At 52.5% G+C, this 57,671-nt stretch carries 40 protein-coding genes and 1 other annotated feature; of the genes, 12 read left to right on the top strand and 28 right to left on the bottom strand.

What is annotated here, in order from left to right:
* The first annotated feature begins 836 nt into the window (after positions 1–836).
* The gene (locus BLR64_RS31275; RefSeq protein WP_139172062.1) at positions 837–998 is read left to right on the top strand and encodes a helix-turn-helix domain-containing protein; all 162 of its coding nucleotides are present in this window, start codon (positions 837–839) and stop codon (positions 996–998) included.
* Between the two features lie 136 nt (positions 999–1,134).
* Here BLR64_RS31275 and BLR64_RS22955 read toward each other — a convergent pair whose 3' ends face one another.
* The 7 genes from BLR64_RS22955 to BLR64_RS22925 form a co-directional block, all read right to left on the bottom strand.
* Complete coding sequence (locus BLR64_RS22955) at positions 1,135–1,890, bottom strand: Cof-type HAD-IIB family hydrolase (RefSeq protein WP_415841058.1); 756 nt, start codon at positions 1,888–1,890, stop codon at positions 1,135–1,137.
* Positions 1,887–2,582 carry an MgtC/SapB family protein gene (locus BLR64_RS22950; protein ID WP_090717984.1) on the bottom strand — a complete coding sequence of 232 codons (696 nt, stop codon included), beginning with the start codon at positions 2,580–2,582 and terminating at the stop codon, positions 1,887–1,889. The genes BLR64_RS22955 and BLR64_RS22950 overlap by 4 nt, the downstream gene beginning before the upstream one ends.
* Positions 2,583–2,593: 11 nt before the next feature.
* Positions 2,594–3,544 carry a DUF1861 family protein gene (locus BLR64_RS22945; protein ID WP_090717982.1) on the bottom strand — a complete coding sequence of 317 codons (951 nt, stop codon included), beginning with the start codon at positions 3,542–3,544 and terminating at the stop codon, positions 2,594–2,596.
* 29 nt (positions 3,545–3,573) lie between these two features.
* The gene (locus BLR64_RS22940; protein WP_090717979.1) at positions 3,574–5,136 is read right to left on the bottom strand and encodes an extracellular solute-binding protein; all 1,563 of its coding nucleotides are present in this window, start codon (positions 5,134–5,136) and stop codon (positions 3,574–3,576) included.
* Between the two features lie 49 nt (positions 5,137–5,185).
* Positions 5,186–6,058: a carbohydrate ABC transporter permease gene (locus BLR64_RS22935; protein WP_244157824.1), complete on the bottom strand. Its 873-nt coding sequence runs from the start codon at positions 6,056–6,058 to the stop codon at positions 5,186–5,188.
* 56 nt (positions 6,059–6,114) lie between these two features.
* Positions 6,115–7,050, bottom strand: coding sequence for an ABC transporter permease (locus BLR64_RS22930; RefSeq protein WP_415841057.1), 936 nt, complete (start codon positions 7,048–7,050; stop codon positions 6,115–6,117).
* A gap of 137 nt (positions 7,051–7,187) precedes the next feature.
* Entirely contained in the window at positions 7,188–9,188 is a 2,001-nt protein-coding gene (locus BLR64_RS22925; RefSeq protein ID WP_090717973.1) for a discoidin domain-containing protein, read from the bottom strand.
* A gap of 230 nt (positions 9,189–9,418) precedes the next feature.
* On the opposite strand from BLR64_RS22925, the gene BLR64_RS22920 reads away from it, so the two are divergent.
* Positions 9,419–11,734, top strand: coding sequence for a helix-turn-helix domain-containing protein (locus tag BLR64_RS22920; protein WP_090717970.1), 2,316 nt, complete (start codon positions 9,419–9,421; stop codon positions 11,732–11,734).
* 187 nt (positions 11,735–11,921) lie between these two features.
* Positions 11,922–16,556: an S-layer homology domain-containing protein gene (locus tag BLR64_RS22915; RefSeq protein ID WP_090717967.1), complete on the top strand. Its 4,635-nt coding sequence runs from the start codon at positions 11,922–11,924 to the stop codon at positions 16,554–16,556.
* Positions 16,557–17,317: 761 nt separating this feature from the next.
* On the opposite strand, the gene sigK is transcribed toward BLR64_RS22915, so the two are convergent.
* The 5 genes from sigK to BLR64_RS22890 form a co-directional block, all read right to left on the bottom strand.
* On the bottom strand, positions 17,318–18,019 hold the full coding sequence (gene sigK, locus BLR64_RS22910) for an RNA polymerase sporulation sigma factor SigK (protein ID WP_039870896.1): 702 nt from the start codon (positions 18,017–18,019) through the stop codon (positions 17,318–17,320).
* Positions 18,020–18,248: 229 nt separating this feature from the next.
* Positions 18,249–19,880 (bottom strand): type 2 periplasmic-binding domain-containing protein, encoded by a 1,632-nt coding sequence (locus BLR64_RS22905; RefSeq protein ID WP_090717965.1) that lies wholly within the window; start codon positions 19,878–19,880, stop codon positions 18,249–18,251.
* A gap of 57 nt (positions 19,881–19,937) precedes the next feature.
* Positions 19,938–20,837, bottom strand: coding sequence for a carbohydrate ABC transporter permease (locus BLR64_RS22900; RefSeq protein WP_068722489.1), 900 nt, complete (start codon positions 20,835–20,837; stop codon positions 19,938–19,940).
* Positions 20,838–20,852: 15 nt separating this feature from the next.
* Entirely contained in the window at positions 20,853–21,806 is a 954-nt protein-coding gene (locus BLR64_RS22895) for an ABC transporter permease (protein ID WP_090717963.1), read from the bottom strand.
* Positions 21,807–22,035: 229 nt separating this feature from the next.
* On the bottom strand, positions 22,036–24,303 hold the full coding sequence (locus tag BLR64_RS22890) for an AraC family transcriptional regulator (RefSeq protein WP_090717960.1): 2,268 nt from the start codon (positions 24,301–24,303) through the stop codon (positions 22,036–22,038).
* Positions 24,304–24,656: 353 nt separating this feature from the next.
* On the opposite strand from BLR64_RS22890, the gene BLR64_RS22885 reads away from it, so the two are divergent.
* A complete protein-coding gene (locus tag BLR64_RS22885) occupies positions 24,657–25,730 on the top strand; it encodes a Gfo/Idh/MocA family protein (protein WP_090717957.1) in 1,074 nt (357 codons plus the stop codon).
* Positions 25,731–25,856: 126 nt separating this feature from the next.
* Here the strand turns inward: BLR64_RS22885 and BLR64_RS22880 are convergent, their stop codons facing one another.
* From BLR64_RS22880 to BLR64_RS22860, 5 genes are all read right to left on the bottom strand, one after another.
* Entirely contained in the window at positions 25,857–26,597 is a 741-nt protein-coding gene (locus tag BLR64_RS22880) for a tyrosine-protein phosphatase (RefSeq protein WP_090717954.1), read from the bottom strand.
* 69 nt (positions 26,598–26,666) lie between these two features.
* A complete protein-coding gene (gene phnC, locus BLR64_RS22875) occupies positions 26,667–27,446 on the bottom strand; it encodes a phosphonate ABC transporter ATP-binding protein (protein ID WP_090717952.1) in 780 nt (259 codons plus the stop codon).
* 15 nt (positions 27,447–27,461) lie between these two features.
* Positions 27,462–28,316: a PhnE/PtxC family ABC transporter permease gene (locus BLR64_RS22870; protein ID WP_090717949.1), complete on the bottom strand. Its 855-nt coding sequence runs from the start codon at positions 28,314–28,316 to the stop codon at positions 27,462–27,464.
* Positions 28,316–29,110, bottom strand: a complete 795-nt coding sequence (gene phnE, locus BLR64_RS22865) for a phosphonate ABC transporter, permease protein PhnE (protein ID WP_090717946.1) — start codon at positions 29,108–29,110, stop codon at positions 28,316–28,318. Before phnE ends, BLR64_RS22870 begins: the two co-directional genes overlap by 1 nt.
* Before the next feature lie 23 nt (positions 29,111–29,133).
* A complete protein-coding gene (locus tag BLR64_RS22860) occupies positions 29,134–30,024 on the bottom strand; it encodes a phosphate/phosphite/phosphonate ABC transporter substrate-binding protein (protein WP_090717995.1) in 891 nt (296 codons plus the stop codon).
* A gap of 222 nt (positions 30,025–30,246) precedes the next feature.
* Between BLR64_RS22860 and BLR64_RS22855 the strand changes: the two genes are divergently transcribed.
* The gene (locus BLR64_RS22855) at positions 30,247–30,885 is read left to right on the top strand and encodes a GntR family transcriptional regulator (protein ID WP_090717944.1); all 639 of its coding nucleotides are present in this window, start codon (positions 30,247–30,249) and stop codon (positions 30,883–30,885) included.
* A gap of 83 nt (positions 30,886–30,968) precedes the next feature.
* Here the strand turns inward: BLR64_RS22855 and BLR64_RS22850 are convergent, their stop codons facing one another.
* Together BLR64_RS22850 and BLR64_RS22845 are read right to left on the bottom strand one after the other, a co-directional pair.
* Complete coding sequence (locus tag BLR64_RS22850) at positions 30,969–32,948, bottom strand: glycoside hydrolase family 2 protein (RefSeq protein ID WP_090717941.1); 1,980 nt, start codon at positions 32,946–32,948, stop codon at positions 30,969–30,971.
* 48 nt (positions 32,949–32,996) lie between these two features.
* Entirely contained in the window at positions 32,997–36,386 is a 3,390-nt protein-coding gene (locus BLR64_RS22845) for a DUF5107 domain-containing protein (protein WP_090717939.1), read from the bottom strand.
* Positions 36,387–36,612: 226 nt separating this feature from the next.
* Here BLR64_RS22845 and BLR64_RS22840 point away from each other — a divergent pair, with 226 nt between their 5' ends.
* The gene (locus tag BLR64_RS22840) at positions 36,613–37,509 is read left to right on the top strand and encodes an AraC family transcriptional regulator (protein ID WP_090717936.1); all 897 of its coding nucleotides are present in this window, start codon (positions 36,613–36,615) and stop codon (positions 37,507–37,509) included.
* Between the two features lie 74 nt (positions 37,510–37,583).
* Here the strand turns inward: BLR64_RS22840 and BLR64_RS22835 are convergent, their stop codons facing one another.
* Positions 37,584–39,287, bottom strand: a complete 1,704-nt coding sequence (locus BLR64_RS22835) for an ABC transporter substrate-binding protein (protein WP_090717934.1) — start codon at positions 39,285–39,287, stop codon at positions 37,584–37,586.
* Positions 39,288–39,480: 193 nt separating this feature from the next.
* Between BLR64_RS22835 and BLR64_RS22830 the strand changes: the two genes are divergently transcribed.
* Positions 39,481–40,341, top strand: a complete 861-nt coding sequence (locus BLR64_RS22830; protein WP_090717931.1) for a helix-turn-helix domain-containing protein — start codon at positions 39,481–39,483, stop codon at positions 40,339–40,341.
* 155 nt (positions 40,342–40,496) lie between these two features.
* Positions 40,497–40,729, top strand: a binding site (T-box leader).
* Positions 40,730–40,769: 40 nt separating this feature from the next.
* The gene (locus tag BLR64_RS22825) at positions 40,770–41,636 is read left to right on the top strand and encodes a GNAT family N-acetyltransferase (RefSeq protein WP_090717928.1); all 867 of its coding nucleotides are present in this window, start codon (positions 40,770–40,772) and stop codon (positions 41,634–41,636) included.
* A 12-nt stretch (positions 41,637–41,648) separates the two neighbouring features.
* Here BLR64_RS22825 and BLR64_RS22820 read toward each other — a convergent pair whose 3' ends face one another.
* The 4 genes from BLR64_RS22820 to BLR64_RS22805 all read right to left on the bottom strand — a co-directional run bounded on the left by BLR64_RS22820 (position 41,649) and on the right by BLR64_RS22805 (position 47,010).
* Positions 41,649–43,178, bottom strand: coding sequence for a glycoside hydrolase family 43 protein (locus BLR64_RS22820; protein ID WP_090717926.1), 1,530 nt, complete (start codon positions 43,176–43,178; stop codon positions 41,649–41,651).
* Between the two features lie 260 nt (positions 43,179–43,438).
* Positions 43,439–44,428, bottom strand: coding sequence for a glycoside hydrolase family 43 protein (locus tag BLR64_RS22815; RefSeq protein ID WP_090717923.1), 990 nt, complete (start codon positions 44,426–44,428; stop codon positions 43,439–43,441).
* 771 nt (positions 44,429–45,199) lie between these two features.
* Complete coding sequence (locus BLR64_RS22810; RefSeq protein ID WP_090717920.1) at positions 45,200–46,303, bottom strand: Gfo/Idh/MocA family protein; 1,104 nt, start codon at positions 46,301–46,303, stop codon at positions 45,200–45,202.
* Between the two features lie 47 nt (positions 46,304–46,350).
* Entirely contained in the window at positions 46,351–47,010 is a 660-nt protein-coding gene (locus BLR64_RS22805; RefSeq protein WP_090717917.1) for a ThuA domain-containing protein, read from the bottom strand.
* A 198-nt stretch (positions 47,011–47,208) separates the two neighbouring features.
* On the opposite strand from BLR64_RS22805, the gene BLR64_RS22800 reads away from it, so the two are divergent.
* On the top strand, positions 47,209–48,048 hold the full coding sequence (locus BLR64_RS22800; protein ID WP_090717914.1) for a helix-turn-helix transcriptional regulator: 840 nt from the start codon (positions 47,209–47,211) through the stop codon (positions 48,046–48,048).
* Between the two features lie 1,182 nt (positions 48,049–49,230).
* Here BLR64_RS22800 and BLR64_RS22795 read toward each other — a convergent pair.
* Complete coding sequence (locus tag BLR64_RS22795) at positions 49,231–50,208, bottom strand: LacI family DNA-binding transcriptional regulator (protein ID WP_090717912.1); 978 nt, start codon at positions 50,206–50,208, stop codon at positions 49,231–49,233.
* A 126-nt stretch (positions 50,209–50,334) separates the two neighbouring features.
* On the opposite strand from BLR64_RS22795, the gene BLR64_RS22790 reads away from it, so the two are divergent.
* The 3 genes from BLR64_RS22790 to BLR64_RS22780 all read left to right on the top strand — a co-directional run bounded on the left by BLR64_RS22790 (position 50,335) and on the right by BLR64_RS22780 (position 55,891).
* On the top strand, positions 50,335–51,750 hold the full coding sequence (locus BLR64_RS22790; protein WP_090717910.1) for a glycoside hydrolase family 1 protein: 1,416 nt from the start codon (positions 50,335–50,337) through the stop codon (positions 51,748–51,750).
* A gap of 294 nt (positions 51,751–52,044) precedes the next feature.
* Positions 52,045–54,618: a DUF2339 domain-containing protein gene (locus BLR64_RS22785; protein WP_090717907.1), complete on the top strand. Its 2,574-nt coding sequence runs from the start codon at positions 52,045–52,047 to the stop codon at positions 54,616–54,618.
* Positions 54,581–55,891 (top strand): DUF3999 family protein, encoded by a 1,311-nt coding sequence (locus BLR64_RS22780; RefSeq protein ID WP_090717904.1) that lies wholly within the window; start codon positions 54,581–54,583, stop codon positions 55,889–55,891. The genes BLR64_RS22785 and BLR64_RS22780 overlap by 38 nt, the downstream gene beginning before the upstream one ends.
* 83 nt (positions 55,892–55,974) lie before the next feature.
* On the opposite strand, the gene BLR64_RS22775 is transcribed toward BLR64_RS22780, so the two are convergent.
* The 3 genes from BLR64_RS22775 to BLR64_RS22765 form a co-directional block, all read right to left on the bottom strand.
* Positions 55,975–56,853 carry a MerR family transcriptional regulator gene (locus BLR64_RS22775; protein ID WP_090717901.1) on the bottom strand — a complete coding sequence of 293 codons (879 nt, stop codon included), beginning with the start codon at positions 56,851–56,853 and terminating at the stop codon, positions 55,975–55,977.
* A 46-nt stretch (positions 56,854–56,899) separates the two neighbouring features.
* Positions 56,900–57,130: a phosphotransferase-like protein gene (locus BLR64_RS22770; protein ID WP_090717898.1), complete on the bottom strand. Its 231-nt coding sequence runs from the start codon at positions 57,128–57,130 to the stop codon at positions 56,900–56,902.
* A 264-nt stretch (positions 57,131–57,394) separates the two neighbouring features.
* Positions 57,395–57,671: IS3 family transposase (locus BLR64_RS22765; RefSeq protein WP_139172058.1), on the bottom strand; the 277-nt coding region annotated here is incomplete at its 5' end.

Here is a 57,671-nt window from a genome sequence, read left to right as displayed (position 1 = left end):
CTTCGAAACCTAAGGTTTTTCAGAAAACCCCCTTATAAATCAAGGATGCCGAGGACGGGGGTCGAACCCGTACGATGGTCACCTATCGCAGGATTTGAAGTCTTGTGCGTTTATCTAAAAATTATATTCCAGATATATTGTAGGGCCACTATACTTCATTTGTGGGAACTACTACGTCAAATAAAAATGCCTTCGTTGCTATTGACCACTTGCGCTTCACCAATAACTACCTCATGAAATTTATTTATGTGAATCCTCATAGTAAACAGACAAACTTGCCATTCAATCGGCAAGCTCGCTGAAGCTCATACTCTTATAAGCACAACCCATCTGATGTTTTCATTAAGCCGGGCAGGCTGCTTCTACTGCTTAATCCCCTGCTCCAACTGTGTGGTCTCCTGCTTCAGGTATAGCTTAACCTCTGTTAGGTCTCCGTCAAACCGGGTAGGTTGCTGCCAAAGGGATATTCCATCCCAACCTTCTCTCGTTTTTCCGACGCTCATTATTCAACCGTAGCTGGTCCTCCTTATGAGTTCTACAATCCGCCACTTTGTATCGTCGTCCATGAATTTAAGAATGTCAACCTTGATGAAAATCATTTCTGATATTGTCCACCATTACTTTTTAGCATTCATGGATTATCAATCATCAGCGAAGTGCTGGGAGCATCCGTAGAAGACCCCAATTTATCCTGTAAAATCGAATTTACCCTGGGCCAAATATTGGAGCTGTTAAGCTATAACGGACCCAAGACGAATTTGAGAGAGAAATCCAGACGCAGAATGTTGCATAGTTAGATATATCATTATTAGATAAAGTCGTGAGATTAGTTCGTCATCCGGATACACCAGCTGAAATTCTTATTACTGAATCAGCAGGTCGCAGATGCCTCCTTCAGGATCGGCTATGAAAGTCCGACAAAGTTCAGCCGCGAATACTCCCGTATGTTCGGTTGTCCGCCTAGAGAAGATATGAAAGGGGTGAACGAATTGAATTAGCAAACGAGGGTGCTCGTACTGAGTAAACGGATATTTACGCATCAGCTGCAAAATAACCATAAAAAAACGACCGTCATATGATAACTGACGATCGTTATAATTATGGCGCCCTACAGGCGGTCGTTTATTAAAATTATTAGAGCAGATAATTCCGAATCGCCTGGGCCACGCCATCCTCCTCATTGGTTCCCGTCACGGCTTTGGCCGCCTGCTTGACGATTTCCTGGGCATTGCCCATCGCGATGCCCAGGCCGACGGAGCGGATCATCTGGAGATCGTTCAAGCTGTCGCCGCAGGCGGCTACCTCCTGCAGCCCAATCCCCAGAAGGCTGCAAATTTCGATGATGCCGCTGGCCTTATTGATGCCAAGCGGATTGACTTCAATGTTGACCGGGCTGGAATTGGTCAACTCGTAGCGGCCCGTGTCCTTCAAGGATTGACGGATGCCGGCCAATACGGCAGGGTCCTCGCAGCGGAAGCCGAATTTGAGCCACTGTCTTTGCTCCAGGTCCGCCTGCCCCGCCGGCCAATTCTCCCTCGTGTACACCTCATCGACGGTATAAGCCCAGAACCAGCAGCCTTTGCGCATAGCCAACTCCCGCATCTCCGCCACCCAGCCGGGAAGCAGGATATGCCGCTTCATCAGCACGCCGGGAGCCTGCCAAATCTCGCTGCCATTCACCGAGACCATCGGCGAAGTCAGCCCAAGCTCTTTGACGTAGGGCTCGACGCTCTGCACCTCGCGGCCTGTCGCGAACATCACGGAAATGCCGCTTTCAATTGCCCGGCTTATCCATCTGCGGTTCTCCGCGGAAATCGCGTGCTGCCTGTTCAATACCGTACCGTCCATATCCAGCGCCAGCAGCTTGTATTTCATTGCCCGTTCCCTCACATCCCAATCTCCATGTGCTGGATTCCCGCCTCGCGGTTCAGCGACATCTTCGATATCTTCTGCTTCATGTCCGAATGTTTACTGGAGAGAATGAAGTGCATCCGCACCGCGCCGTCCTCCAGCATATCCATCTTGAACGATTTCACCTTGATATGTTCATCCCGGAAAAAATTCAAAAAGAATCCCGGATCGCCTTCCTTTGCCACTGTTACCGTATATACCGCCGACTTGCCGGATGGTCGGATATGCCGCTCCACCCACTGCAGCACAAACAGACAGACCAGCACGGACACAAAGGTAAGGATGGCTCCAAAATAAAATCCGGCGCCGATGGCAATACCCATCGCGGCGACCACCCACAAGGACGCCGCCGTGGTCAGCCCGGAAATCGAATTGCCGGTGCGCAGAATCGTCCCCGCTCCCAGAAAGCCGATGCCGCTGATGATCTGCGCGGTCAGACGGGCCGGATCCATCCGGACATTCGGTTCGCTGGCAAACTGGCCAAATCCATAGGTGGAGATCAGCGTGATGAGCGTCGAGCCGAGACAGACGAGAATATGCGTGCGGAGTCCGGCATGATGCTGTCCGCGTTCCCGTTCCAGCCCGACAAGCCCGCCGACCAGCAGGGCGACCGCGATGCGGATGGCAATCTCCAAATGGTCAATATGCCATATGGCCGGATTCGCTGTCATTCGCTCTCCTCCTAAACGATCTTTCCGTAGCCGGCAAACGGATCGTCGATCGTAATTCTGCCCGCCTGGCAATCGCCGATGCCGCTGTACAAATCCGCCTTGCCGTCTTGCCGCATCACGATACCTGAGGTAAAAGCGCAATCCACCAAATGCGGCGTCTTGGCCGGTCCCGGCGGGTAGCAGGTGCGGCTGCCGATCAGCTTAAGATCCTCGCTCTCCCGCGTCTGCGGATCGAAGACGAAAGACATATTCAGGTACACCTTCACTTCGCCGCCGGATTCGTCTTTGTCCCGGTAACAAATATGGCCGATAATGCCGATTTTTCCGCTGTCCAGCAGATACGCCTGATTGACGCCGCCCCATTCGCCTTCGCCGAAGATGCCCCGAATATAAGGCGCCTGCTCAATGACCTCCGCTGTCAACTGATCGAGGTGATCGATGACCGTGAAGCCGATCATCGATTCGCTGCCATACTTTCCGCGCGTTTCTGCCCCCCGGGGTCTGGAGAATACGCCGATCCGGCCGTCCGGCAGGCCGACCAGACGGATATCCTTCATTTTATTCGGGCCGGTGGTGAAGTAATGCAAATCATGCAGATCGGTTCCCCGGTAGAAATAACCGAAGTACGTTTTAACGCGGCCGCTTTCATATTGGACATGCGTGCCGCCCAGGACGACCTCGCCGGCAATCAGGCTGACGTAAGGGTCCTCAAGCGTATAAATCATCCCACCCCGAACCAGGGTCCAGTCGTCTTGTCCGGTCTCCTCGAACAGGCGCACCCAAGAGCGGGCCCATTCTTCACGCCGCTCCACCCGACCGAAGAGATAACGCTTGCCGTCTTTCTCAAAAGGAATAGAAATATTGTAAACGTCGAAGCCCTCCACCCCATGAAAGGTCAGGATCGCGCGGTCATAGATGTTCTTCGTCTCCTCAAAACGGATTCTTGTCTCCAGCAAAGTCATTAATTTCACTCCTATTCTTCTCTCTTCTGCTATTTGCCTTGAGCTGCCTGATATTCCTTGAACTGGCGCTGATATTCTTCCACCACTTTATCCAATCCCGCTTTTTTCATTTTGTCGAGCGCAGCGGGGTAGGTCTTGTCGAATTCCTGCACGCCCATATAGATCGGAGTAATGCTGGCGCTGGCTTCCGAAACAATATTGGTGTATTCGGTACGGACATTGGTAGGATCAAAGACAAAGTTGGCAGCGATGCTGTTGACCGCGTCGGGATTCGGTTCGTACAGCACCTTGTTGTTTTCAGGGATGCTGTTCTCCAGATCGAAGCGCATGAAATTCACATTGCCGTTCTGGGATTCGGAGCCTTTGTAGCCCGGCTTGTTGTTGTTGTCGGGATCATTGATCGCCTTCATCCCTTTGTCGCCATCTTTCGTGTAGTGCTTGCCTTCGATGCCGTACTGGACAAGGTCATAGTTATCCTGGCTGGCCAGCATCCAGTCCATAAATTTAACCGCTTCGTCGGGATGTTTGCTGTTCACCGGCACCGCATTTCCGTTCTTGAAGGTCAATGGCCGCAGGTAGACCTTCTCCGGATTGAACCAGACCACGCCGATATCGTCCACGGTGGCCTCCGGATTGTTCTTCTTGAGCGCGCCTAGATTGCCGCCGGTGCCGAAGTTGACGAACCAGTCTCCGCTGTCAAGCTGGGCTTTGGCCTGCTCCTGCTTGATTACGAGGATGTCCGGATTGGTCAAGCCTTTGGTGTACAGCTTGCGCATGAATTCGGCGTCTTTCTTGAACTCCTCGGTTTCGATCCAGGATTTCACATCCCCGTTCTGATTGACGTAGAAAAATTTATCCTTGACGGTAAAAGGGAAGGTATCATACGTGCGGTGCAGGATGGTTGTATGCAGGCTGACCGGATCAAAATCGGCTTTGACCGCGTAATACGGCTTGTTGCTGCCCTTCCAGTTCTTCATTACCGTCTCCCAGGCGCTGATCAGCTCATCCGGGTTGGTCGGTTCCTGCAGATTGTTCTGGCGGAGAATGTCGCGGCGGATGTTGAATTCGCCTTCACTCGACATTTCCACCCAATACGATGGAACGGCATAATAGTTGCCGTCAATTTTGGCTCCGTCAAAAATGTCATCGGGAATGTATTTTTTCAAATTCTGCCCATACTTTTCAATCGATTCGCTGATATCGGCGAGGGCGCCGCGGTTGTAATAGCTGGAGAACGGCGTGCGGTCCTGCATGATATGGAACAGGTCGAAATTCTCTCCCGTGGACAGCATCAGATTGAGCTTCTGATCCCACGCGTCGCTCGGAATATAGACCTTCTCCAGCGCAACGCCCACGCCGTCCGCAGCCAGCTTCTCGTTGATGAGCTGAATGACTTCCTTGTAATCTCTCGGTTCCGTGCCGGGAACCACGTATTTGATGGTGACGGTCTCTGTTTTCTTTCCGTCCGCTGTCTGCACAGGCGCGGCGCTGTTGTTGCCTCCCCCGTTTGACGTATTGCCGGAGTTTCCGCACCCGGCGAGCGACACCGCGGCGAGCATGACCGCCAGTGCTAAAGTTAGACCCTTTTTCATAATCCAATCGACTCCTTATGATTTGTATATAGACCCCGAAGGGAATATATCAGCCTTTGACCGATCCAATGACCAGGCCTTTGACGAAATACTTCTGCAAATACGGATACAGGAAAATAATCGGACCGATCGTGACAATCGCCGTCGCCATCTTGACGGATTCGGAAGGCAGGGTGATGTCGTCGGCCCCGGCCAGCATCGTCATTTGATTCAGCATGCTAATCTCGGATTTCAACTGCAGCAGCATGAATTGCAGCGGGTACAAGCTTTTGTCGTCGATCAGCATGATCGCGTTCCACCAGTTGTTCCAGTAATCCAGCCCGTAGAAGAGCGCAATGGTAGCCAGCACGGGCGTGCACAGCGGAAGATAGATCCGGAAGGCGATCGTCAGGTCATTCGCTCCGTCGATGGTCGCCGATTCCCGCAGGGAATCCGGAACCCCGTTCATAAAGTTGCGCACCAGGAACAGGTTGAAGGGACTGAACAGCAGCGACGGGATAATGAGCGCCAGAATGTTGTCGGTCAGCCCCAGCCAGCGGTTCATCAAATACCAGGGAACGATGCCGGCGGAGAAAATCATGGTGATGAAAAAATAGAGCGAAAGGACGTTGCGGTACTTCACGCTTTTGTTCGCCAGGGTATACCCGGCCATGGCGGTGATCAGAATGGCCAGGCTGGTGCCGACGACCGTGACGATGATGGAGATCATGTAGCTATGCAGCACCTGGGACCCGCCGGTAAAGATCACCTTGTACGCATACAACGAAAATTTTTCCGGAAACAGGCTGTACCCGTTCTTCAGAATGGCATCTTCATCCGTAATCGAGATCATCAGGACCAGCAGCATCGGAATCAGACACAAAGCGGAATACAGCGTAATGCAGAGATACATGATCGTTTGGCTGATGGAACTTTTTTTCACATTGCTTCCTCCTATAAAGACGCCTCTCGGCTAGTTAACGCCAGCAGCGGGTAATGCTAATAAAGCGCCCCGTCCTTGAAAAACTTTCGAGTAATCAGGTTGGTGCCGAAGACAAGGATAAACCCGACCACGGATTGAAACAATCCGACCGCCATCGCTTCCGACGGATCCCCGATTTGCCGCAGGGAACGGAAAACGTAGGTATCGATAATGTCGGTTGTCTGGTACAGCGTTCCGTTGTCGCCGATCAGCGCGTAGATCATCCCGAAATCGCCGTACATGATCTTGCCGATCGACAGCAGCGTAAGAATGACAACCGTCGGCATCATCAAGGGAACAGTGATCTTCATGCACATCTGCCAGCGGTTTGCCCCGTCGATCTGGGCCGCCTCGTACAGCGTGTCGTCAATGCCGGTAATGGTGGCCAAATAGATGACCGCGCTCATGCCGGCCCCTTTCCATACATGCATGAGCGTCAGAATAGCCGGCCAGACCTTCGGTTCCGTATACCAGTTGACGGAGGCAATTCCGAGCTTGTTCAGCATCTGGTTGACAATCCCCATATCCATGGAAAAGAAGGCGTAGATCACGTAGCTGATGACAATCCAGGAAATGAAGTTCGGAAACAGCATGACCGATTGGCTGATCTTGACGAACAGCTTCTTCCGCAGCTCGTTCAGCAGCAGCGCGATGGCCAGCGCGGTCAGCGTGCCGAAGAGAATAAACAGAAGGTTGAGAAAAATCGTATTGAACGTGACCAGAAAGGCTTTGTTGGACCGGAAGAAAAACTCAAAGTTGCGGAACCCGACCCATTCGCTGCGGAATATCCCCTTCGTGTAATTAAACCGCTGAAAGGCGATCACCATATACGGATAGGTCATATAGCCGAAAATAAATGTGTATACCATGGCCGGCAAAACCAGCAGATAGGATGTGCCGTTATTCCGGATATCCGCCCATACGCCTCTGCGGCGGCGAAGCTTTGTTTCCAATTTCATGTCCTCCCGTTAATCGAATTGCAAGCCTGCTGCAAGCTTTGCATGGCTTACTTTAGAGCAATTCCGCCGGAATTCCTATTTCAAATACCGGACTTCGCTTTAACTTTCCGGCAAAATGCGGCCAAATCCGCTCACTCAATGACGATAGAAGAAGTTTTGTCGTTCCAGCCGTAGGCGCTGAGCGTCGGTTGATCGGAAGTGAGCGTAAGCGAATCGCCCAGGAAATGGTCATCCCAGTAGAGCTTCACGATTGCACCTCCCACTACCTTCAGCGAGGTGATATCGTCGTTGCTGATCCCGGCTTCGCGGAGCTGGTCCAGCGAATACCGTCCTTTGGGCAGGCTGACCGCATATCCGCCATAGTTGGCATGCTGGTAGAAGACCGCGCCTTCAGCCAGGCCGTAAGCCTCGAATTCATAGATGCGGGCCGAGGTGTCTCCGCTTCTTGCCGCCGCATCCGTAATATAGAGCCGCGCATACCGGCCGAAGACGTTGACGTTATGGGTCGTCACATTCGCCTTGTTGTCGGCTACGGTTACCGCATCGGTCCAGTTGCTTCCGTCGTCGCTCACTTGGATGCGGAAAGCCACAGTGTTCCGGTCGGCCGCCTCGCCTCCCGCGGCGGAATGCTTGACGACGAACCGGGTAATGTTATGGCGCACGCCCAGGTCGACCCGCAGGTCATGCGGCTCTGCCCCGGTGGCGGCCCACTTGCTGTTGCCGGCCACCGTGCCGTCAATCGCCTTCTCCGGGCCTTCCCCGCTGACGAACCCGTCCGCGGTAGCGCTTCCATTGCGTGCCGCGTTGACATAGTCGAACAGCTCAATCTCGGAGACCTGCAGTCCGCTGCCGCCGCTATTCAGCTCGAAGCGGATATATTCGTACCGCGCCGTATTGGCGAAGGTAAATTCCTTCGTCTGGTAGCGCAGCTCAAAGGTCTCGTTGCTCCGGCTGTCGAGCACTGTCCAGTTCACCCCGTCGTTCGAGCCTTTGACCGTCCAGTTCTTCGGGTCCCGTAGCTGCGGGTTGTCGTTGGCCGAAGATAAGCGGTAGCGGTTGATGGCGAACCTTCCGCCGTTCGCAAAGCGGAACTGGACCCACGCCGATCCGTGCGGCGTGTAGAACTTCGTCCGCTTGTCGTTGTCGAATGCTTTGCTCACATCCTCGCCGGAAGGGCTGTCGCTGTACTGCGCGCTGGCCTGCCCGAACCCGCTCCGGTCGGGGGAAGGGTCGCCGGTCAGCGGGATATAAGCGACCAGTTGCACGGGGTAGTGATCGGACGGATACAATCCGTTCTCATGGTAACGGTTGATTTCAATGGATTGCAGGCGGGAAGCGTTGCGCTGAAAGATCCAGTCGATGTGGGTCGTATCGACGGAACCGTCGAAGAGGCTCATCGTCCCGTCATTCGTGTAGCTGTGTCCCAGATCGGCCCAGGTATCATTCAAGTCCGAATTCTGGATTTGCTGAAATGAAGCGCTGGTCTCTTCCATATTGAAGTCTCCGCCGAGAAACACAGGGATGCTCGGAGAAGTCACATATTTGCCGATACGCTCAAGCAGCAGATTTGTCCCCTGCGCCCGGGCCTCATCGGTCAATCCCAGATGGGTATTGAAGTAATAAAACTGCGCCCGGCTGTCGGACAACGAGCTGAACTTGGCCCAAGTGCAGATACGCGGATATTTGGTTTCATAGGCGCTTTTGCTGCCCGCCACATCCGGCGTATCGCTCAGCCAGAACTGTCCCCACTCCTCCACCCGGTATTTGTCCGAACGGTACAGAATATTGTTGTATTCGTCCGTCGTATTGCCGTAGCGCGAAACGCCGACCGAGGCATACGGAGCGGCGAGACCGCTCAGCACATCCTGAATCTGGTTCTCATATCCCTCCTGCATCCCGACGAGATCCGGACCAAACGATTCAATCGCGTTGACAACCCGCTGCTTGCGGTTATCCCAAGCGGTATCGCCCGTACCCGAACGGTTCTTGATATTAAAGGTCATCAGCTTGACCTGCTGCGAGTCTCCGTCCGCGCCAGCCGCTTTGGCCTGCGGAAGTTCACCTGCGGTTAATCCCGTAAACGACAGCATTCCGGCAAGCAGCAGGATGGACCATTTCTTTGCCCTCTTCATTATGTCAACCTCCTATAAATTCAGCGCGCCTTTTTCGCGGCGGCCGTCTGCTTCCATCGTAGGCGGAGCGCCGCAGCGGCGTCCATTTCGAAATCCGCCTATCGCCTTCAACATTCGGGCACGGCTTTTCAAAAAGGAGCAACGGCTTTCATTTTTAGGCAAGACAGTACCATTTTTCTCGTTTTTACCCTATATTTAAGAAGCAATTCAGCAGCAATGGAGGAATCAACATGCGCATCATTCTCAGCCGTCTACTCCGGTACAAAACCTTTCAAAAGCTTACGGTTTCCTATTTCCTGCTCGTTCTGATCACGGTCAGCCTGCTGTCGAGCGTTCTCTTCTCGCTGTTCTCCAGAAGCGCCGTAGCGGAAATCGACCGCAATTCGAAAACGATTTTGTCTCAAATCAGCTATGCTTCCGACGTGATCTACAATCAGGTCATGACCATCGGCAATTCCCTGATCAACGACCCGCAGGTGGTTTCTTTCCTGAACGACAAGGAGGAGGACAAGACCAAGAACTATCATGTCTTCCAGCAGATGTCGCAGATCAAAAATGCTTATCCGTTCATTTACAGCATCGGCGTCTACCGTCCTTCCACCGAGACCAATGTCGATACATCCGGGATTCCCTTTGACAAGTCCCTGTATGCGATCAGCGCGCAGAAATATATGGAGTTTTACCCGCGCAAGCTGTCCGTGAAGGGCATCAACAACAGCAGTCCGCTGCAATTGCTGACCTTTATGCTTTATCCCGATTATTCGCTGCATTTCACCGCCAATCCGCTGATTTACATCAATGTGGAAGAGCAGTCGATTCTTACAACCATCCGCAGCATCAGCAAATCGGATGCTTTGAACAACGTATTCGTCATGGACAGTGAAGGAAGCGTCCTGTCGCATACGGATTCCGGCCTGTTCATGGAGGATGTATCCGGGGAAGACTATGTACGGCGGATTCTCAGCGAAGGCCTGCCGGAGCATAGTTTTACGGCAAACATCTTCAAAGAGAAACACCTGGTTACTTATGTGAAGTCGGCGGAAATGAACTGGTATTTTGTAAGCGTTTCTCCCTATGACAAGCTGATCTCCAATATCCGCGAGCTGCGCAACGTCACCTTGCTGGTGACCTCTGCGCTGGGACTGGCCGGCCTGCTGATCTCCGTGTTCCTGACCAAAAACATCTACAAGCCGATGTCCTCCCTGTTCGACACCATTAATCCGGCGCTGTCCACGGCGGGTTCGCCGCTCATCGACGAGTACAAGGTGCTTACCGAGGTATTCACCACGCTGGAGGAAAAGGAAAAGTCAATGCAGTTCGTGATCCGCCGTTCCTCGCAGACCATCAGGGAGCACTATCTGCTGGCGCTGCTCAAAGGAAACATCCGTGACATTGCCGCCCCCGAAGAAAGCATCCGCCAGATCGACGAGGATATGCCCGGACCGTACTTTTGCGCGATTGTGCTGAAGATCGATGAGATCGAGGCGGTGAAGGAACGGGTTCAGGCCGATCAGCAATCGCTGCTGCGCTTCGCCCTGGGCAATATCGCCAAAGAAACGCTGGAGCCGTTCGGCGCATGCGATGTCCTGGTTACCGAGGAGAACGAGGTCGTGGCGGTCAGCCAATATGAAACCAATGAACTGCCGCTTGAGTTGAAAAAAGCGCTGGAAGGCGCGCAGAACTTCCTGAAACGCTATTTCAGGCTGACCGTCTCCGCCGGCATCGGAGATATCGTGTTCGGCCGAAAAAATATCCAGTATTCCTACACGTCGGCGCAGCAATATGTGAAATACCGGCTGATCTACGGCAAAGAGTCCATTCTGGACGCCCATCTGACGCGTTCCCATTTTTTGGCAGTCCTCAGCTATCCAACCGCCTCCGAGAAAAAATTGATCGATGCGGTGCAGTCCGGCAAACCCGGCGCCATCCGGGAACGGATCGAGGAATTTGTCGGGCTTGTCGCTCCCGGCTCCAGCAATCAGGTAATCACTTACAGCATCCAACTGCTCCTGTCCGTGCTGAAGCATTTCGAATATCTGCAATCCCTGCCGGACACCAACTTCAATGCCTATCTGGACGCCATCGCGGATATTGAAGCGGCGGAGAGCCTGGAGGACATCGTCGGCATTATCGCCGGCTATTGCGCGAAAATAGGCGTCTTGCTGGAGGAGAAAAATCAGTGGCTGAACGCGCAAAAGCACAACAGCATCATTGAGAATGTCCAAAACTACATCCGTGAACATTATACGGAACCGGGCCTGTCCCTGGAATCGGTCTCCAATATCGCGGGGCTGTCGCCAAGCTATCTGGGCAAGCTGTTCAAGGCCTCCACCCAGCAATCCTTCAGCGAAGCTCTGAATCATACCCGGCTGGAGAAGGCGCGTGAGCTTCTGATCACCTCGAACGAAACGGCAGCCAAAATCAGCGAGTCCGTCGGGATGTACAACATCACTTATTTCTCCACCTTGTTCAAAAAAAAATACGGGGTCTCTCCTTCCGTCTACCGGGAGCAAGCGTCGATGAAACGGCTGGATTCGCGTGAATAGGTCCAGCCTACCCGGCCGGGTTGAAATCCCGTTAAAATGAAAGCGGTTACTTTTTTTTTGAAGGCCAATTGGCGAAATAGTGAAAGGAAATCCGGTTTTTAAAATAGACCTCCCGCGGACTTCTGACTATGATGGAGCAGTGCTGCTTCGGCAGAGCGAAAATCGATCACAATCAGGAGGGATTCATGTGAGAAGGAAAGCGATAGCCTATATGCTGTCGGCAGTCATGCTGGTTTCTATGTTCGCCGGTATGGGCGTATCGGGCGCAAGCGCGCAGGCGGGCGAGGCCAAATTGAAGATTATGAGCTTCAATGTGCTGACGAGTCTGAACCAGCCCATTGAACGGGAATACAACGGACAAAGCCGGGGACAAATGCTTACGGCTCTGATCGACGGGAAACAGCCGGATTCCATGGGTTTAAATGAGGTTACCCAGGATTGGCTTAATTATTTAAATGACTACGTAAGTGCCTATAACTATCAGAATGGAGCAACCTATGCCGTAACCGGCACGAAAGCCGAGGACGGGACAACCGCTTTGACAAGCGGTTACAGCGAGTATTCGCCCATTCTTTACCGAAGCGATTTATATGATATCGAAAAATTCGGCGGGTACTGGTTCTCGGAGACGCCGGACATCAAAACGTCCAAATACACGGATATCCTCGACGCCCAGGGCAAACTGCTGTATAAGGGTATGTCCAATTCCCGCGTCATGTCCTATGCCGTTTTCAAAACCAAAGGCACAAATGAAATCGCATACATCCAGGTCAATTCCCATTATGACCATCAAAGCTCGGACTACGTCCAGCGGCTGTGTTCCATTCAGGTCAAGAGTACGGCCGATGAACTGGCGGCCATCTATAACGCGCCCGTCGTTCTGACGGGAGATATCAACTCGACGGAGCAATCGGGGGCCTATCAATATCTGGCCGACGGGAGCAACGGGTATCTGAACGCCAAATACGTGTCGAATACCTATTCGACGCTCCCCAGCTCTGCCGGATTCGGTGAAAACTATCACGGGGAAACCAAAGACGTCATCGACCATATTTTTATCTCGGCGGGAAATATCGGCGTATATAAGCATGACATCATCTCCAATCCGTATCTTTCCGATCATTCGGCAGTATACGCCGAGCTGTCGCTGCATCATATGCCGAAGCTGGACGGCATTGAGGTCAACCAGAACGCGGTTTCGGATTTTTCCGGCGACCGCTTTGCCTACAACCTGTATTTATCGGAAGGCCAATTGTCCCTGACGCTGAAGCACAACGCGGAGTATACCGTCAGCGCAAGCCACAATAACGCCCCGTATCCGGTTTCTGCGGAGTCCGGCGGACAAAGCAGCCTGAGCTTCGATATGGCGGAAGCCACGGCCTCCATACTCCTCTACGTAACGGATGCCGCCGGACGTACGACCATCTATACCTTGAACCTGGTCCGGGAATCCGGCGAAGCCCATCCGATCATCTCGGAAATTTATCCCAATGCAAGTCCGGGCTTCAAATATTTTGAAGTCACCAATGCCGGCACGAAGTCGCTGTCCACGGATGACTATGCCTTCCTTTGGGGAAATATCGGCGGAGATGCCTCCGTCAACTGGGAGGGCCGGCTGGAATTGCCGGAGAACCGGATTATCCGGCCCGGCGCTTCCGTCGTGTTCTGGTTTACCTATAACACGGATGGGGTATTCGCCCATGAACCGACCGTTGCCGACTTTAACACCCACTATTACACCAGCCTGACGGAGGATAACCTCCTGATTGTCGGAACCTCGCAAGCCTTTAAGGGGTACTCCGTCTCCGCCTCCGATCCTAACCAGACCGCCTCCTTCACCATGGGCGCGAACAAGGACAGAGGCATGCGCATTGCCTATGCCAAAGATTCGGACGGTCAAGCTTACGGCTGGACGAAAAAATCCACAAATTCAGCGTTTAACGGCCCGTCCGTTTCGGTCTCCTCCTATAAGTCGATCTCCGCGAAAGATCTGACGACAAGCCAGTTGTTCAAATTCAAATATGTCGAGGGGCAGACGACCGCCGGCGCATCGGACGTACTTGAGCTGTCCTATGCATCGCCCGGCGTCTATGACAAGAGAGTCGGCAACGAGCCCAAGGATGCCTATACCCGGATCGAAGCGGGCGAATATGACACCTATTCACTGGTGCATGCCGAAGGCGACAATCTGGGCGGTTCCCTGGCCGGATCATGGGCCTTCTACTCCAATGTCCAGTTCGGTGATGACGGAGCGGACTCCGCGGTGTTCTCCGCTGCCGTAAAAGAAAGCAACGCCTCTGGCTCTGTCGATATTTACATTGACGGAAGCTCCGACGGCAGTCTGACGGGCGCCCGAAAAATCGGTTCCCTTACCACAACGCCGACGGCGGCCGACTGGAGCGTGTTTAAGACGTTTACCTGCAGCTTCAGCGAGCGGATTACGGGCACGCATCATGTAACGCTGGTCTTCCGGCCGAACGCCGGAAAGACCTATGTGGGGAATCTGGATTATTTCGTCTTCCATCCGTATGTAGCCAAAGCGGACCTGGCGGAACTGACCGCGATCTCCTTCAAGCTGGACGGTGAACCGCTCACGGCAGACACTGCGCTGAATGCCACCCGGAAAAAAAACACCTACACCCTCAGCGCAGAAGCGGACTACCTGCCGTCGGATGCCGATTTTTCAATCAAATGGTCATCGTCCCGTCCCGATATCGCGGCTGTACATGAAACCACCGGCCAGATTAACGTATTGAAATACGGCGACTTTACCGTTCAAGCCTCCGTGTATTCAAACTACAAATTATTTGACAGCTATGCGACGCCGGTCTTATCGACCCAGTACAAAGTTTCGGCTTTCAGTTCTATTGAAGGGGAATGGGCCTCCCTGTTTACCCCCGGAGCAGGCAAAACGCCCAATGCCAAGAAAGCCGCAGCAGCAGCTACGGGCTTATCGAGCAATCTGACCAACGGCTTTAATTATATCGGCGATGTGGTTGACGGCAGCAGCCTGACCCTGAGCTCCGTAGATTTCGGAATGAGCGGCATCCAGAGCTTTGTCATGAACATGGCGCTGAAAAGCTCGAACTGCGGAGGAACGGTCACCCTCTATGCGGACACCGTTGACGAGGCCCACAGAATCGGCACGCTGACCGCTGCGGTCGCTCCCGATGCGCCCGACAACTACAACACGTATCTGCCGTATACGGGAACCGTCGAACAATCCGTGACCGGCGTACATGATCTCATTCTTAGCTTTTCCACCGAACGCACGTATGTCGGAAATATCGATTACCTGGTGTTTGAACAACTCGGAACGGCTCCCTCCGAAGGCGGGGATACGGTGAAACCGGTCATTGCTTTGCTGGGGCAAAATCCCGTAACCGTGGATGTGGGCGCGGATTATTCCGATGCCGGCGCACAGGCCTCGGATGACCGGGATGGAGATATAACGGACCGGATCATCACCGCCTTCAGTTGGAACGGACTTCCGGCGGACGAAATCCGTACCGTTACCGAAGCCACCTACAAGGTTCATTACAATGTGCAGGATACGGCGGGCAACACGGCGGCGGAAGTCACCCGCACTGTCATTATTGCCGCATCCGCGAATCCTCCCGGCAATCCGAATCCCGAAACTCCTGCGCCTATCGCGCCGGTTGCTGTTCCCGGGCTGCCCGCGGGAGTTCAGCAGTTGGTCCAAGCGGATCTGAAGCCGGAGGGCGCGGGAAGCTTCACGGTTCAGTGGAGCCCAGAAAAGGAGACGCTGCTGCTGCCGGCGGATGCAGCCGGGACCGTAGCAGCAAGCGGTACGCTAAAGCTGGTGAAGGAAGCGCTGGTTCTTGAGCTTAGCGGGCAAACCCTGCGCAAGCTGCTCGCTGCGGCCGGAGAAGGCGCGCAGGCGGCGCAGATCCGGATTACGGCGGCCGCCGCCGATTCCGGGTTAATAACGCAGGCGACGCAGCGGGCCAACGTGCCGGGGGCTGTAGAATGGACCGCGGCCGGCGGCGTCTACAGCCTCGAAGCCGGGGCGGCGGACTCAAGCGGCAATCTCCTTGTCTCAACCTCAGCCTCCGCCTTGGAGAATGAGACGGTTACACTGACCCTCAAGGCAGGCGCAGACAGCATTGCCGATCCGGAGCTGCTGGGCGTATACGCCATCGGAACCGGCGGCGCGCCCGTTTACGCCGGAGGCCGGTGGAGCGGCGGCGAGATTGCTGCTGAAGTCCCGCTGAACGGACAATACGCGGTTCTGGCGTACAGCCGCAGCTTCTTGGATGTGGGCGATCATCACTGGGCCCGCACAGTTATCGCGCGGATTGCGGCCAAGCATGTCATCGAAGGCGTTGGCGACACCCGGTTTGAGCCGCAGAAGGCGCTAACCCGGGCCGAGTTCGCCGCCATGCTGGTGCGGCTGCTGGGGCTGGACCCGGCTTCCGGCAGCGGCAACACCGCCGGCTTTGCCGATGTGCCGCACGAAGCCTGGTATGCTTCAGCGGTAGAGACCGCGGCACAGGCCGGCCTGGTCAAGGGCCGGAGCGGCAGCGGATACGAGCCGGAAGGCACCGTCACCCGGCAGGAAATGGCGGTCATGCTGGTCCGCGCCTATGAACTGAAGGCGGGCCAGCCGCTTGCAAGCCCGGCGCAAAACGGGTTTGCCGACGCCGATCAGATCGGCGCATGGGCCGGCGGCGCCGTAGCGGCTGCCAGCGCAGCAGGATTGCTCCAAGGCCGGGGCGACGGCCAATTTGCGCCGCAAGAACAGCTAACCCGCGCCGAAAGCGTTCAGGTGCTGTACAATCTGCTCCACAGCTTGAAATAGAAACCAAATAAACCTGACAAACGACAAGCTCCCTCCAGAGCATCCGGCAAATGAAACGCCAGACCAGCGAGGGAGCTTGTTTGTGCGTTAATGCTCGTAGTTACATCACATCGCTTTTTTGTCTTCAGGCAAACGGGTCAACTATTAAACAGCTTACTTCATTTAACCATGTCACCTGAGGGATACCAGTGCCCTTTTCTTAGAGAATATAACATACTTAAGTTAAACCTGGGTTCACCTGATCGCGATTAGAATTATTACCTTGGAGAACAAGGGAATGCGTAAATGTAAGCATGGAAATAGCATTGTAGAATTATCTGCCGTTGGGTTGGGCTCCATGGGGATGTCATCGGATTACAGGAATGCGGATCGACAGGAAAGCGTTGCTACGATCCAGGCCGCTATTATGACAGGTGTTACGCTCTTTGATAGACATTTATGGATCTGGTCATAATGAACTGCTGATTAAGGAGGCGCTGCAGGGGGCAAACCGTGAGTAAGTTTTTATCGCAGTAAAATTTGGTAACATCCAGTAGGGCCACTATACTTCATTTGTGTTGTTATTCAATTAAGATTCTTTTCTGAACACCAATTCACTATCTGCTTTCTTTCATTTGTAATCTTTACGCGCTTTTTTGGTGTTTATTATACGTATGTAACAATTAAACATGGAGATGATATAATTGAGTTTTGCTCAATTATGTACACTACGTATTTTATAAATAAAAGCAACCCATCCGAAGACAAGTCGCTTTTAGGAGTTATCGTTTCGCCTTATAAAACTCATGATAAAGCTTCATCAGCGCTCTTTTTTCAATTCTCGAAACATAACTCCGGCTAATGCCGAGGTCTTTGGCAATCTCACGCTGTGTCCGCTCTTCACCGCCGGTGTCCAGGCCGAAGCGGCCGACGACGACCTCTTTCTCCCTCTCGTCCAGAATATCAAGATTCCTATATATTTTACTCTTCTCAATCTTTAGATCAACTTCTTTAATTACATCATCCGTCTCCGAGCCGAGAATATCGATCAGGGTAATCTCATTCCCCTCTTTATCTGTCCCGATTGGATCGTGGAGAGATACGTCTTTCCGTGTTTTTTTCAGCGAACGCAGGTGCATTAATATCTCATTCTCGATACATCGTGCCGCAAAAGTGGCAAGCTTTGTCCCCTTGTTAGGGCGGTAGCTCTCGATCGCTTTAATCAACCCGATAGTGCCAATGGAGATGAGATCCTCCATGTCTTCCCCTGTATTGTCGAATTTTTTTACTATGTGGGCTACCAAGCGCAGATTATGTTCAATTAATAGGTTGCGAGCTTTAGCATCACCCTCAGCCATCATGCCTAAGTATTTGCTTTCATCCTGCTCGGAGAGTGGTTGTGGAAAAGCATTGTTCCTTACATACGACACCAGCAGCGTTAACTCTTTAATCAGCAGCGCGATTGTACTTATGATCCCTGGCAACTTGGCGACACCTCCCGCACATGTACAATGAAACCGGTCTATGATGAGAACTACGGGTTCATGGTCCTTTTATTGTATGTGGGTCAGTGCCCAGAAGTGCCTGTACGGGAGAAATAGGTACGGGCTGTGGACTTATATCTAAAACCCCCGCCAAACCTCCACTACTGTGGAGATCCGCGGGGGTTATTTTTCATAAATATCTCTATTCAGTTAGTCCTATACTGTAATCTTAACGGAACTTGCCAGCGTCGATCGCAGCCTGCTTCTCGTCAAGAATCTCCTGATAGCCTGCATTCAGGTACGCTTCCTTGGCTTCAGCATAGACAGCATCGAATTCAGCTTCCGGTGCCAGAACGGTCTTCACGTAGAGATCCTGGAACAGGGAGTTCAGATCCGCTTTATACTCGTTAACCTTTTCAAGAACAGTGGTGAACATAGCGTCCGGTGTACGGAATTCAGCAGCTTCATTATAGTATTTCACCATATCTTCAGCCAGATACTCATAACCGGCTGGTGACCAGTTACGCATGTTGGATTTCAGTGTTTTCTCGGCATCCTGATATTGAGCGATTTCAGTTACCAGTGCCCAGTAGTCTTTGTTGTTGTTCTGTGCCAAGACGGATTCGCCCTTGTAATCAGGGTTCTTCACTGCAATACCTTCTGCATCAAGCGTATAGTTCTCGCCTTCCACCCCGTTCTGGAATTTGAACAGGTTCTCCGGCTGGCTCAGCCATTCCAGGTACATCCACACTGCAGCGCGTTCTTCGGCAGAGGTTTCATAGTTAATCCCCATAATGAAGCCGAACGGCCAGTAGGCACGCTGCTGTGGCTTATTGCCTTCAGGAACCAATGCATAAGTAGGGATCACAGCAAATTCTGCTTCCGGATTGTTAGCCAAAGTAGCTGCGAAAACGTCTGCGTTGTTGGTCAGATAGGTTGCATAAGTACCTGTCTTGCCGGCAACAAATTCAGCTTTAACCTTGTTGTCGTCGCTGCGGAGATAGAATTCTTTGTCGATCAGGCCGTTGTTGTACTGATAGTTCAGGTTGCGCAAGAAACGCTCGGTATCTGCAGTAGTGAAGTCAGCCACACTCAGATCGGAGTACAGCGCACGGTATTCTTGATCAACCGGCCATTCACGGAAGGCATAGTTGTAGTTAAAGTTGTTCTGGAGCAGGTTGCCGGCAGTCACGCCAAGTCCGGCTTCTTTCCATTTTACCAGCATTTCATTATATTTCTCGAGGGAGGTCAGGTCTTCTACCTTCATGCCAACCTTCTCAACCCAGTCCTTACGGATCATGTTGACGAAGTTGTCTGCTTCCGGACGTGCTGCGAAGAAGAAGATATTCTGATCGTCCACTGTGCCGTACTGCTTAATGGTTTCACCCATGTTGGCCCAGTAAGTAGGAGCATAATTTTCTATTTCTTCATAATTAAGCGGCTGCAAAACATCCTCGCCGTAATAAGTCAGCGCCTGCGGCATATCATAGTGGAAAATAATGTCCGGAGCTTTGTGTGACGCCAGCAGCTGCTCGTAATCGGTTACTTCACTGCTGCGGGTAATCGGAACATAGTTGACCTCGATGTTGTATTTGTCACCGAACTCGGATTGTACCCAGCGGGTATAGTAGTTATCGGTTACATTCCAGCCTTCGAACGCACGTTCATAGACCGGGATATCAAGGGTCACCTTTTCCTTAAAGCCCTGAGAATAATCGGCGAATTCGCCTTCAGCCAGGTTATTCGCAGGCGCATTGCTGCTTCCCGCACTGTTATTGTTGTTGTTTCCGGAGCAACCGGCCAGCATGCCGGCTGTCATGACAGATGCCATCATTAAGGATACAAAACCCTTTTTGTTCATTGTAATACCCCCATTTAAGTTTTCGGACTGTATAACTGCTGCTTGCGGATTTTACAACTACTCTTTGACTGCGCCAAGCATCGTACCTTGAACGAAGTATTTCTGGACAAACGGATAGACGCAGAGAATAGGTAAAGTGGCAAAGACTACGACCGACGCTTTAAGAACTTCCGGATTACTGAGTGTTACTGTTGTTGCTTCCAGCTGGAAGCTTTCGCTGGCCTGGATAACCAGATAGTACAGCTTGAGCTGCAGCGGCCGCAGATCAGTGGCATGCTTGATATAGAACAGAGCGTCCTGATAGGCGTTCCAGCGGCCAACCGCGTAGAAGAGCGACAGTGTAGCGATAATGGGCTTGGAGAGCGGAATCACAATGCTCCAGAGAATCCGGAAATGTCCGGCGCCGTCGATCCGCGCAGATTCTTCCAGACTCACCGGAATACTGCTTGTCAGTGACGTCTTCATAATCAGCAGGTTAAAAGCGCTGAAGGATAGCGGCAGAACCAGTGACCAGATCGTATCCATCAGACCCAGATTGTTAATGTTCATGTAATCCGGGATAATCCCTCCGCTGAAATACATGGTGAACAGGAAGAAGAAGGTGATGACCCGGCTGCCCTTGAATTGGGCTCTGGACAGCGGATAAGCTGCGCAGATGGTCAGGACCATTCCCAGCACGGTGAACATTACGGTTACGATAACCGAAATGTACAAGGAGCGGAGGATACTCGCATCAGCAAAAATTTTGCTGTATGCCTCCAGAGTGAAGCCCTTTGGCCACAGAAATACTTGATTGGCAATGACAAAAGAGTCTGCGCTCATGGACTTCGATACCACATGCAGGAACGGTAATAAACAGGCTAGTGAGAATAGAATAATAGCGAATTTGATTAGAATATCCCAGATATCAAAACGACCTTTGCTTGGTGCGGCAGGATTGCCGGTTGATGCGCTCATCGGGTTCTCTCCTTTCTATAAAATACCGTCTTCGCCGAGTTTTTTGGCAATGCGGTCAGCCGTAATGACAAGAATGATTCCGATTACGGACTGGAATAAACCAACCGCTGTCGCCCGGCTGAAGTTACCGGATTCGATCCCCCAACGATACACCAGCACCGGTATGGTCGTTGTGAACTCTGTAGTGGCTTTATTCTGCAGCGACCAGATCCGCTCGAACGAGCCTTCCATGACTTTACCCAAACTCATGATCAGCAGCGTTACAATGGTTGCACGGATCGAAGGAATGGTAATATTCCAGACCTTTCTCCAGCGTCCCGCCCCATCGACCGTTGCCGCTTCATACATTTCCGGGTTAATGCCGCTGATTGCAGCCAGGTAAATAATCGTTCCCCAGCCCATGCTCTGCCATACCCCGATGGCCAGATAGCTGATCAGCCAGTTCGTATCCTCCTGAAGGAAAGGTATCCGGGTACCGCCCATCAATTCAATCAGATTGTTGACGACACCACCACCTTCACTAAGCAGCTGATACGCAATTGCCCCGATAATAACCCAGGACAGGAAGTGAGGCAGATACAGCAGGGTCTGGTTCACGCGTTTGAATTTTACACTTTTGACTTCATTCAGCATCAGGGCCAGAATAATCGGCATTGTGAAGCTGAATATGAGATCAAGAATGTTGAGCAGCAGCGTATTACGGATCGCTTTTGTGAAATCAGGCTTGGCGAAAATATCCTGGAATATTTGAAAGCCTACCCACTCACTGCCCCAGAAGCCTCTTGCGATCTTATAATCCTTAAAAGCGATTACAAGCCCGGCCATCGGGAAGTATTTGAATACGATTACAAAAGCCAGCGGAATCGCTACCAGCAGATATAGCTGCCAGTCACGCTTGAGGAACCCGAAGCGCTCATTCTTTCTTAGTAGAGCATTTTGATTTGTCTTTGAAGCGTTTGCAACTTTCAAAATCTCACCTCCTACACCATTTCATCTCTGTGCCAGTTGCCTAACCGGCCTCGAGATCTATGCTAGCCCGATTGTCCGCTTTTGAAAACAATGAGTAATGCTGCTCTCCATCAAAACTGATAGAATCGCGGTTTTAAAGGGCTTTCATGAAGGTGAATAATCATTTTTGATAGCTAAAAACGTTTTCATTAACATCTGTTTCCTATAAAAAACGGCCAGGAGCCGTCTCCTAGGAGCTCTTGCTCTTGGCCGTTTTGTAACTGCTTGGCGGCATACCCTCATACTTGCGGAAAAACCGGTTGAAGCTCTGGACATTATAGTAGCCGACCTCTGCGGCCACCTGCTTAATCGTCAGATCCGTATCGAGCAGCAGCTCCTTGGCTTTATCGATCCGCAGCTGATTCAGATAATCGATCATGCTTTTTCCGGTCAGCTCATATACGATCTTGCGCATGTAAGAGTAGCTGATTCCGAATTCAGTGCTCATATCCTTCAGCACAATTTCTTCCTTGTAATGATCCTTCAGGTATTGGATGACCCGTTCCCCGTGATTGGTCTCTGCCGGACCGCGGTCCAGATTCTGGACAATCTCTTGGAAAAAGGTATGCAAGTACTCCTCCAGCTCATCCAGTGTATCCATCGCAGCAAGCACACTGTAAATATCGCCTTTGCCCATAACCGTTCTTCCGGTGCTGATATGATTCTCACGCAGATGCTTGATCGTCGCACCGATCAGCTGGTGATAGATAAACATAATATTATCGTAGGAAATATGCTGTTCGGCGCTAATCAGACAGCGGATATTCTCCAGCTCCTTGAAAATACCGTCCAGATCTCCGGCATCCACAAAGTTGAGAATCCGCCGCTCGCTGTTTTCGGAATCAATATATTTGCGGCCGTGCTCATCCTCCTCCTGCCAGTACATAATGCTTCCGGCACCCTTGATGATCCGCTGCTTAATTAATTCCATCGCTTCGAGCAGCCGCTCGGCCACCATTTCAGGTGCATCCGCCACACCGCTGACCGCAATGGTGACGGTATGGGTAAGCAGCTCAAGCGATTCATCCCGGATGGTCTCCAGCGCCTGACGGATCGAATCGTTGCCGCAGCCATGCTCCTCCTGGGCAAAGTTAAGCACAACAACAATACTGCCGTCGGTATGATAGACTGAGTGGGCCCGAGCCCCCTCAGGAAACAGACTCTCGTATTTTGTATTGAGCAGATAGCGGTGGTAGCTGCGGGTCTCCACATTGGTATTGCCGACATACACTCTGTAACGGTCCATCGAGACTACAACAACTCTGTAACAAGCCTCCGGAAATACCTCCGTAAGCCGCGGCGGTATCTCTCCGCGCAGCAGACGGTGAACCGCAAAGCTGCGGGTATCCTCTTCGCGCTCCTGCAGCAGCCGGAACAGTCCCTCTTCCTCCTCCTGCATCCGCTTAAAAGCCATATCCAGGAAAGCAAGCTCATTCCTGTCGGCAACCTCCAGATCGCTTTTGGAGCGTATAGTCCGCACCAGCTGTCTGAGCGGCCTTGACAGCCAGGTTGCGAGAACGACAGCCAGGACGGTTCCCAGCACAATAATGGCTCCGGTAAGCAAAATAATATTTCCCTGCATCTCACGCGATTCTGCCATCAGCTTATCCATCGAACTCCAGCTTACATTCCACCACCCGGATAATGCCGAGCGGCTCCATGCATAGACCATCCGGTTGCCGTCCAGCTCGCGGAATGCATAGCCTTCACTGGAATCCTGATTCAGGATCTCCTGTACAAAAGGCAGCTCAAGGCCATCGGTAAGCAGCAGTGACTTGTTACTGTGTGAGATTACTTTTCCGTCTGCTCCCAGCAGCAGGGAGCTGCCTCCCTCGACCTCTGTTGTATTCAGATATTTGCCGATCTGGCTCTCCTTCATATTGACAACAATCAATCCGCTTGTCGGAGAGGACAGACGGTTGAGCGGATAGACATATGACACAACATGTTCACCCGAAGCAAGCATGCGCGGGACCCATACCCCGCTTATTCCTCTCTGATCTTCAAGGGCTTCCGTTGTCCAGTCCATCGGCTCGTAACGTTCCAGTGTTGTGATAGCGTTATCAGTAGAGATGACATAATCAGAATCCGCCAGATAAAAGTAGGAGGAACTCACCCCGTCTACACGGCGGTTCAAGTTCAGCAGCTCATTCATTACGGACTTAGCCTTGGTGTAATTAGCGTAGCTGGCGTTCACTTCGTTATAGGTTTCAAAGCCGCGGATCGGTTCAAATACATTGGCTGCGGCCAGGCGTGCCGTATCCTGGGCCAGATTGGCCAGGGCATTCTCATTCAGCTTGCGGTTGGCATTCAGCCCGGCTAACGATGATTCTCCGATGGCCGCTTCTGAGTTCTCTATAATCTGTGCCCCGCTATACCACGTCAGGATGGCTGTCGGTATGGCCATGATACAGAATAGAATCACTGCCAGCTGTAGCATCATCGGTGTTTTCTTCATTGCATGTCCCCCTATTAACTATGTAAACGTTATCAAATCAAATAGAGAAGCCCCGCATGCAATGGGCTTCTCTGCTGATAATCTTATAAATTACGGAGAGTAACGGATGCATGTGATGTATGTGTCTAAAAGCATTCTGTTTTGGGGTAGAGATCACTTGTTGCTATGATAACATAAAATATAGTATTCAGTCCTGCCATTTGTATAGATTGTCGAACATTGTATACATCCCTTCCGTTTGATCCTGATGCTGTCCCTTTATTTCATGTACAATGATCTTAGGATACAAAGTTAATCATAAGTCCTTACAAAAATACGATCGTACCCATTAAGCATCAGAGGTGTAATGAACGATGAACAGACCTATTACATTCGGCATTATCGGCAGCGGCTGGCGTGCGGAGATGTATCTCAAGCTGGCTGAGCTGCTGCCTCAGCAGTTTCAGGTAAGCGGTGCCCTGATCCGTAATCCTGCTAAATACGAGCACCTGATCGCTAAACATAAGCTTACTTTATTTAATTCGGTGGAGCAGCTTGCGGCTGAGAGTGATTTTGTGGTGCTGGCGGTGTCCAAATCTGCTGCTGCTTCTCTGCTGATGGAGCTGGCGGCTGTGAACATACCTGTGCTGGCCGAAACGCCTACCGCCTCTACTCCGGCTGAATATGAGCTGCTGCGCTCTCTGGCCCTGAGCAGCCCGCGGATTCAGGTGGCCGAGCAATATCCGCTGCTGCCGCATCATCAGGCGAGAACTGCTTATATCAGAACAGGTGAGCTGGGACAGATCGGGCATGTTCAAGTCTCTGTTGCGCATGGATATCACGGCATCAGCCTGATCCGTAAGTGGCTCTCCGTCACGGGCACAGCCTGTGAGATCACTGCCCGCCGGGTAGAGCTTCCGATTATGGACTTTTCCTACCGGGGGCGTGCAGCAGAGGAAACACTAAAGATGGAACAGCAGGATATTGCGATCATGGTCTTCCCCTCCGGCCAGAGCGCCGTGCTGGACTTCACCCGCTCCCAGTATTTCTCCCCGCTGCGCTCGAACCGTGTGCTTATCCGCGGATCGCACGGGGAAATCCGTGATAATGCGATTATCCGCCGGCTCGGGCCGGAAGAGACGGAATATCTGGATATAATGCGGGTGCAAAGCGGACAGGAGGGCAGTCTGGACAGCCTGGGCCTGCGTGAGCTGCGGGCAGGACAGCACAGGCTGTTCCGCAACCCGTTTGCCGCCGCTCCTCTTTCCGATGAGGAGATCGGGATTGGACAGGCGCTGCTGAATATGGCTGAGTTTCTGCATACTGGGATTTCCTCGTATTCTCTGGCGGATGCCTTGACAGATGTGCGGCTGGCGTTCGCGGTCGATGAGGCTATCGCGTCGGGGAATAGTGTAACTGTGGGGAATGAGCTCGAAGCTGCACAATAAATATGCTCCTGAGCGTCATATTCACTGATTCAATATTTTCAAAAAGCCCCCAGGTACAGCAGCAGGTTCAATATCACCTGTGTACTGTACCCGGGGGCTTCTCTTTTTGGAGACAACCCGGTTAGGTTAGGCTTCCAGCAGCTTCTTTTTCAAGCTGTCGATCTGAAGTTTACTAAGGCCAACCGATAACAAATACGACTCCGCCCCTCCATACACTCTGTGCAAATGATCCAGCATCAGCTCCATGTTCTCCGGTGCGCTTCCAAGGAAGGCATCATAAGCCCCTCCCTGCATCATTTCAGGCATTTCTGCCCGGAACTCTTCCATTAAAGGAAGCAGATTGGTTTCTGTCTCTGCATAATCCGCCACAATGCTAGGAACAGGCACCCCTGCCAGATCCAGCAGCAGCCCGGCAACCACACCGGTCCGGTCTTTGCCGGCAGCGCAGTGGAACAGGACGCCTTCGGCCTCTGCCTGCGAAATCAGTTCAAACACCCGGCTCAGCTGCGGTCCGCACTGATCCAGCATATTTTTGTACATATCGCCCAACGAACGGATATCGGCAGCCATGGTAGTTGCCGGATTAATCAGACTTACATTGTGATAGGCCACATCAGCGGAGTCTGCAAACACATTTCTTTTCTGCAGCAGCTCATCGCCGTGCCGTAAGTCAATAATCGTCCGGACTCCTCTGCCAAGCAGAGACTGCTGATCCCGCTCAGTCAGCCTATGCAGCCCGTCGGCGCGGAATAATCTGCCGGTTTGTACAACCCCGCCGTCAGTCGTTCCATATCCCCCGATATCCCTTACATTATAGGCTCCGTCCAATTGAAGCAGCCGTACCGTGTAATTTGTAGTAGTGGTCATGATTTTGGACCGTCCTTTGTATGAAATTTTAAATGATTAATAGTTAGTTAGTCTTGTAACACAATCGCGCTACTCGCCTGACGCCTGTGCATGCATCTCATGCTCTTTGCCTTGATAAATATCATAAATCATCTCTTCGGTAAGCTCCTCAGGAGATCCGTCAAACACCTTCGCTCCGCCCTTAATGCCGACAATCCGGGTAGCATACTTCTTCGCCACTTCCACCTGATGAAGGTTGACCAGACAGGCGATTCCGCGCGAACGGCAATTTTCGTAAATGGTATCCATTACAACGGAGGAGGATTTCGGGTCCAGAGAAGCGATCGGCTCATCGGCCAGGATCAGCTTAGGCTGCTGCATGATCGCCCGGCTGATCCCCACACGCTGCATCTGGCCGCCGGACAGCTCATCCGCCCGCTTGAAAACCTCATTGCCCAGCCCAACCTTGGTCAGTAAATCGACTGCTGCCTGTTTGTCTTCTTCACTGTATCTGCCGAGTACACCCGCAAGAGGTGACATATACCCGAGACGCCCGTGAAGCACGTTCTCCAGCACACTGGACCGGTTCACCAGATTATAGTGCTGAAAGATCATCCCAATCTGTGCTCTCCAGCGGCGGAGACTGCGCTTGCTGTTACTGTTCATTACTTCTCCGAGAAAAGCAACTGTGCCTTCCGTCGGCTCAATCAGCCGGTTAATGCTGCGCAGAAGCGTCGATTTCCCCGCTCCGCTTGGCCCGATGACGGCAATGAATTCGCCTTCCTCCACCGTCAAATCAATGCCTTTCAGTGCTAGTGTTCCGCCAGTATAGGCTTTGACCAAGCCTTCTACCTTCAAAATCGTTGTCATCATGTACCTCCCGGATTATCGTCTGGCCAGCCGGCTGCGGACGCGATTGGATATCAGTTCTACGGCAAAGATAGTCACAAACACAATGATGATTCCAAGTGCCAGATCAGCGAACTCATAATAGGAAATGTAATCCTGCAGGAGGACACCGATCCCTCCGGCTCCAACCATCCCGAGCATGACGGTCTCCGCCACTTCCATCTCGAATCGGAAAGAGACAATGGCTAGGAAAGGCAGCAGCAGTCCCGGCAGAAGCCCTTTGAATACAATCTGCAGCCAGGACGCCCCGACAGCTCTCATCGCCTCAATCGTCTCGTCCCCCGATTCTTCAATCTGGGCAGCGAAGGATTTGATTAAATAGGAGGATGTCGGGAAAATAAGGCCCAGCACCCCTGCCATCGAGCCGAAGCCCATACTCGCCACCGCGAGCAATACCCAGATGGTTGTCGGCACGGTACGGATGACCAGGAGGATATAGCGCAGTACGCGCCCTGCCCATTTTACCGGAGTAATATTCTCCGCAATCAGGAAGGCCAGCAGTATGGACAGGACTACACTGATTACCACCGTAAGAAAGGCAATAATGATGGAGGTCAGCATCCCGTCCGTCAGATCCGGCAAGGCATCAAAGGAAATCGTCATCACCTTGGAGGCAATATTGGGAATGCTGGACAAGCCGTTAGTGAACTGCTCCCAGCTCAAATCCAGGAAGCTGACACACACAAGGAACAGCACAGCCGCCGCTGCAAAGAACAGCCGGTTCTGAAGCTGCGTTTTGCGGTGCCCGACTCTGATTTTTTTGCCCGAAGGCTTTCCGGTCTTCTCCAGCTTAGAGGAAGGGTACGCCTGAAAAGAAGTTTCCTGCTGCATTATAGAATACGCTCCCTTATCTTCTGAGTTAGAAATTCGACCGCCAGAATCAGCACAATCAGGATGACAATAATCATGGAAGCTCTGCCGTACTGGAACAAATCCATGGACTGCTTCAGATTGCTGCCGATTCCGCCTGCACCGACAAGCCCGAGAATAGCCGATGAGCGGATATTAATCTCGAACATGAACAGCGTCCATGAGAAATAGGCCGGCATAAACTGCGGAATAATGGCATGTTTGATAATCTGGACGTGGCTTGCCCCGCTTGCTTCAAGCGCTTCCGTCGCATCTTTGTCAAGCTCCTCAATGGATTCCGCGTATACTCTCGCCAAGAAGCAGGTTCCGAATACGAGCAAGGCGAACAGTCCGGGCATTGTACCCACTCCGAAGATCACGACCAGGAGCGAAGCCCAGACGAGAAACGGCACATTGCGTACAAAAGATACAATACCACGAAGGATGATCCGCACCGCCGGGTGAGGCGACGTATTACGGGCCATCAGAAATGCTGTCACCAGCCCCAGCGCAGAGGAGATAAAGGTGCCCACTACTGCAAAAACAAGCGTGTCCAGCACCGGACCGGTATAGCTTTTAAGATTCGTCAGGTTGGGCGGCAGGAAATCAGCAAAAATAAAGGTAATGAAAATGGGGATGCCGCTAAGGAACTCCACCGGATCAAACTTTACGTACCAGACCGAGAAAACGACTGCGGCTGCCAGCAAGGCAAGCGAAATGGCCCGTTTTGCTTTCTTTTGCCGCCGGAATACCGGAGATGCCGTTTCATTGTACATATCCTTCTGGCCTCTCTTCTGTCTTATTTAAGCAAATCTTCGGTGCTCAGATTCAGCTTCTTGGCAATGTCACGGATGTTGTCAAAATCACTGTCCTTCACTTCAATGAACTTGGCATCAGGCATGCCGAACAGGTTCTCAAAATATTCCTCATTATCGTATCCGAGCAGGAACGACTTCAGCTTCTCTTTGGTCTCTTCAGGCATGGTAGAACGGATACCGACCGGTGTTGCATTCAGAGGGCCGGAGCTGGCGATTACACGGTAAGAGTCTTCCTCGATCAGTCCTTTGGCAGCCAGCATGGCCGGGTACATGCCGGATACGCCTGCCGCATCATATTGGCCTTTGACTACGCCGAGAACGGCTGTATCATGCTTGCCCGCAAACTGGATGTTACTGAAGAAATTCGTTTCCAGCTCTTCCGGATCAATGCCAAGCTCGTCCACTATCATCGATTTCGGGAACAGATGGCCGGTGGTCGATACCGGATCGACGAAGCCGATGGTTTTACCTTTCAGGTCGGCAATGCTCTGGATGTCGGAGTCTTTAGGAACGATAATCACAGATGCCGGGGCTTCAGCAAGAGATGGCAGACTGACACCGACAATGGGCTCAACCTTGGCCCGGTCAACCGCCACAATGTAAGAGAAGGGGCCAAATGTGGCCATGTCAGCTTTACCATTTTTGATCGCTTCAATCGCTGCGTTATAGCTTGTTGCTTTATAAGATTCAACTGGAAGCCCGATTGCCTCCGACAGCTTATCTTCAAAATCCTTATTCAGCTTGGCTGCACTGTCATTGGATTCACTGGGCAAGTAGGCAATGACGAATTTCTCCATCGCCCCTGCCTGGGCAGAGCTGCATGCGGATAATACGGATACTGTAGCTACTATAAGCAGGAGCAGGCTTAGCATTCTTTTCACGGTTTTTAATACCTCCAGTTTATTGTGTTTTCTATTTGAATACAACTAGAATACTACATGTATTTTGTTAACTCTGTATTAGCTTCCGGGCTTATTTCTGTTAAGCTTATCCTTCATTCCTGTTGGCCCTCGTTTACACAAACTTAACTTTACGGCTTCTTCCATTTCGTTCTATACTAACCACATGACCTAAGGAAAGGCAGCGATTACTGAATGAAAGAGTCCGGAAGCTTAATTGATACCGCCTATGCCTATCTGCGGAATCAGATCATTCATGGAGAAATTATGCCGGGAACCATGCTGTCAGAGAATGATTTGGCACTGCAGCTGGGCATGAGCAGAACCCCGGTGCGGATCGCAATCTCACGGCTGGAATCGGCTGGAATTGTACAGTCACTCAAAAAAAGAGGCGTGCTGGTAAAAGAGGTATCCTATCAGGAATCGGCGGAATTGGCTGAAATTATGCTGGCCATGCAGCTATATGCCAGCACTATCATTGAACAGGAAGGCTTCAGGGAGCTTGCACAGCTGCGCGGGCATTATGAACAGCAGCTTGAGGCTACACAGAACGGAGATTATATAACGTATATACAGGCGGCTATGGATTTCGGCTATTGTCTCATCTCCAGCGTGCGCAGCAAAAGCATGCTGCAATCCCTGGAAACCGTTCAGAGCAAGATTCAGCTGATTGCAATCATGAATTTCCGCATGACCCCGCTTGAACCGCATTTCAGCGCAACACCGCTGAACGGAAGTATACTGGAGGCGCTGGAGAAGAAGGATTACGGCGAGCTGAGAAATGTACTGCTCAGCACCTCCGCCCGCATCCGGCAGAACCGTTCCTTTTATTAAAATGCTCTGCATAACAAAAATCCGGGAAGCCTGCATTGAAGCAGGGCATCCCGGATTTTTGGGTTATATTGACTTAACGTTGGCTACATCTGCAGCTCCAGCACACTAAACCCGGTAGGCCGGAGTATGGACAACCCTGCTGCGCGGATAGAACCTTCGTCCGTTTCGCTTGCACGGCCAACACCGTCCGGAAGCTCCACGCGCACCGTCTGTACCTCTCCAGGCTCCAGATCAGGAAGCTGCTGCGAGATCACCTCACCGCCTGCTAAAGCTACCGACAAGCTGTAGCCTCTCACCGTATAGCTCGGAATATCATTGCGGCACTCCAGCGTCAGCTCGAGCCCGCCGTCCTTCCATACCGGCTCATCGGCAACCATCAGCGGTGAAGATTCTTCACGCAAGGCGGCAAAGGATGGCTTCACCCGGTTGTACAGATCCACAGAACCATGGACTCTTTGCCGCAGCCGCCCCTCGCCTTCCTCACCCATCTGTGTGCGGTAATCGTTCAGGCTGAAATAGATCAGCGCCGCAAACGCCGGATAGCGCCGGTAAATCGCTGTTTTTTCCCGCAAAATACTTGTTCTTCTGGTATCCCCGCCCTCAAAGGCCGGTTCGCAAAGTCCATATTCCGCAACAACAAGCGGCTTGTCGGGATGATCCGCGATAATCTGACGGATAACCTCATCTTCATCCAGATCACCATGCCAGGTGCCGATATAGTCGTTCCACATCAGCATATCCCCTGCCCCCGTAGCATCGGATGCCGGCTGAAGCTGCAGCGTATTGCTTACATAGTTCACTAACCGGGTTGAATCAAGCTGCAGAAATTCCTGCTTAAGCTGCTCCATATACTGGTTAGTTACCGCAGATTGACCGTCCAGCTCGTTGCCCATACCCCAGGCGAAGATACACGGGTGATGCGAGTGGCTTGCGATCATTTCCTTGGCTTGGCTCAGAGCAAGCAGCAAGGTGCCTTTCCCCGGTTCAGCCGGCTGCTGCCAGTGCGGAATCTCCTCCTGAACCAGGAGGCCGTTGCGGTCACACCAGTCCAGCAGCTCGTTGCCCTGCTGCCAGTGGAAGCGGGTGATAATACAGTTGGCTTCTTTAAGTCTGACGAGCATCGCCGTAAGGTCTTCAAGCCGCTCTGCCATCCCGACATCCGGGTGCGAGCCTGGCATCCACTCTACACCCATCAGCCGCACCGGTTCCCGGTTAAGCAGCAGCTGATGACCCTCCGCCACAATCTCGCGGAAGCCAAAAGAGCGGACTACCCGGTCCTGAATCTCGCCGCCAGCAGTCAGCACAACCTCAAGCTCATACAGATGCGGATGGTCAAAATGCCATAAGTCTGTTTGTTCCAGCCCAATCTCAGCAAAGCTCCAGGTCAAGGCCCCGGCCGCAATCTCCTCAGTCCCCTGCCAGACTATAGCTTCTTTGCGGTACACCCTAATCGCCGCATGAACGGAAGTAGCCAGCGGCTCACACAGCTTCATTTCAGCGGCTACCGTACTGCCTGTATGCTTGCCATCACTGTTGAAGCTGACCTTAGGCTCTACCCGCAGCTGTCCTACGGCCGCATTGCCCGTAACTACCAGCATGACCGGCCGGATCAGCCCGCCGTCATCCGCCCAGTCAAAGCTGTTGCTCACGGGCAGAGCCGTATCACTGTTCCGGTTATCTACTCTGATTACCAGCCTGTTGTTACCTCCGGCAAGCATATACGGTGTAATATCCGCCTCAAACGGCGTATAGCCGGAATTATAATGGCTCCCGGCCAATGCGCCGTTAACCCAGATATCCGTATCCCGGTAGGCTCCCTCGAAGAAAAGCCGGACCCGGCGGCCTGTCCATTCCTCCGGAGCCTCCAGCAGCTGTTCATACCAGCCTGCCCCGCGGTATTCTTCGAGGCCTTGCTGCACATTCCAGGTATGGGGAACTATAACTGCCGAAGGTGACGGCAGGCCTTTAGTCTGCCAGCCCTCCTGTTCACCCTGGTTCTGAGGATCAGGCTGGAACGTCCAGCCCGTATCCAGTTTTGCTGTGTATCGCCCGCTGTTAATCAAAGGTACCGCAACCCTTCATATGAGATCTGTTGCTTCAAACCGGCCGGATTACTCCGCTGCTTGCCCGCACAACCGGCGGTGGATAATGGCCCCCTGATGGTTAGGCTCCATTTCCAATGCCGTATCAAGCTCTGCCGCCGCTTCTGCGGTCCGGCCCAGTCCAAGCAGTCCCAGTCCTCGCATATACCGGCAGTGAATTACGTTGCGGCGGTTCAGGTCATCCTCAAACACCAGGAAGTCCGGCAGGGATACCGCAAAGTAGTCGATTTTGATCTCGTCAAAAAGATGCTTCTCCGCGTAATCGATCAGCTTGTTGAACCGCCGCTTCGCTTCCTTCTCATTGCCAAGCTTACGCCAGGCCAGTCCCTGATAGAAAATCATTTCCGGCGGCTGGTCGTTATAGAACATCGCGCTTGCCGGCTCCTCCAGCCCCTGTGAAGCGGTCATGTAGCTCTCCTTAGCCTCCTGCTGCTTCTGCAGACCTTCAGAAGCCAGCCCTATATAATAGTAGATATTATTTTCCTGCGCCCCTTCAAGCTTGCCTTCGCCTAAATTCTGCGGATAAACCAGTGCCTGCCGGAGGTGGGCCAGCGCTTCCTCCCGGCGGCCTTCCTTGAGTAATTGCTTGCCAAGCTCGGTATGGGCAAATGTATATTGTCCGGTTACCTTGCCTTCTCCGCCTTCCCAAGGGTGAAAATTACGGGAGCCCAGCGCTTCCAGAGCCTCATCGTAGCGCTCCAGATTGTTCAGCAGCGTAACATATTCTACAAAGAGATCATCCCGCTGCTCTACCTGATTGCGCTTAGCTTCAAGAATATCCAGCCGCTCCTGCGCAGGTACGGCCAGCTTCTTGCGCAGCTGATCCAGCTCGAACAGAATCCGCACATCCTCCGGCGAGCAGGCATAGGCCCGCTCCAGCGATTCCATGGCTGCCTGCGGATCGCCCTGTTTATTATAATAAGCAAGACCGAGATTGCGGTGTACGGTTGCAAAGTCCCCGCGCAGCTCACTCGAACGCTCCCAGCCGGCAATCGCTTCTTCCGGACGTTTTTTATCATAATAGAAGTTGCCGAGGTAATAGTGGGCCTTGTCATCTTCCGGATTGGCCCGGACGGCGCTTTCCAGCAGTTCCAGCTCGAACAGTGTATTAGGGAAGCAGTAGGTCGGGTCTGCAGACTGTCCGGCACGGCGCTGTGCCTCAGCCAGATCAGAGCGGCCGGCAAGTGCATACAGCTCACCCAGAGCATAATGCACCATCGGATACACCGTTCCTTCAGCTGGAACCATTCGCAAGCCGACTGCTATAGCTTCCTCCAGCATACCGCAGCCCATGTAATCGGCAATCAGATTCAGATAGTTATGTGCGTCATCGCGCATCAGCAGCTTCAGTCCTGCCAAAGCGTCTTCAGCAGCGGCTGCATCACCAAGTGCGGCAAGTGCCAGCGCCTGCTCATTATAGGCGCCGAAGTCAGCAACATCGAGTCCTGTTGTTTCCTGTGCAAAAGCAAGTGCCTGCTTATACCGTCCAAGCTTGCGCAGCATAGCCGCTTTCAGATTACGGGCCTTGTAGTTGCGTGAATTGCGGACCAGTGAGCGCTCAGCCAGATCAAGAGCTTCAGCATATTCACCCTTGCAGCTTGCGATCTGGGCAAGCGAGAAGTAGCCGGCATCCTGCCAGGCAGCCGACCAGACGGCCTTGTGGAAGGCAGTGTATGCTTCATCCAGACGGTTCTGGCCGCGCAGGGCCACTCCCAGCTGGTAATAAGCTTCACTGTCGTATGGGTTCGGATTTCTCCAGGTCAGCCGTTCAATCGCTGTACGGAAATACGCTTCACTCTCACTGTACAAACCACGGCGCAGCAGCAGTGTTCCGTAAGCTACATTAAGGCGGATATCGCCTCTATCGCGCTTTAAGCCTTCCAGGTAATAATCCTCCGGCTCAAAGGTGGCGTGCCGGTATTGCTCCAGATGCAGTCCAGCCAAATACAGCTCTTCGGTGGAGCGCAGCTCATGGGGCTCAGCAAGCGGCTTGGCGGCATCCGGGATCTGCTCAATGTCAGGGCGCTTCGGCTGATAAGCAATCAGCAGTCTGCCGTCAGCAGCTCTGACCGTCAGCTTCAGATCATGCTCCTGCTCACCTGCCTCCAGCGTTACACTCTCCTTAAAAGCATCCTCGTCCTTCGGGGACAGCTGTACCGACCGCTCAATATACGTCCGGTTTGCTCCCTTCAGCACAATCTTGGCCTGCTCCAGCAGCGAGGTAGCATACGCCTGAACCACAGCCTGGCCGGATGCGGCATCCACCTCAAGATTAACCGCTGCTTCGATCGAAGCATTTTTAACAACGCCGATATTTTTGTAAGGCATGAAATACTGCGTGAAGGTCTTCTCCTCGTAAGGCTGCAGCCAGGTGAAGTCAGGCTGGTTATCTGTATACACACCGGTCATAAGCTCAATATACGGGCCGTCCTCATCGGTGAGCTGGCGGTCCCAGGCCTGGCCGAACTCACCGTTGCCCCAGGTCCACTGCTTTTTGCCGGGCGAGATATGATGATTCGCTACATGCAGCAGGCCGGCCTGGACACCGTGGTCATAGCCGCCGACGAAATTATAATCCGATTTGTAGGCCATATATGAGGTAGGTACAGGAATGTTCTTGTAGCGGGAAATATCGACGCCTTCGGAATAGTCCTGTTTATAATACGTTCCGGTAGCAATCGGGAAGCGGGATACGTCCCGTTTGCCATGGTCGAACACGGCGGTAACGTCCGGAGGGAATACAGACTGTGTATGGTCGTTGACCGCCACCGCCGGGTTGGCCCACCACAGGAAGGTCTGCGGCTCAGGAGTCCGGTTATACAGCTGGGCGTTAATCTCCAGGTAGGCTTTGCCGGGATACAGCTTGAACTCCGCAGTCACCTTGGTGCCGTACATCCGGTCAATTTCACTTACCCAGACGGAGGCGCTTCCATCCTCCGATTGCCCGAAGCGGTATTCTACCGGACCGAAAGTATTAGGACGGTGATGCTGCGGCCAGTTGAACTCAATGCCTCCGGAAATCCACGGTCCGGCCAGACCCACCAGAGCAGGCTTGATCACCCGGTTGTAATAGACGAAATCATAGTTGTTGGTTTTATCGAGTGCACGGTAAATCCGTCCGCCGATTTCCGGCATAATCTCGATCCGCACATATTCATTTTCGAGAATAACCAGCTTGTAGTTTTTATCGGCCTTCACATCCGAGATGGACTCAATTACGGGATGAGGATAGACACGGCCGGTGCTTCCCTGATACACCCGTTTCTCCAGGAACATCGGATTCGGATCTGCCTTTCCCGCCTCATAGGTAGGAATGAGCACCTCTGTTTCCCATACCTCCACCTGTTCAGCCGCTGCCGGACCTTCTCCGGGTGTGTGAGCATTTATGGTTTGATTCATGTCTGCTTTAGCCTCCCTTGCTTTTATAGTTCTACTTTAGCTTCCGGCAGCGGAGGTTCCAATTGACGAAATGCGGGAAGTGATGGATTATATTCATATCCGGCAAGTAGAAACGGCTACGCCGTCCTAAACAGGACGGTATCCGTTTCTGCGAGAAATATAAGGATCATTTATAACGTGAAACATACAAATAATTATATTTCAAGAAAAATAAGGAGGCCCACAAATGGCCGGCCGCATGATGCAAAAGCGTGAAGGCTTCACAGAGGAGAAGCTGTATGTTCTCCCAGATTATTGGATGAAGGAGCTGGAGCAGGAAGCGCTGACTTCCGAGCTCTTTGTAACGGATATCGGCTATTTTCCAAATGCGGAATACCATTTCCGGGAACGCCCTGAAGGAGTGCCGGCGCATATCTTTATTTTTTGCGAATCGGGCGAGGGATGGGTTGAGCTCAGGTCCGGGGAACGCATGACTGTGCGGGAAGGTGAACTGGTTATTATTCCGCCGGATACCCCCCACCGCTACGGGGCCGGAGCCGGGAATCCCTGGAGCATCTACTGGTTCCACTTCAAAGGAGACCATGCCGCCGGGCTGGTCAGCCTGTTCGGCCTGTCTGCCGGGCCGCTTGCCCTTTCCCCCAGCGGAATTGCAAGATTCACCGAGTGGTTCCAGCCTGCCTATGAGCTGCTGGCCGAACGGACGTATTCGCTGACCTCGCATGTTCATGTTGCCCAGACCACCCGGCAGCTGCTGTCCGGCATCGGGCTTAACACCAGCAAGTCGGCGCAGGAGAAGAAGCGGGAGCATTATCTGGAGCAGGCGATAAAATACATGAACCAGCACATGGAAGAATCCATCCGGCTAACGGAGCTTGCCCGGCATGTCGGCCTGTCCCAGCAGCACCTGATCCACCTGTTCAATCTGGAGACAGGGGTGCCCCCGATTGAGTACTTTCTGAGGCTCAAAATCCAGAGGGCCGGCCAGCTGCTCGACCTTACGGAGCTCAGCATCAAGGAGGTCAGCTCGGCTGTCGGGATCAGCGACCCTTACTATTTTTCCAGACTGTTCAAAAAAATGTCCGGCTTCTCGCCCTCCCGCTACCGCAGCATCCCGAAGGGCTGAGCCTTTACTTCGGATCAGTCACCCACAGACAAGGGCCCTGCCGTTAAACCGGCAGAGCCCTCTTTTACCATAGACTATTTAATATCCTTGCCGGTAAACAGCGATACTCTCGCTTTAACCAGCTCTGTATATTCCTTCTCCATCTTCTCGGCCCCGGCTTTGTTCAGCTCGGCAATGAAGTCATCGTAGATTTTATCGAATTCAGCCGAACTGGAGAGAATGGCTTCCGGAATCCGTTTGTGGACAATATCCTGTGTCTTCTGGTAGATTACCTGATAGTCTCCGTCCGTCGGTACTGGCATATTGTAGAGTGCACCCCACTCTTTTACCGGGAATTCGTCTTCGGTAGGGAACAGGTCCTTCCAGGTGGTTGCCTTATACGCGGCCAGGGACTCCTTCTCCGCATCCGAATATTCGGCCAGAATCTGTTCCGGAAAATTGGTGGTATAGTAATTATCCGTAGAATCCTTCACACCGTCTCCATAACGGACTCCAAAGATAGAATACAAGCCGACACCTGTATTTTTGGCGAAATTCCCCGCATCATTGACCTTCTGATCAAGAATATCGGCAGGCATCACCCGTTTTCCGTTCTCTATATTGTAGGTTTTGCCCTCAATGCCCCAGTTTCTCAGCACCTGGCCTTCCTCCGAGGACAGCCAGTCGATGAACTTGATCGCACGGACCGGATCTTCACAGGAGGTAGTAATGCTGATACCATAGCCGTCTACGCCGACAGCCTGCATCGCATGATCCTTATATTCCTCACTCAGGGTGACCGGGAAATGCGCGTACGTATATTCGTCTTTGCCGGCAGACTTCAGGGCATTCTCCGCATCCTGGTACTCCCACTCCACCGAGCTGAGACCGAGCACGCGGCCGCTGGAGATTTTCGCTTTGTACTGGTCATCCTTTTGCACAAAAGAGTCCTTGTCGAGCAGCCCCTCATTGTACATGTGGTTCAGCCATCGGAAATACTCCTTCTCTTCCGGTTTTTTATAGTGCAGCATCGTCTCATACGTCTCCGGATTCACATAATACTCTCCGTCATTAGCCCCGCCAGTCGTAATATCCCCCTGGTTGGTCACGGTAATCATGATCTTCCAGCCGTCGGCATTCAGTGTCATCGGGATTGTCGGCTGGCCGTCAGTCGTCGGATGCTTGGCATAATATTCCTTGAGCACATTCTCAAAATCCTTGACCGTTCTCACTTCCGGATAGCCCAGTTCCTTGAGTACCCGGTGCTGGATCTGGAAGCCATTGGTCGCATCAAATTTCTGTTCGCCTACGCCGACATTCGTCGGAATCGAGTAAATCGCTTCGTTGTCCTTACTGTATTTCATACGGTTCATGTTGCCTTCCATCACTTTTTTGATATTAGGCGCATGCTTATCGATCAGATCGGTCAGATCAATCAGGGCTTCGGCATCCACCAGCTTGCCAATCTCCCCCTTGGCGAAAATAATATCCGGGTACTCGCCGCTTGCGGCCATCATGGCAATCCGGTCCTGTCCGCCTCCGCCGCCCACATCAAATTCCGCCTGCAAGGTAACACCGGTCTTCGCTGTAATTTCTTTGCCCACGTCGTCCTGCATGTTATTCCAGTTCGGACTGGCATCCGCCCCAAAAAACGTGAAGGTCACCGGCTCCGTATCATTACCGCTGTTCCCGTTCGTGCTGTCTGCGGCGTTGTTCCCGGAATTGCTGCAGCCGGCCGATACCAGCATCAAGCCTGCCAGCAGTGCTGCTCCGAGCTTTTTCGATACCTTATGATTCATTCTGATAAATCCCCCTTTAGCTCTAATCTGATGCATAAGCTTCTTGAATGCGGTTGCAAACCTCATCGCCTGTCAGCGCTGCTCTTGGTGATGCTCTCATTTTACTCTGCGCCTTTGGCCGGATACCTTGATTTTCAGGTCATAAAATAGCATTATATAGACACGAACGCCCATTTTCCGGGAGGTACCGCCTGTGAGTAATGTCTATCTGAACTGGTTCACTACCGATGAGCAATTTCCGTTCTTTATCCAGTACGGCGGTCATGAGGAGGACATGTCGCTCCATAAGCATGCGGATTTCTCCGAGCTGGTTATCGTGCTTAACGGACACGCGACTCATGTCGTCAATGATGAGGAATCCTTTATCAAAAAAGGGAACGTCTTCGTCATCAGCGGCGGCACCCCGCATGCATACATGGCCCCGTATGATTTTAAAATCTGCAACATAATGTATAAGGCCGAAATGCTCAAATCCGCAGGCCCTGACCTCAGAACCTTGAACGGCTATCAGGCGCTGTTCGTGCTGGAGCCGTTTTACCGCAGCATCAACGGGTTCAAAAGCAAACTGAATCTGCCGATCGCCAGCCTTGAGCATGTCTCCGCCTTCATCGCTGGGATGATCAAGGAATACGAGGAGAAGCAGCAGGGCTACCAGACGATGCTCGCCTCACGGTTCATGGAGCTGGTGGTGTATCTGTCCAGGCACTATGAGAATCAGGAGGCCGGAACGGATAACAGCCTGATGCACCTGGCCAGTGCCATCTCCTATATCGAGGATCATTACTGTGAACAGATCACACTGGAGGATATCGCCGCGCAGTCACGGATATCGGTCAGGCATCTGAACCGGATCTTCCGGGCGTACTATCAGACGACTCCGATCACCTACATCCAGCGCCTGCGGCTGGAGCTGGCCTCCACGCTGCTCCGGGGAAGCAGGCATTCCATCACGGAGATTTCCTATATGTGCGGCTTCAATGACAGCAATTATCTGACCCGCCAATTCAAAAAAGCCTACGGCATGTCGCCGAAGGCTTATAGGGGGAATTCTTGATTATAGTGCTGTTACTGCAAATAATTAAAACCAGAAACTATTCTATTTGGGCTTCGCCGTGACTCCAGAGAATATTTGGACTTCCGGCCGCTGTTGTTATTTGCGTTATTGACAGAATATTGGAAATATTTTATATTGAGCTAAATTGATAATGACCACATACGATGAAGAGGACAAGTAGATACGGAAACGCCGTTCAGAGAACTGCCGGGGGGTGCGAGGCAGCGGATATCCGCATCAAAAATCACTTCCGAGCTGGCCCCCGAATAACAGTAGACGGGCCCGGTATTCTACCGTTACAAAGAAGCATCGTTGCTGGACGATGGCTAAGCGGGCGTTATGATAAACGTCAATCAGGGTGGTAACGCGGATTAACTCCGTCCCGAATGGGATGGGGTTTTTTTGCGCCGAAGAAAGGGTGAATTGGAATGCAGTTCAAGTTGTATACGGATGTGCATGCGTTTTACAAGGATACCTATGATGTGCTAATGCGTCATGAAGCGCAAAATTTGATTCCTCTTGGCAATATCATCATGGGGCATGAAGGAAAAGACAAAACAGACTGGCGTGACCCTGTTAACTGGCTTATGGCAACAATTTCGGATGACCAGGGCATACAGCTTACCGCCATAATGACGCCGCCGCACAATATTACGCTTTATGCAACAGACAACATCATTAACCCGGAAGCTGTAAGCTGTCTGATAGACGGGCTGAAAGACCGTGAAATTCCGGGTGTGACAACTGAAAAAAGTCTGGCAGAGGTTTTTGCCAAAGAATATACCTTGAGCAAGGGAATAACCTTTAAAACAGTAATGAACCAACGTATATACGAACTTACGGCAGTAAACCCGGACATTCAAAAGCCTGGTACGGTTCGGTTGCTTGATAAAAAGGATATTTCCTTTTTCCCATACTGGGCGGAAGCATTCTATGCAGCGGGGACTTATGGCAAAACTGAAATGACCATCCCGCAAGAGGCAGCCCCTTACCTGTACCGGATAGAATCGAAAAAACTCTATATTTTAGAGGACAACGGCATCCCCGTCTCTATGGCGGGATTTACAAGGGTAATGCAGACTGCTATCGGTGTGGCCTTTGTATATACCCCTCCATATGAGCGCCGGAAGGGCTATGCTACTTCAATTGTGGCGCAAATAAGCCAGCTTGCATTAGACAAAGGATTTACCAAGTGCGTCTTATATACAGACCTGGCAAATCCCACATCTAACAGCATCTATCAAAAGATCGGGTATACACCCGTTTGCGATTCGCTCCAGCTGCAATTTGAATAATTAAATGTAATTCTACCGGCTGTCCTGCTGCTCTGACGGCTCATAATCGAACCAGTCAAAAGCTGCCGGAGCGGATTGCCCGTCAGCGGAACCGGCAGCATACATGGCAATAAATACGCCGGTGAAACCTCCTGCAACCTCTGTACTGAGCAGGTGCGTCTCGCCCCAGCCAAGCTCTATCGTGCTGCCTTGTGCTGTCTGCAGTGAAGCAACTATTTGCTTAGGAAAAGCCCGGACCTTCAGCTCAACGGAACCTTCCGGACAATCCCAGGCTTGTTCTGTCTGCAGGGACCCGATGGTTTTACGGAAAATGGCCTTTTTGCGGCCCTCTACTAGTGTTACGGCGAGATCATAATGATGCTTTTCGTTCATGAAGACCGTTATTCCGGCTTCCTCCCCCTCGTGCTGCGGCTCATACTCCATCGCAGCCGCGATGCTGCAGGAGAAATGGCTGAGTCTGCGGCCGATAAAAGCCGGAGCACCGGCATCACAAAGGCCGGTCTTATGCCCGTGCAGCACCAGGTAACCCGGCCGCTCCTCCAGGGACCAGCTGCCTTCCAGGGGATTGCGCAGAAAGGTCCAGTCGAAGCCCAGCTGTTTCTCGTTGAAATCGTCTCTGACCTGAGATTCCGGCCAAGGAGTCAGAGGCAGCTCAGGCGCTTCCATCTGCGGATCGATATGTGTATCGCGGCCGAATACCGGCCACCCCTCTTCTGTCCATGTGACAGGAGCCAGATAAACCTCGCGGCCCAGATGATGTGCCTTCGGATAGGCAACCGGCCTGATGCCAAGGCATACCGCCCACCAGCTGCCGTCTTGCGTCTCGACCAGATCGGCGTGTCCGGTAGCCTGGATGCTGCTGTCCATACTCCGGTTAGTCAGCACCGGATTGTGGGGACAGGGCTCAAACGGCCCGTATGGCTGCCGGCTTCTCGCAATCGTCTCCATGTGCCCGTATTCGGTGCCGCCTTCAGCGATCATGAGATAATACCAGCCGTCGATCTTGTACAGATGCGGGGCTTCCGGATGTGCGCCCCCGGTGCCTCTCCAGATAAACCGGCTCTCTGTCAGCATGGCCCCGGTTTCAATATCGATCTCACACTGGTAGATGGCATGTCCCTCAGTCCCGTTACACGACGACTGGAAGTATACGCGGCCGTCATTATCGAACAGAAGGGAAGGGTCGATGCCGCCCTGCTTGACCGGAACAGGAGCTGACCACGGCCCTTCCGGATTCCTTGTTTTTACGTAGAAATTACCGACTCCACTGACGTTGGTAGTGACCATATAGAACCAGCCGTCATGGTACCGGATTGTCGGGGCATAAATACCGCCTGAGCTCCACGCATTTCCCAGCGGCAGCTGCTCAGGAGTGGTCAGGCAATGGCCGATCTGCCGCCAATGAACCAGGTCCTTACTATGAAAAATCGGTACCCCCGGAAAATATTCAAAGGTACTGGTAACCAAATAATAGTCGTCATTAACCCGGCATATGCTGGGATCGGGATGGAACCCGGGGATTACGGGGTTGCTGTATTGCATCGGCTGCACTCCTGTCCATTTGCTTGGTATTGTGTTTTTATTGTAACGGTCGGCGGCGGCATGAAACCTTAAGTTTCAAGTCATCAATTAGGAGAATACGGACATCCGGCTTACTGACGAATCCCGTCCTGGAATGAAATCGCAGCGTACAGAGCTTCTTCTTATCCAGCGGCTCCCATCCCCTTTTTCCTAGCAAAAAGCACAAGACCCTCTAAGACACTGGTTCTTGTGCTTTATTTTGGCGCTATAAGGGGTAACTGTTATTCTCCGGCAGGGTAGGGATCGATCGTCTGAATGGTTCCATCCTCGTTATACTTCAGCTCCGTATATTTCACGCAGCGCTTGTGGTTCACACCTTCCGACAAGGAGCTGTCATGATAGAACAGGTACCATTTATCCTCAAACTGGACGATGGAATGGTGCGTAGTCCAGCCGATAACCGGCGTAAGAATAGTGCCTTTAAACGTAAATGGTCCAAGCGGGCTGCGGCTGATTCCGTACACCAGCTTATGTGTTGAGCCTGTTGAGTAGGACAGGTAATAATAGCCGTTATATTTGTGAACCCATGGTCCTTCAAAATATCTTCTGTCCTCGTCACCCGCAGTAATTGGACTACCGTCCTCGTCGATGATCGAAATCTCCTGCGGCTCAGCTGCAAAAGAGAGCATATCCTCGCTTAGCTTGGCTACGCGCGGCCCGATTGCCGGCTGGTCTGCTGGCGGCCCTTCGGTCTGCTCTGGCTGGAAGGTGCCGGTCTGCCACTTCTCCAGCTGGCCTCCCCAGAGTCCGCCGAAGTAAATATAGGCCTGATCATCCTCATCCACCAACACTGCAGGGTCAATGCTGTAGCTGCCTTGGATATAGTCGGGCTCAGCCTTGAACGGTCCGGCCGGAGTCGGTGAGGTGGCTACGCCGATCCGGAAAATGCCGTCCTTGTCCCGCGCCGGAAAGTACAGATAATATTGGTTGTTCTTGTACGCCGCATCCGGCGCCCACATCTGGGCCGAGGCCCATGGTACATCCTTCAGGTGAAGCGCTTCGCCATGGTCCACAGCAGGAGAATCGAAGTTGTCCAGCGACAGTACATGGTAATCCTCCATCTTATACTGGTCACCGTTATCATTATCCGGGCCGTCGTGATCGAGGTCATGTGACGGGTAGATATAGATTTTATTTTCAAATACATGGGCCGAAGGGTCGGCCGTAAAAATATGCGTTACGAGCGGTTGGTTAGGTTTGACACTGCTCATGATTATTGACTCCTTTAGGATTATAGTTTGGCTTTGAGCCAGGAGATACTGTAATTAGGGCTTGTCTGTACTGCTAACTTACGTTAAATCCGGCTTCAATGCTGCCGGTCGGGGTTATTCTGGAGTTACATTGTTGTTTGTGTCAACCGGCGGATAATCTCATCATATTGCTGCTAGCGCATGCAGCGAACTACTTCAAGACCATTTCATTTTACTCTCATCGGTTGTCCTGTCCTATACAGAAACTAAAGAACTTACCACCAAAAATTATGGATAATGTGCAGATGTGGTAGAAAAGTTCGCAAACCGGCCGCTCACAGCTCCATTAGTGGGATTTTTCCCTCTATTGCCTCGCAAACCGGCAGTTCACTGCTACATTAGTGGGATTTTTCCCTCTATTGCTTCGCAATCCGGCCGCTCTCTGCTCCATTAGTGGGATTTTTCCCTCTATTGCTTCGCAAACCGGCCGCTCACAGCTACATTAGTGGGATTTTTCCCTCTATTGCTTCGCAATCCGGCCGCTCTCTGCTCCAATAGTGGGATTTTTCCCTCTATTGCTTCGCAAACCGGCCGGCCGTAGTTACCGCGCCCCGTTCCCGCTCAATTTCCCGCCGCGCCTGCGAGGGAATCAAGCGCCGTGCCCTGTCTTTCCCATGCGGTAGAGCACATTAACCGGCAGAGGGCGTCTGCTCCAACTCCGCCTCCGTCAAAAAAGATCTGCCTGCAGCCCCCAAAGGAGCTGCAGAGAAGATCTTCAATAGTTTATAGCATCTAGCTAATGTAGCCTTTGATCAGCCCGAGCGGCAGCGGTCTTGGCTGCTCGCAGCTGGTGGCGAGCTCTACGTAGCGCTTCGTATCCGAGCTGGTGTGGAAAGCGTGCATGATCTCCAGCACGTGGTTGGCCAGCTCGCCGCCTGCACGCGGACGATTGCCGCTGGTGATGCAGTCCGCAATGTCCGCTACGCCAATTCCCCGGCTGTTGACCGCGTAATTATGCACCAGCGGGATTTCCATAAAGCCGGTGCCTCCAGCCGGCTTCAGCATAACGGGCCCGCCGAAGGTATTCGGATCGGGAACAATCAGCGTTCCCCGGGTGCCATAGATTTCGATGCGCGGCAGCGTGCTGTCCCATACGTCGAAGCTTGTAATCATAGTGGCTACGGCGCCGCTTGCAAACTGCACTGTACCGGCAACATGTGTCGGCACCTCGACATCAATCTGCTTGCCGAATTTTTTCTCGCTGGTAATGGTCCGCTGCGCAAAGGAAGTCTTGGTCATGCCAGCCACCGTTGCAGCCGGACCCATGAGCGATACGAGTGCCGTGAGATAATAAGGCCCCATATCGAACATCGGCCCGCCGCCTGCCTGGTAATAAAATTCCGGGTCCGGATGCCAGCTTTCATGCCCGTGGCAGACCATGAATGCAGAAGCGGCCACAGGCTCGCCGATAAATCCGTCGTCAATCAGCTTGCGGCAGGTCTGAATACCCGCGCCCAGGAAGGTGTCCGGGGCACAGCCGAGCATCAGCCCTTTTTCTGCAGCCAGCGCAACCAGCTCCTGGCCGTGCGCAAGCGCAAGCGACAGCGGCTTCTCGACATAGACATGCTTGCCGGACAGCAGCGCCTGCTTGCATACGTCGAAATGCCCTTTTGGTGTAGTCAAATTGACGACAATCTGAATGTCCGGCGAAGCGAGAAGCTCCTCTGTAGTCCATACATTCGGCACGCCGTACTTCTCCGCAGCCTCTTCTGCCCGTTCTCTGAACACATCTGCACAGGCATAAACCTCCGTATTGACGAACAGCTTAGTCAGATTCTCAAAATAAATTCCGCTTATATTTCCGCAGCCGACAATCCCGACTTTTACTTTATCCAAAGCAATCCCACCTGTTCATTGTTTGTTTAACCGAGTATCTGCCGCAGCTATCTTGCCGCCCACACAAACCCTCTGCGCATGAGCTCCTTCGCTTCCGGAATGTCGAAGATATCCGCGTGATGGCCCAGAGAATTATAAAATACGCGGCCTTCGCCCCATTTCTTCGTGTACACAACCGGTACGGTAATTACGCCATTGGCGGAATGTGGACCTTCGCTGATTGGAAAAGTTGTGGTTGCCAGCACGTTAATGCACGGATCAACATGCAGATAATACTGCTCCGACTTCACTTTGAAATCCTTGATTCCCTCGATAAGCGGGCTGGAGCTCGATTGCACCATGTTCACCACATAGTCCACCCCGTCATTAAACGGATGGGCTACCCATTGCGATCCGGTCATAAATTGCCATTCCACACTGTTGCGGAACGAGTCACACATCCCGCCGTGGCAGCCTGCCAGCCCTACACCGGATGCTACCGCCTTCAGTACAGGCTGAAGCTGCTCATTGCTGATCTCGCCCATGGTCCAGATCGGAACGATCAGACTGAGGCCCAGCAGCTTTTCCTCATCCTTGAAGCTGTCCAGCGTGTCGGAAATTTCCACCTCGAATCCTTCAGCTTCCAGCAATCCGCCGAAAATCTCCGATACCTGCACCGGCTCATGACCGTCCCAGCCGCCTCTTACAATCAGTGCTTTTTTAGCCATTTCTATATGCTCCTTTACAGCCGAGTTATGGTTGTATAAATAATTCAATCTCTACTGTTCTCTTGCTCCATTCCATTGTAATGCAAGCGCTCTCGGACGGCTCGTCATTTTCATTGTCTGTATGGTCATTTTTTGCTATTATCTAATAAAACTTACCGGCAGCACCCATCCGCGTGCCTGCTTCCAAAGGAGCACTGTATGAAGGCTTTTCACGAAAACCGTATGTATCCTTCCCATTTGCCGTTCAGCTCCTGGCAGGTGAGCAATATCAATTTCCTGGCACATTGGCATACGGATCTGGAGTTTGTGTATGTACGTGAGGGGTCCATCCGGATGGGCATTAATCTGGAGAGCCGTGTGCTGCATAAGGGGGATATGGCTTTTTGCAGCAGCGGAGACATTCATTATTACGACAGCACTGGCCGGGAATCGGTCATTCAGCTGATTATCTTTAACCCGCAGCTGATCGCTAGCCCCGGCGGCTGGCCGAAGGATGTGCGGCTGACAGACCCTTTTATTTGCACAGGCGGCCAGGATCAGGCAGACATTGAAGCCACAGGGAGGGCCGACATCCCCAGACTTATGCTTCAGCTGGAACATGAACTTAATAATCAGCTGCCTCATTACGAGCAGATCATTACCGGCCAGCTGAATGAGCTCTGCGGACTGCTGCTGCGCCATCTCCCCTGTGAGCCCGCCGATCAGAAAAAGGACATGCGGCGGATGAGCAGCAGGAAGGTGATGCAGAACGTGCTCGATTACCTGGAGGATAATTATGCGGAGGTCATTACGCTGGAGGATGCGGCCCGGCAGGCAGAGATGAGCCTGTTCTATTTCTCAAGATTCTTCAAAAGCACCACCGGCATGAGCTACATCTCCTACCTGAATCACATCCGGGTCAACAAAGCCGAAGAAATGCTGCTGAACAGCGACAAGCCCATTATCGACATTGCCCTGGATTGCGGGTTTACCAATGTCCGCACCTTCAACCGGGTATTCAAACAGTTCAGGAACAATACGCCGTCAAGCTACCGGTGAGAACGGCCGCAGCGTCTTAGCAGGTCGGGAATACCTCAGTCATGACTTCGCATGGAAAGGCATTATATCACATCGTGCCCAGCCGGGACATAACACCGCTCCGACCTCTGCCCTGACACGGAACGTATCTGGCAGACATGGAACGTATCTGGCAGACACGAAGCGCATCTGACAGACACGGAGCGGATCTGGCAGACCTAGAACGCATCTGGCAGACACGGAGCGCATCTGACAGACACGGAACGCATCGGGCAGACGCGGAACGCATCGGGCAGACAAGAAGCGCATCTGACAGATACGAAGCGCATCTGACAGATACGGAACGTATCGGGCAGACACGGAACGCATCGGGCAGACGCGGAACGCATCGGGCAGACACGAAGCGCATCTGACAGATACGGAACGCATCTGTCTATCTGGAACACACCCGCCAACAGGCTGCCGTAACTCCCCGCCAAGCATTTAGTTTGATTTTCGCCACCTAATTCTGCCGATTTCTAACTTTTCCATCGATTAGTTGGATAATCGACACTTAATTTAGCCTAAATTCCTCCTACAGGGCGGAAACAGCCGAATTAAGTGGCATTTTTCCCACTAATCTCTTCTGCCCGGCAGTTTACCCGAAATTAGGTGGCGAATTTCCACTTAATGAAGCAGCAAATCCCTGCGCTTCTGCTCATACAGCCGCAGCCTTCTGCTCATGCCGATTTAATCGTTAAGAATCTCTCCTACAGATTTCCTCATTCAGAATCTCCTCCACAACTTTCTCATTCAGAATTTCCCTCTACAGATTTCCTTCTGCTGCAGCTCCCACCTATAGCACCTATAGCAAATTTCCTCTCCTACAACCAGGTTGACCTCAAACAAAGTACAACCTGCCCCATCCTTAATCCGCCGCATGACCAAAAACTCCCCTTCCTGCTCCAGGCGGTCTCTTTGAGAGCAACCTTTTCTTCATGTTTCTATACAAAAAAAGAGCTCCCAGCCCATCATCTCCATGACCAGCCGGACAGCTCTTTCTTCTATCTCCCTTATCCAATCTCCCGCCTCACTAGGCAACACAGCTCTCTACTATCTCCCTCCCCCACTTGCCCGCCTCACCAGGCAACACAGCTCCCTCTCCTATTTCCCCTGCTTAATCACCCGCTGCGCCAGAAAGTACAGCAGCTTCTTCAGCATCCCTTACGTAGTCGCCCGCTGCACCAGGCAATACTGCAGCTTCTGCTGCGGCTCGCACGCACCGCCGAGCTTCGCAAGCAGCAGGTGGAAGGCATTTTTCGCCTGATCAGCGATCGGATTATAAATGGATGTAATGCCCAGCGTATGGGCAAGCTCTGTATTGTCGAAGCCGACGACGGCCAGATCCTCCGGCACCCGCAGCCGCCGGCGGCGCGCCTCGCTGACGATGCCTGCCGCCACCAGATCGTTGGAGCAGAGAACGGCATCCGGACGCTGCAGCGGATCTTCCACCGCCAGCATCTCCCGGACCAGCTCTTCCCCTTGCCGGATGGAATGAATGCCGGTGCGGGACCACTGCGGCAGCTCCGCTAATCCGTGCCTACGGGCCGCATCCTCATAAGCCTCAATCCGGCCCAGCGTATTGATGCTGCTCGGCCTGCCATAAGCGTTAGCGATGCGCGTGCGCCCCCGGCTAATCACATGCTCAAGCCCCAGCGTATAACCGTCATACTGGTTCATTGCCACCGACGCAATCTGCGGATTCTCCATCCGCTGCCAGGAGACAATCGGCCCGTATTTGCAGTAGCTGCCCAGCAGCGCAAGATCGTTGACACAGGTGCTGATGACGAGCGCATCCACTCTTTTTCTGCGCATATCCTCGAACGCCTGCAGCTCTTTTTTCGGATCACCGCTTGAGGTATAGATAATCGTCTGATAGCCGTACTGGCTGGCCGTCTCCACAAAGCTGTTCAGGAACGGCAGCATCACCTCATTGATGCCTTCCGTCACCATCCCGATCTGCATGGTCTGCCCCTTGGACAGGGAAATGGCGTTGCCGTTGGGCACATAGTCCAGCTCCTCCATAATCGCCAGAATTTTGTCACGGGTCGGCTGGCTTACATGGCGGGACTGGTTCAGCACTCTTGATACGGTGGCTTTGGAAAATCCCGACAGCTTGGCGATTTGCTCAAGATTCGACATAGCTCTCTCCTTATTTTCACAAAAAAGTTCTTGACATGTAACGCGTTTCAACATTTAGCATGCAGCTATAGGACATATTAATAGCTTACCATAACTCTTACTACAACTATAAAAGGCGGGATTTAAATGACTGTAAAATTTCCTGAAAGCTTCCTGTGGGGCGGTGCAGTAGCAGCCAACCAGCTGGAAGGCGCATATAATGAAGACGGCAAAGGCCTGTCCACCCAGGACGTGGCCCCGCAAGGCATCAAAGGCCCTATCACCGAAGTGCCTACCGAAGATAATATGAAGCTGGTCGGCATCGACTTCTACCACCGTTACAAGGAAGATATCAAGCTGTTCGCCGAAATGGGCTTCAAGGTGTTCCGTACCTCCATTGCCTGGACGCGGATTTTCCCGAACGGGGACGAGCTTACGCCTAACGAAAAAGGCCTGCAATTCTACGACGACCTGTTCGACGAATGCCACAAATACGGAATTGAGCCGCTGGTGACCATCTCCCACTACGAGACACCGCTGCATCTGTCCAAGCAATATAACGGCTGGGTTAACCGTGAACTGGTCGGATTCTACGAGCGTTATGCCAGAACACTGTTCACTCGATACAAGGGCAAAGTGAAGTACTGGCTGACTTTTAACGAGATCAACTCCATTCTGCATGAGCCGTTCATGAGCGGCGGCATTTACACCCCTAAGGAACAGCTGAGCAAGCAGGATCTGTATCAGGCCATCCATCATGAGCTGGTAGCCAGTGCAACGGCAGTCAAAATCGGACACGAGATCGATCCCGATGCCCAAATCGGCTGTATGATCCTCAGTATGCCAACATACCCGCTGACTCCGAACCCGGACGATGTGATCGCAGCAATGAAGTCGGAGCATATGAACTACTTCTTCGGCGATGTGCATGCGCGCGGCGTATACCCGGGCTATATGAAACGCTACTTCCGTGAAAATGGCATCGAGATTCATATGGAGCCGGGAGATGCGGACATCCTGAAGCATACGGTAGACTTTATCTCCTTCAGCTATTATGTAAGTATTTGCGAAACAGGTGATGACAACAGCCGCAACCAGACGGAAGGTAACCTGTTCAGCGGCGCAGCCAATCCATACCTCGAAGCAAGTGAATGGGGCTGGCAGATTGACCCGCAGGGCCTGCGCTACGTGCTGAATATGTTCTACGACCGTTACCAGAAGCCGCTGTTTATCGTGGAAAACGGACTTGGCGCGAAGGACGTGCTGATTACAGGCGAAGACGGTGTGCCGACGGTTAACGACGATTATCGGATCAAATATTTGAATGACCATCTGGTGCAGGTAGGCGAGGCGCTGGAGGACGGCGTTGAGATTATGGGCTACACTGCATGGGGCTGTATCGACCTGGTCAGCGCATCGACGGCAGAGCTCAGCAAACGTTACGGCTTCATTTATGTGGACCGCCACGACGACAATACAGGTACGCTGGATCGTTACCGCAAGAAATCCTTCTACTGGTACAAGGACGTTATTGCTACTGACGGCCAGAGCCTGCAACGTTAAATCTCCTATGTATAAAAATAAACCGCAAGCCCTCCATAACCTGGAGGCTTGCGGTTTTTCTGGCTTTTGGCTGCAGAGCAGCACAATCTATCTCTTGCTGTCATGATGACTAAATTCAGTGTAAAGTCAGGGACGCGTTTCATGTCAACCATGTAAATTAAGGGTAATAAACGGTAATTCGTCCGCTGACACGTGTAAAAAAAGGAAGATTTTTCCGTATGACCTATAGTAGAATGGAAACATTAAGATGCAGCACAACATTCTGATTATTCACTAAAGCCAATGGGGGCGCTTATGGAGCAATTTAAAGATCGTCTTAGATCCATAAAAGAACAGCAGGATGCACTTGCCGCCGAATACCAGGGCCTGGTCAAAGCCTATGAGGGCAGCGATCTGGTCAATGAAAATGAGCTGCTCAAAAGAAAAGCGGCGGCCGTGGAGCAGGCCCTGGCCGAGGCTGACGCACAGCAGGCCAGGCTGAAGCAGGAGAATGCCGAGCTGCGCACAGCGCTGGCCGAGCAGATTCTGGATGAGAAGCTGGGCATCCTCAAGCTGTCGCGGCAGAAGCTGCATACGTATTTCGCTGCGCAGAGTACCGGCCAGCATAACCGGCTGACCGCATTCGAGGTGCGGACCCGGCAGCGGATCACCGAAATGTACCGGAAGGCAGACCGGCTGCTCAGTGGGGACAGCGAGGAGATCCGCAGAATGCTGGATGAGCTGTCCGTCAGGCTGAGCGAAGGCATTCACCGCCAGCGGGAAGCCCTTCGGGCGGCTGAGCAGCCGCTGGCAGCAGAAATGGACAGCCGGCTGGATGACTTCGCAGCAGAGGGAATCAGCGAGGAGACCATTCAGCGGCGGCGCCGGCAGAACCGGATCGAGATGAAGATCGGACTGAACTGGATCAACTGGCTGGGAATCCTCCTGCTGATTCTGGCTGTCGGTGCAGGCTTCAAGTACACCTACTCCAACTGGTTCAGCGGGTATATGAAGGGCAGCGCTTTTTTCCTGCTTGGCGCGCTGATGCTTGGCGGCGGGGAATGGCTGTTCCGTAGGGGCCGGGGCACCTTTGCGCTCGGATTGCTCGGCGGCGGGATATCCGTCCTGTACGGCTCTGTGTTTTACAGTTATTTTCTGCTGGAGATTATCGGCATTTATACCGGGCTTGGCCTGTCCGTGCTCATTACGCTTACGGCTGTGCTGCTGTCGCTCCGCTATGAGTCCAGAACGATCTGCTCGCTGGGGCTGGCCGGGGGCTATCTGCCGCTCTTTTCCTATATAGGCGCGTTTGGTTTAGAAGGCTCTGCCGTCTATGCAGCTATGGGTTATCTGTTCCTGCTGAATCTGCTGATCCTGATGATCTCGCTAAGCAAGCGGTGGATTGTGGTCAATTACATCAGCTTTTTGTTCAACACGCCTTCGATGCTGCTGCTGATTGTCATGTCGGACAGTTACGGCATCAGCATGTTCTATTCTATTCTGACCTTCGCTATGTATCTGGGCATGACGCTGTGGTACCCGTTCAAGTTCCGGACCAAGCTGTCCTGGTGGGACTTCGCGCTGCTTGCCTGCAATACACTAACAAGCTGTCTTGTCCTGTACGTGCTGTTCATTGATGCGGGTCTCGGTGCTTACAAAGGGGCACTTGCCCTGGCCTTCTGCCTGATGTATCTCGGTCTCGGGCAGCTGCTGGAGAAGCGGATGTCCCAGGAAAAAGAGAGCATGGTGCTCTTCTATTCTACCGCGCTCACCTTCGCCGTCCTGATGATTCCGTTCCAGTTCGGCGCTGTGTGGTGGTCGATCGGCTGGCTGATCGAAGCGGTTGTGCTGACAGTATACGGCCATTTACAGCGCGTCAGGGCTGTTGAACGGACCGGCTGGGGCATTCTGCTGCTGTCGCTGGGCATTTTCTTCTTCGTCGATGTACTGGTGCAAGCGTCGTCCGCCGCTCCGCTGATTCTCTATAACCATTCATATTTTGCGCTAAAATACACCTTTATCACGGCAGGGCTGCTGATCGTCGCGCTTCTCTATGCGATCCGGCATACCGACCGTGAGGTTGTCCTGGCCAGCACTCCTGCCGATATGCAAATCGGAATCTGGTTTAAATATGCTGCGGTGGCGAACCTGTATGCCTACCTTATATATGAAGCCATGCATCTCTACGATCTGTATGTGCCGGCGGATTTCACCCGCGCTTCGTTCTACAGGCTGCTGCTGGCGGCGCTGCTGACGCTGGGACTCGCTTATGCGCTGCCGCGGATCAAGGTACTGTACGATAATGTGATCGGTTATATGGTTTATTTCCTCTATGCCGTCGGTTATGTTATCGCTGTGGGACTCACCTTCGGCCAGCATACCCTGCAGGCGGACTTCAGTGATAATACAGCCACGGATTATATCGCCTTCGGGCTGCTGCTGCTGTTCAATGTGTTCGTCTGGCTGAATGGGGGACGGCTCCTGAAGGTGCTGCTCAGACGGGAATACAACAACGCCGAGCTGTATCCGGTCATTATGGGCGTCTATCTGCTGGCTGTCGTTACCGCCTTCCTCGGCGTACAGCTGCGGCAGACGGACGGCGGGCTCGTGTACAGCGTCACTTACCTGCTGCTGGCGGTGATGTTCATCATGTTCGGCTTCCGCCAACGGTATGTGTATATCCGGCGCTTCGGGCTGGGCCTGACGCTGCTGGCTACCGGCAAGCTGCTGCTCTACGATCTTCAGCTGCTCGGCACAGGCAGCAAAATCATCGCCTATTTCAGCTTCGGTGTATGTCTGCTGGGTATCTCTTATCTGTATCAGCGGGTGTCGGCCAGAATGGAGGAAGCTTATGCACAGACGGAACAGGCTGCTGCGGATCAAGAGTAGCGCCGCGCTTCTGCTGCTGGGCGCGCTCAGCCCGTTCGCACTGTTCTCCGGGCAGCCTCTGTCTGCCTCGGCTGGCGGAGTTACCGGCGGGGCTGATACGCATCCCGAATGGAAGTACTCCAAGGTCATTGTGCTTCCGGGACAGACTCCCTACGCGGAGCTATACCTTGATCCAGAGGTATATGCAGGCGCAGCGGATGATCTGCGCGACCTGCGGATCGTGGACAACTCCGGTACCTTTATTCCTTTTTATAAGGAGAGCAGTGAGGAATTCTCGGAGGAGCAGCTTACAACCTACTCCGCTACGCTGATTCATAGCGCCAAAAAGGACGCCAACACCCTGTTCGATTACAAGGTAACCCCGCTGGCTGAGAATGTTGACATTCAGGGCAACCGGCTGGAATTCGGGCTGCCGGATGTAAACTTCCTGCTTCATACACAGCTGCTCGGCAGCTATGACGGAGTGGCTTGGGAACCTTTGGCGGAAGAGGATTTGTATAATGTGAACGGACGTGTGCAGAGCAGCATCGAACTGGGCGCAAGCTATAAATATGGCTATTACCGGCTGATCGCCAAGAACAATGCAGAGAATCTCCACTTCCCAACCCTAACCCTGCTGCGAAGCACCCGGGTGACGCATACGGATCATTTCAGACAGCAGCAGGATGCCGTTTACGAACTTCAGCAAAAGGACCGGCAGACAGAAATGATCATCCGGAATCCGGGCAGGCTGAACATTTCCGGGCTGCAGCTGGAGATCGGCGGAAGCGGCAGCTTTACCCGCAGTTTTGAGCTTTATGACGGCGAAGGCCGCCTGCTGGCTGCAACAGGCGGCGGAGAATTATACCGGCTGGACTTTAAGGATACCGAAATTGCTTCGACAACCATTATCCCGGCCAGGGCTTCGTCTGCCTCCCAGCTGCGGATCGTCATTTATAACCAGGATGATGCTCCGCTGCCGGTTGAGGGGCTTAAGCTGGAATATCTGCTGGACCGGCTTGTTTTTGCCGCTGAAGGCGATCAGCCGCTGCGCCTGCTCTACGGCAATGCGGAAGCCGCTGCGCCGCAATATGATATTGTAAACTTCAAGGATTACATTGCCGGTGAAGGCAAAATGCTGGCCGGACTCGGAGCGGCAGAGCTCCGTCAGTCACCTGCAGCGGAGCCCCAGCAGACCAGCTGGTTCCAGGGCAAGACCGGGTTCAACATCGTGATTATCGCTGTGTCTTTGCTGCTGATTGTCTTTCTGGCCCGGAAATTGGGGCGGAAGTAGACTTTTGCCGGTGCATTCTTCAACAGTACAAAAAGATACCTCAGGGCCATCCCCGCAGGTATCTTTTTCGTGTCCAATGGTTGCTACTTACGTTTTACCAATTGCCAAAGCTCCATTCCGGGAGAAACCGGCACTTCCATATGCTCATCCGCATAGAGCTCAGCAGCCAAAATATCCGTCATGGTATATTCCGAACCCGGCAGCCATTTGCTGTACAGATGATCATAAGCGCCTTCCAATGCAGAATTGGTGAGCGTTTCCTTGTCAACGGCCTCAAAGGCCACCCGTGCATACAATCCGGCAGGTAGGGTAAAGCTTCTCATCCCTCCTGGAATTTCACTCAAGCCTGTAACCTGCATGCCCATCATGTAGGTTCCTGAGCTCATATCCGGTTCGCATTCACATACCAGGCCAAAGCATGTGGAAGGCACCGCCTGATGCGGTATCCTTTCGGTCTCGTCGTTACCATAGAAATTGCTGATCAGCTGCTCAATGATCCGCTGCTTTTCCTCATAATTGTTGTAGGGCACCGTTGCAGCACAGCCAATAATATAGAGCGGGTCCTTCCGTTCAAATACATCCACTTTGTATGCTGTTGAAATTTCCATCGGCTTAAACAGCTCCTTTCCGTTGCTGATTCTTGTTTGGAGAGCGAGAAGTTCCTGCTCGATGACGGATAGGAGGCGTCCCTCCGATCGTACTGCTGTCAGGCGCGCCTGAACGGACCCGGACCACAACCGGGGCTCAGCATCCAGAAGCATCCGAATGTCCTCAAGGGAAAAGCGGAGTCTCCGAAGGTACTGGATTTGCTTCATCCGCTCACGCTGCACGTCTTCATAGAAGGCATAACCATTGTCCGGATCAATGCCCGCCGGCTCCAGAAGTCCGATGTCCCTGTAGTACCTTAGCGTTTTTTTGGATACCTGAAGCATTCCAGCAAACTGCCCGATTGTGTAACCCATTGTTCTCACCTCTGACTAAAGCTTAATGCGTTCCCCAAGGGCACAGTCAATAGCCGGCTGCTTGCATTGCCTGAATAATTCTTGCCACACAAGACTCGGTGCCCTCAGTAAAAGTATCTACCTCGACATCATACACTTCTTCCTTATGGACGAACGCCAGCTGCTCCAGTGCCTGTCCGATCCGCCCATCTCCCCGTTCCCGTTCTCTGCGCGCAAGCTCTTCCGGCGGACAATACACACCGATCCGCAGCACCGGATAACCGGCCATGCTTTCCATAAAATCTGCTCTGCTGGAGGCATCAGGCTTCGATTGATGCTGAAAAGGCGGCTGTTGTGTCCACTCGCTTCATCCTCTGCTATTTTTATTGGCAACTCTGCTCTGAATTGCAAATTTCACCCACAGTAAACAATATAATATAGAACCGGTTAACACGGATGCCTAATTGATCACCTTCAAGCATAGATCCGGTAGCTCCAAAAGAAACAGCCCAAGCCATATGAAGTGACCCCTGTCAAGTAGACAGTAAATAAAAAGCAATATTTAAGCAGCCTGAGTTCGGTATTCATAGGGACTCAGGTTGTTTAGTTTCGTTTGGAAACGTGCATGGTTGTAAAAGCGGATATATTGCTGCACAGCATGCCTCACCTGCTTAGCAGAGTGAAAGGAGTGGAGGTAGAAACACTCGGATTTAAAATGACCGAAGAAGTTCTCCATACAGGCATTGTCCCAGCAGTTACCCTTTCTGGACATGCTTGCCTTTATCTCATATCGCTCCAGTAGTTTACTGTATTGGCGGCTAGTGTATTGAAATCCTTGG

The organism is Paenibacillus typhae, assembly GCF_900099765.1.
Classification (GTDB): Bacteria; Bacillota; Bacilli; order Paenibacillales; family Paenibacillaceae; genus Paenibacillus_AQ; species Paenibacillus_AQ typhae.
The sequence above is the reverse complement of the archived record's forward strand: the minus strand, read 5'-3'. Positions and strand labels throughout refer to the sequence as shown.

Coding starts and splice junctions, on each gene's coding strand:
- BLR64_RS22890 (WP_090717960.1), bottom strand. CDS start 24,303: ATGAAGAAAACACCGATGATGCTACAGCTGGCAGTGATTCTATTCTGT.
- BLR64_RS22795 (WP_090717912.1), bottom strand. CDS start 50,208: ATGTCGAATCTTGAGCAAATCGCCAAGCTGTCGGGATTTTCCAAAGCC.
- BLR64_RS22770 (WP_090717898.1), bottom strand. CDS start 57,130: ATGGAAAGCATGGCCGGTTATCCGGTGCTGCGGATCGGTGTGTATTGT.
- BLR64_RS22820 (WP_090717926.1), bottom strand. CDS start 43,178: ATGCAATACAGCAACCCCGTAATCCCCGGGTTCCATCCCGATCCCAGC.
- BLR64_RS22860 (WP_090717995.1), bottom strand. CDS start 30,024: ATGCTAAGCCTGCTCCTGCTTATAGTAGCTACAGTATCCGTATTATCC.
- BLR64_RS22815 (WP_090717923.1), bottom strand. CDS start 44,428: ATGAGCAGTGTCAAACCTAACCAACCGCTCGTAACGCATATTTTTACG.
- BLR64_RS22940 (WP_090717979.1), bottom strand. CDS start 5,136: ATGAAAAAGGGTCTAACTTTAGCACTGGCGGTCATGCTCGCCGCGGTG.
- BLR64_RS22845 (WP_090717939.1), bottom strand. CDS start 36,386: ATGAATCAAACCATAAATGCTCACACACCCGGAGAAGGTCCGGCAGCG.
- BLR64_RS22855 (WP_090717944.1), top strand. CDS start 30,247: ATGAAAGAGTCCGGAAGCTTAATTGATACCGCCTATGCCTATCTGCGG.
- BLR64_RS22790 (WP_090717910.1), top strand. CDS start 50,335: ATGACTGTAAAATTTCCTGAAAGCTTCCTGTGGGGCGGTGCAGTAGCA.
- BLR64_RS22775 (WP_090717901.1), bottom strand. CDS start 56,853: ATGGGTTACACAATCGGGCAGTTTGCTGGAATGCTTCAGGTATCCAAA.
- BLR64_RS22780 (WP_090717904.1), top strand. CDS start 54,581: ATGCACAGACGGAACAGGCTGCTGCGGATCAAGAGTAGCGCCGCGCTT.
- BLR64_RS22785 (WP_090717907.1), top strand. CDS start 52,045: ATGGAGCAATTTAAAGATCGTCTTAGATCCATAAAAGAACAGCAGGAT.
- BLR64_RS22800 (WP_090717914.1), top strand. CDS start 47,209: ATGAAGGCTTTTCACGAAAACCGTATGTATCCTTCCCATTTGCCGTTC.
- BLR64_RS22805 (WP_090717917.1), bottom strand. CDS start 47,010: ATGGCTAAAAAAGCACTGATTGTAAGAGGCGGCTGGGACGGTCATGAG.
- BLR64_RS22870 (WP_090717949.1), bottom strand. CDS start 28,316: ATGCAGCAGGAAACTTCTTTTCAGGCGTACCCTTCCTCTAAGCTGGAG.
- phnC (WP_090717952.1), bottom strand. CDS start 27,446: ATGACAACGATTTTGAAGGTAGAAGGCTTGGTCAAAGCCTATACTGGC.
- BLR64_RS22925 (WP_090717973.1), bottom strand. CDS start 9,188: ATGAAGAGGGCAAAGAAATGGTCCATCCTGCTGCTTGCCGGAATGCTG.
- BLR64_RS22880 (WP_090717954.1), bottom strand. CDS start 26,597: ATGACCACTACTACAAATTACACGGTACGGCTGCTTCAATTGGACGGA.
- BLR64_RS22825 (WP_090717928.1), top strand. CDS start 40,770: ATGCAGTTCAAGTTGTATACGGATGTGCATGCGTTTTACAAGGATACC.
- BLR64_RS22840 (WP_090717936.1), top strand. CDS start 36,613: ATGGCCGGCCGCATGATGCAAAAGCGTGAAGGCTTCACAGAGGAGAAG.
- BLR64_RS22905 (WP_090717965.1), bottom strand. CDS start 19,880: ATGAACAAAAAGGGTTTTGTATCCTTAATGATGGCATCTGTCATGACA.
- BLR64_RS22920 (WP_090717970.1), top strand. CDS start 9,419: ATGCGCATCATTCTCAGCCGTCTACTCCGGTACAAAACCTTTCAAAAG.
- BLR64_RS22885 (WP_090717957.1), top strand. CDS start 24,657: ATGAACAGACCTATTACATTCGGCATTATCGGCAGCGGCTGGCGTGCG.
- BLR64_RS22950 (WP_090717984.1), bottom strand. CDS start 2,582: ATGACAGCGAATCCGGCCATATGGCATATTGACCATTTGGAGATTGCC.
- BLR64_RS22945 (WP_090717982.1), bottom strand. CDS start 3,544: ATGACTTTGCTGGAGACAAGAATCCGTTTTGAGGAGACGAAGAACATC.
- BLR64_RS22900 (WP_068722489.1), bottom strand. CDS start 20,837: ATGAGCGCATCAACCGGCAATCCTGCCGCACCAAGCAAAGGTCGTTTT.
- BLR64_RS22835 (WP_090717934.1), bottom strand. CDS start 39,287: ATGAATCATAAGGTATCGAAAAAGCTCGGAGCAGCACTGCTGGCAGGC.
- phnE (WP_090717946.1), bottom strand. CDS start 29,110: ATGTACAATGAAACGGCATCTCCGGTATTCCGGCGGCAAAAGAAAGCA.